The organism is Bradyrhizobium sp. RT6a (assembly GCF_040547675.1).
Lineage (GTDB): Bacteria > Pseudomonadota > Alphaproteobacteria > Rhizobiales > Xanthobacteraceae > Bradyrhizobium.
This window is the reverse complement of record NZ_JBEPQC010000006.1, coordinates 219262-275208: the sequence shown is the minus strand read 5'-3', so window position 1 is coordinate 275208 and position 55947 is coordinate 219262. Positions and strand designations below refer to the sequence as shown.

The window sequence follows — 55947 nt, the reverse complement described above, 5'->3', positions numbered from 1 at the left end:
AGATCCGGCGCCTGCTGGAGCGCATCGCACGTCAGCCCGAGAAGGGTTAGCGACATGGCACTGGCGCGCGGCCGTCGCGGCGATACCTCCTTCAACTACTGGCCCGGCTTCGTCGACGCGCTGTCGACGCTGGTGCTGTCGATCGTGTTCCTGCTGTCGGTGTTCCTGGTGGTGCAGTTCTTCCTGTCGCAGGAGGTCACCGGCAAGGACAAGGCGCTGGAGCTGCTCAATGCCAAGATCGCGCAGCTCAACGAATTGCTGTCGCTGGAGAAGCTCGGCAAGCTCACGCTCGACGACCAGGTCTCGTCGCTGAAGGCCGGCCTCGCCTCGGCGGAGTCCGAGCGCGACCGCATCAAGGGGCTCTATGAGGGGCTGGCCGCCGCCGGCAACGATGCGCAAGGCAAATCCTCCGAACTCGGCAAGGCGCTGGACTCCGAGAAGGCGGTCTCGGCCCGCGCGCTGGCGCAGATCGAGGTGCTGAACCAGCAGATCAGCGCGCTGCGGCGGCAATTGGCGGCGCTGGAGGAAGCGCTCGACGTCTCCGAGAAGCGCGACAAGGAATCGCAAAATCGAATTGCCGATCTGGGGTCTCGCTTGAATGTCGCCCTGGCGCAGCGCGTGCAGGAATTATCGCGCTACCGCTCGGAATTCTTCGGCCGCCTGCGCGCCATCCTCGGCAACCGCCCCGACATCCGCATCGTCGGCGACCGCTTCGTATTCCAGTCCGAAGTGTTCTTCGACACCGGACAGGCGGTGCTGCTGCCCGAGGGCCGCGCCGAGCTCGACACGCTGGCGGCCGCCCTGATCGAGCTCGACAAGAAGATCCCGAACGAGATCCCCTGGGTGCTGCGCGTCGACGGCCATACCGATGTGCGCCCGGTCAACGGTCCGAACTTCAAATCGAACTGGGATCTCTCGGCCGCCCGCTCGATCTCCGTGGTGCAATATCTGGTCACGCTCGGCGTGCCGGCCCAGCGCCTCGTCGCCGCCGGCTTCGGCGAATTCCAGCCGCTCGACACCGCCAACACCGAGGACGCCTACAAGCGCAACCGACGCATCGAGTTGAAGCTGACGGAGCGGTAGTGTGAGGGTCGCGCGATACTCGCCACAACGTCATGGCCGGGCTTGTCCCGGCCATCCACGATCTTCGGTCTTAGCTGATGGAAAGGCGTGGATGCCCGGGACAAGCCCGGGCATGACCGCCTTCGGAAAATGAGCGCCCTCCACCTCCGTCCCTACCTTCCCGAGGACGAGGCCGCCTCGATCGATCTCTGGCATCGCACGTGGCAGCAGGCCTATCCGCAGATCGACTTCGCGGCACGCCTGGACTGGTGGCGCGAGCGCTGGCGCAAGGATCTGGTGCCGAAGGCCTCGATCGTGGTCGCGGAGCAGGACGGCGCGCTGACCGGCTTCGTCACCATCGACGGCGACGGCTATCTCGACCAGCTCGTGGTCGATCCCGCGCATTGGGGCACGGACGCGGCACGGCTGCTGGTCGATGAGGCCAAGCGCCTGTCACCAAGGGGCGTGACGCTGCTCGTCAACAAGGACAACAGCCGCGCCATCCGCTTCTACGAACGCAACGGCTTTGCCCATGCCGGCGACGAGGTGAATCCGACCTCGGGCCGGCCGGTGCTGAAGATGATGTGGCGGGCGTGACGCCCGTCACGTCGGGATCCCTGAACGTCAGCTAGTCGTTGTGCCCGGAAGTTGCACCGGCAAGCGGATGGAGATGACCGATGAAACTGAGCGATCTGGCCAAGGGGTCTTCGGTCCTGCTCGGCGTCATCGTCGCCGGATATGTCTCGACGAGCTACGTCGACCAGCGGTTGGCCACGCCGGTCAAGACGACGAGTGCTCCGACGAATGGCCTTGGGCCATCGGCCTGCGTTGATGAGGACGGGAGCTGGAAGAACTGGCCATGGCCGAATGTGCCGGCGCTATCGCCGAAGTGTCGATGATCGGCGCTGTTCGCCCACTCGCCGCGACGCGCTCTCGGCTCAAGCGGAGTTCAAGATTGAACTGCCACATTTCGGCTTGGCGGATCGCGCGCTGGCTGTATTCGCGAAGCCGGATCGACTCATCGATCGCTCGCCGCGCCCGCTCCAAAAGTTCGAGAGTTTCCTTGCTGTATGGCTGGGCCATGAGGCGCACTCCCGTTGAGGCGGGAGCGCAAATCATCTCTCAGGCACCGACGCCTACGGACGAGCCTTTGGCCGGCGATACCTGATTAGGCGCCACATCTGGGGGAACTGCAAGGTCCATCCACTCGGCTAAGGGGCGTGGGCTGACCTATCCGAAATTGCGGAAGCCTATGATGAGCAATCCAAAATCTCCGCTGCCATTCCCCGCGAAGGCGGGGAATCCAGTACGCCGCAGCCTCTCGATTGATCACTAACGTCTCGGAGTACTGGATCGCCCGCCTGCGCGGGCGATGACACCGTGAATGAAGCGGCAATCCGGAGTACTCCGCCTCACGCCCCCTCGAACTGCAGCCTCGCCAGCCGGGCATAGAGCCCGTTCGCAGCCACGAGCTCCGCATGCGTGCCCTGCTCGACGATCTTGCCCTGGTCCATCACCAGGATGCGGTCGCACGACAGGACGGTTGCGAGGCGGTGCGCGATGACGAGGGTGGTGCGGTGGCGCATCAGCTCTTCCAGCGCGGTCTGCACCAGCGTCTCGCTTTCGGCATCGAGCGCGGAGGTGGCTTCATCGAGCAGCAGCAGCGGCGCATCGCGCAGGATCGCACGCCCAATCGCGATGCGCTGGCGCTGGCCGCCGGACAGCGTCACGCCGCGCTCGCCGAGCGGGGTGTCGAAACCTTCGGGCAGGCGGCGGATGAACTCGGCGGCGTGCGCGAGCTCGGCCGCGCGCTCGACCTCGGCATCGGTGGCATCGGGCCGGCCGAAGCGGATGTTGTCACGGGCGCTCGCCGCGAACACGTTGGATTCCTGCGGCACCAGCGCGATGCGGGAGCGAAATTCACGGGGATCGGCGGATTTGACCGGCACGCCGTCGAGCGAGATCGCGCCACTGCGCGGATCGTAAAAGCGCAACAGCAGATGAAAGATCGTGCTCTTGCCGGCGCCGGACGGACCGACGATCGCAACCTTCTCGCCGGGGCGCACGGTGAACGAGACGACATCCAGCACATTGACGTCGCGCCGCGCCGGATAGGCGAAGCTGACACGGTCGAAGCCGACTTCGCCGCGCGCCGGCACCGGCAGCGCGCGCGGCGACGCCGGCGCGGTGATATCGGGCTGCACATGCAGGATCTCGAACAGGCGCTCGGCAGCGCCCGATGCCGCCGAGATCTCGCCCCACACCTCGCTGAGCTGGCCGAGGCCGGCCGCGGCGAAGGCCGCATAGAGCACGAACTGGCCGAGCCGGCCCGGCGTGATGGTGCCGATCAGCACGTCGTGCGAGCCGATCCAGAGGATCGCGACCACGCTCGCGAACACGATGAAGATGATGATGGCGGTGAGCACGGCACGCGCCTGCGTCGAGGTGCGCGCGGCTTCATAGGCCTGCTCGACCTCGCCGCCGAAGCGCCTCTCGGCGAGGCTCTCGCTAGTATAGGCCTGCACGGTGCGGATCGCGCCGACCAGCTCGCTCGCATAGGCGGAGGCCTCGGCCAGCGTGTCCTGCGCATTGCGCGACAGACGCCGCACCCAGCGCCCGAAGGCGACCAGCGGCAGCACGATCAGGGGGATGGCGAGCAGCACGAAGCCTGATAGGCGCGGGCTGGTGATCACCATCATCGCGGCAGCGCCGAAGAACATCATCAGATTGCGCAGCGCGATCGAGACCGAGGCGCCGACGGAGGATTTGATCTGGGTGGTGTCGGCGGTGAGGCGCGACACCAGCTCGCCGCTGCGCGCGGAATCGAAGAAGGCCGGCGACAGCGACAGCAAATGGGCGAAGACGTCGCGTCTGAGATCGGCGACGATGCGCTCGCCGATCGTCATCACGAGGTAGTAGCGCGCGGCGCTTGCGAGTGCGAGCACGGCGACGACGGCGATCATCACCGAGAAGTAGCTGTTGATCAGCTCGATGCCTTCAGGCGTCAGGCCGAAATCGATCATCCTGCGCACCGCGACCGGCACCAGCAGCGTGGTCAGCGCCGCGATCGTCAGCGCGACGAAGGCCAGCGCCGCGCGGCCGCGATAGCGCGCGACATAGGGCGCAAGCGCCAGCAGCGGCCGCAGCTTCGCGCGGCTCTTCGCCGGCGCCTCGATCAGGTCGGCTTCGATCGACGGTGCTTCCGCGGGCCCGGTTTCAAGCCGTTCAACTGCGCTCATGAGATCCGACCAAAAGACAAAGAGAGGTGGTCCGCTCCAGATAGGCCGGGCGAGCGGGAGTGGCAAATCCGGGATGTCCCTTAGGGGGGCGCCCGGTCCCCTACTAAGGCCCTGCAATGGCTTGTTTTACAGGGCCTCGTGGGGTATAGACCGCGCCAAATCCGTCATTCGATAGCCACTCAAGTGAGGCGCCGGGGCGCCGAGGAATTGCCATGAAAGCCGAAATTCACCCGAACTATCATACGATTAAGGTCGTGATGACCGACGGAACCGAGTACCTGACCCGCTCCACCTGGGGCAAGGAAGGCGACACGCTGAACCTCGACATCGACCCCAAGTCGCACCCGGCCTGGACCGGCGGCAACGCCCAGCTGATGGATCGCGGCGGCCGCGTCTCGCGCTTCCAGAAGAAGTTTTCGGGCTTTCTCAAAAAGGATTGATCCGGCCCCTCGAGGCTTGAGACGAAAACGCCCCCGGAGAGCCGGGGGCGTTTTTTGTTTTGGGGGATGCTCGTCATTGCGAGGAGCTCTTGCGACGAAGCAAATCCAGACTGTCTCCGCGGAGGGATTTCTGGATTGCTTCGCTACGCTCGCAATGACAAGGCCTACCGCTCGAACGCCGCCTTCAGTGCGTTGAGATGCGGCACCAGTGGGTTGCCGATCGAGGAATGATCGACCGGCGGGGTGTGGATGGTTGTGTCCAGGCGGCGCACACGGGTCTGGAGGCTCATCGAGCGGTGGATCAGGTCCTGGAGCTGCGACGGAAGCTTCTCGATGCTGTCGGTCGAGCCGGGATCGGCGGCGGAGAGCTTGACCTTGGTCTTTTCGCGGTTGGCCTGGCCGAGCGTCATCTCGCCTTCCTTCACTGCGCGGTGCAGCAGCAGCCACGAGGCAAGCTGCATCAGGCGGGTGGTCAGGCGCATGCTCTCGGTCGCATAGGTGAGGCTGACGGCGCGATCGAGCGCCTTGGCCTCGGTGCGGCCGGCGCCATCGAGATAGGCGGCGGTCTCTTCGACCAGGTCCATGCCCTCGCGGAACAGGACGCCGAACGCCGCAGAATTGGTGAACCGCTCGCTGAGTTGAACGAGAGCGCCTTCGGCTTGCAAACGTTCCATGGTTAACGCCCCTTACGCAACTGTCTGACTGCCCGGCTTTGGCGCCGGCTTATGATGAACAAATCATTGCGCGGGCCGGACGCCGAGTCCAGTGACAAGCGCGGATATGGTTTCCGCGGGTCTTTGCTCGGAATTCAACCGCTGCGAGACGGAAAAGGGCGGAGCTGGGCGCAAAAAAGAGCCGCCGGAAAACCGGCGGCTTTGAAAGTTGATAACAGGGAGGCGTCAAACAGAGTGGACAGGAGCCACTCGGTGTCCAAACAAGGACAGTTCCAAGTCATAAACTCGAAAGCTTAATGTGGAGTAAACGAGCGATTATTTTGAGGGTTCGTTAGCCATGTCGGTCAGTGGCCGAGTGCGCCCGCGGAACGAACTCTCTCGGTCGCCCCGGCCTAGTGCGCAATTGCGCACGGGGGCCGGGGCCCATAGCCACAGGGAAAAGTCGTCGCGCGAGCCGGCAACTCCGAGTCTTCGTAAAACTGCTCGCACGGCGTATGGGTCCCGGCCTCCGCCGGGACGACAGCTATTGTGTGGCTCTACGACTTGAACACGCTGTTGGCCGCATCGCGCGAGGCGCGCTTCTTTGTTGTGGCTTCTTCCAATCTTGCGATCTCGCCCTTGAGCAGCGCGATGCGCTCGGTCAGTTCCTCCACCGACAAGAGTGAGAGATCCTCTCCGATGTCATGGTTGATCTTCTTGCGCGGACGGTCGTCGTCTTCCATCGCCATCCTTGTTCCTCCTGCGTTCGCATCACAAGCGGCTGAGGCGGTTGCCAGCCTGCATCGCGCTGGCTAAGCAATGGCCTCGTTCCATCCCGCACCTTTGCTCAAGGACACATCATGGACAAGCTGCCCGCGCAAATGACCGTGGTCGCCATCTCGAAACCCGGCGGACCGGAAGTGCTGGTGCCGGAACAACGGGCGCTGCCGCAGCCCGGCCCCGACGAGATCCTGGTCAAGGTGCAGGCCGCCGGCGTCAACCGTCCCGACGTCGCGCAGCGCTCCGGCGCCTATCCGCCGCCGCCCGGCGCCAGCGACCTGCCCGGTCTCGAAATTGCGGGTGAAGTGGTGGCCGTCGGCAGCAACGCCAAGCGGCACAAGATCGGCGACAAAGTGATGTCGCTGGTCGCCGGTGGCGGCTATGCGCAGTACTGCATCGCCCAGGACGGTCAGGCGATGAGCGTGCCGCCGTCGCTGTCGATCAAGGAAGCCGGCGCACTGCCGGAAACGCTGATGACGGTTTGGCACAATGTGTTCGAGCGCGGCGGCTTGAAGTCCGGCGAGACGCTGCTGATCCATGGCGGCTCTTCCGGCATCGGCACCATGGCGATCCAGCTCGCCAAAGCGTTCGGCGCCAAGGTGATCGTCACCGTGGGATCGCAGGACAAGATCGATGCCTGCCTCAAGCTCGGCGCCGATCGTGCCATCAACTACAAGGACGAAGACTTCGTCGCCGTGGTCAAGGCGGAGACGAACAATGCCGGCGCAAATCTGATCCTCGACATGGTCGCCGGCGACTATGTCGATCGCAACTATGACGCCGCCGCACTCGACGGCCGCATTGTGCAGATCGCGACCCTCAACGGGCCCAAGGTCACCGTCAACATCGCCAAGGTGATGGTGAAGCGCCTGACCCATACCGGCTCGACGCTGCGCCCCCGTAGTAATGCGGACAAGGCGGCGATGGTGGCCGCGATCGAGGCGAAAGTGATGCCGCTGTTGCGCGAAGGCCGGGTCAAGCCGCTGATGGACAGCACTTTCCCGCTGGAAAAGGCATCCGACGCCCACCGGCGGATGGAAACCTCGGCACATATTGGCAAAATTGTGTTGGAGGTCTAGGCCAGCGGCCCACAGGGCAAGCCGGAAACCCTTTGATTTTCCTTGCTTTCGTGGCATCTATCGCGACGCACCGAACCATCCTGTTCCGTTCGGAAAACGCCGTGCACCGAAGAGCCTGCACCGAAGAGTTTGCGTCGAACGCGGAGAACTGACCTTGCGTCTGATCAGGTGCCTCGCGCCCATAGCGCTGGGCCTCATGATTCTCGTCTGCGCGTTCCCGGCGCGCGCGCTCGACGCTGTCAGCGTCCGCGGTGACGCGCCCGCGATCGACCTCACCGGCGTGCTCGAGCATCAGCGCAGCGACGCCGACCGCATCCAGGTCTCCACCGCGCCCGGCACCGACGGCATCGTCCGACGCATCGAGGTGCGCGCCCGCGAAGGCGGCCAGAACTGGGTGGTGTTCGCGCTCGCCAACAACACCGACGACCAGCTCGACCGCCTGATCGTCGCCCCGCATTACCGCATCGTTTCCTCGGGGCTGCTCTGGCCCGACCTCGGGCTGTCGCGCATCGCGACCATCACGCCCTCGACCGGCGACCGGCCGGAGCGGCAGGAGAGCCCGACCGCCGACGTCTTCCGCATCACCCTCGATCCCGGCGCCGTCGTCACCTTCGTCGCGGAGCTGCGCACCGACAAGCTGCCGCAGCTCTATCTGTGGGAGCCGGAATCCTACAAGGACAAGGTCAACTCGTTCACGCTGTACCAGGGCATCGTGATCGGCATCTCCGGCTTGCTGGCGCTGGTGCTGACCATCCTGTTCGTGGTCAAGGGCAGCATCATGTTCCCGGCCGCCGCGGCGCTGGCCTGGGCGGTGCTGGTCTATATCGGCGTCGATTTCGGCTTCTGGGGCAAGGTGCTCGACATGTCGAACAACGCCGAGCGCATCTGGCGCGCGGCGGGTGAGGCGATCCTGGCGGCGACGCTGCTGGTGTTCCTGTTCGCCTATCTCAATCTCAGTCGATGGCACGTGCGCTATTCCCACATCACGGTGGGCTGGCTCGCGTTCCTGGGTTCTCTCGTTGCGCTGGCCCTGTTCGACCCCGCGGTGGCCTCCGGCATCGCGCGCATCTCGCTGGTGCTGATTGCCTTCGCCGGCTTCGCGCTGATCGTCTATCTCTCCACCCACGGCTTCGACCGCGCGGTGCTGCTGATCCCGACCTGGTTCCTGCTGGTGGTCTGGGTGGTCGCGGCCGGCATGACGGTCGCAGGCTCCGTCACCAACGACATCGTCGGCCCCGCCCTGCTCGGCGGCCTCGTGCTGATCGTGATGCTGATCGGCTTCACGGTGATGCAGCATGCGTTCGCCGGCGGCGGCGCCACCACCGGCGTCGTCTCCGACATCGAGCGCCGCGCGCTGGCGCTGGCCGGGTCCGGCGATTTGATCTGGGACTGGGACGTTTCCGCCGACAAGGTCTTCACCAGTCCCGAGACCGAGGCCCTGCTCGGCCTCAAGCGCGGCACGCTGGAAGGCCCGGCCGCCTCCTGGCTCGAAGTGCTGCACCCGCTCGACCAGGACCGTTTCCGCGCCGCGCTCGACAGCGTGCTCGACCAGCGCCGCGGCCGCCTGGTGCAGGATTTCCGCCTGCGCACGCCGGACGGTCACTTCATGTGGTTCGCGCTGAAGGCGCGCCCGGTGGTCGGCTCCGACGGCGAGGTCTCGCGCGTGGTCGGCACCCTCACCGACGTCACCGAGCTGCGCAACGCCGAGGAGCGCCTGCTGCACGATTCCGTGCATGACAATCTCACCGGCCTGCCCAACCGCAAGCTGTTCATGGACCGGCTCGGCGCCGTCGCGCATTTCGCCAAGACCATGCCGACGCTGCGGCCGACGCTGATGGTGATCGACCTCGACCGCTTCAAGCAGGTCAACGATTCCGTCGGCATCGCGGTCGGCGATTCCATCCTGCTGACCTTGGCCCGCCGCCTCACCCGCATCCTGAAGCCGCAGGATACGCTGGCGCGGCTCGCCGGCGACCAGTTCGGCCTGATCCTGCTCTCGGAGCAGGATCCCGCCCGCATCACCGCCTTCGCCGAGACCATCCGCAAGACCATCCGCGCGCCGATCGCCTTCAACGAACGCGAGATCTTTCTCACGGCATCGATCGGTCTCGCCTTGTCCGATCCGCAAGTTCAGCTCACGGACGAGATCATCAAGGACGCCGAGCTTGCGATGTATCACTCCAAGCGCATCGGCGGCGACCGCATCGACGTTTACAAGTCCGCGATGCGCGCGCGAAAAACCGACCGGCTGACGCTGGAGAGCGAACTGCGCCGCGCCATCGAGCGGCAGGAGCTCACGATCCTGTACCAGCCGATCGTGCGGCTCGAAGACCGTTCGGTCGCCGGCTTCGAGGCGCTGGTGCGGTGGGATCATCCCAAGCTGGGACGCATGGCGCCGTCGGAATTCATCACCATCGCGGAAGAGACCGGCCTGATCATCGACCTCGGCATGTTCGTGCTCGACCAGACCGCCAAGCAGCTCTCGATCTGGCAGCGCGCGATGCGCTCGCGCGAGCCGATCTTCGCATCGGTCAACGTCTCCTCGCGGCAATTGCTGCGCCACGACCTGATCCACGACATCCGCACCGTGCTGTCGCGCTCCTCGGTCGCGCGCGGCACGCTGAAGCTTGAGCTGACGGAATCGCTGGTGATGGAGAATCCGGAGCACGCGGCGCAGATGCTGACGCGGATCCGCGAGCTCGGCACCGGGCTGTCGCTCGACGATTTCGGCACCGGCCATTCGTCGCTGGCCTATCTGCAGCGCTTCCCGTTCGACACCATCAAGATCGACCAGTCCTTCGTGCGCACCACCAACCGCGGCACCCGCCCGGTGATCCTGAAGTCCATCATCGCGCTCGCGCACGACCTCGGCATGGACGTGGTTGCCGAAGGTGCCGAGACCGATTCCGACGCGGTCGAGCTCTACCAGATGGGCTGCGAATACGCGCAAGGATTTGCCTTCGGCGAACCCATGGACGCCGACGCCGCGATGCGCCTGCTCACGGAAGTCCGCCTGGAAGCGGCGAGCTAACTTCCCCTCGCCTCACCCAGGCCTGCGCCGGTCGCTCTTCAGCTTCGTGAACCGCACGCTCGCACCGTCCGGCATCCGCATCGCCTTGAAACCCGCGGCGAGGCAGGCTTCGCGCTGCGGCATCTGGATGTCCGGGCTGCGCAGGCTGTCCCACCATGAGGCACGATTGGCCGCGCGCGGCAGGGCCGCGCCGATGATCTCTTCGATCTGTTCATAGGTCAGCACGAATTCCGCCTGCTTCTGCCGCATCAGATAATCGCGCAACGCGTCGTAGTCGTTCACCGCCCGTCCTCTTCGCTGTCGAAGGCCCGCTTTGCCCAAAACCGTGAGCCGCGGAAACCAATTTTTAACTCATTCCGGCAGCGCCGTCCCGGCTTAAACACTGCTCAAGCTTTCGGGCGCATTCACTGGTGTCGGGAGCAAACGATGTTGTCTCGATGGCGCGACGTCACGGCCCGCCGGCCATGGCGGCTTTCGGCGAAGCTGCTGATCATCTCGTCCGTGGTGACGGTGATCGGCTTTTCCGCCATTTGCGTCAACGTCATGCTGGACATGCGCCGCGGCGAGGAGGCGCTCGCCCGCCAGACGCTGGAAAACCTGGCGACGACCATCGAGTCCGACGTCAGCCGCAACATCGAGATCTACGATCTGGCCCTCAAGGCGGTCGCCAGCAACATGCTGCTGCCGGAAATCGCCACGGTCTCGAAGCCGATCCGTCACCTCATCCTGTTCGACCATGCGACCACGGCGAGGCATTTCGGCGCGATCCAGGTGTTCGACGCCGAGGGCCGGCTGACCATCGACGCCTCGACGCTCGATCCCCTTGTCGAGAACCGGAGCGACGAGGATTACTTCAAGGCCCATCGCGACAATCCGCAAGCCGGGCTCTTCATCAGCCGGCCCATGCTGTTCCGCGGCGCCTATTCGATCGTGTTGAGCCGGCGCATCAGCGACACCGACGGCGGCTTCCTCGGCGTCGTCGCCGGATCGATCCGCTTCAGTTATTTCCACGAATTGTTCGAGCGGCTGAGTCTCGATCCGGACGACACCATCACCGTGCTCAAGCGCGACCGTACCGTCATGATGCGGCGGCCGTTTGATCTCGACGTGATCGGCACGAATCTGGCCGCCCGGCCGGTCTGGAAGGCCGAAAATCTGAAGATCGGCGGCGCATTCGCCGGACAGGGGCCGATCGACGGCACGCCGCGGCTCTATGTCCGCAGCAGTGGGACCAGCCCGCTATTCGTGGTGGCCGGCAAGCCCCTGAACGCCGTGTTCGAGCTCTGGCAGAGGGAAGCCTACCGCATCGGCGCCGTGGTCCTGGCGCTCAGCCTGTTCATGCTGGCATCGACGCTGGTGCTCGCGCGCGAGATCGGCCGGCGCGCCGAGGCCGAGCGCAAGCTCGAGGAGATGGCGACGACCGACGCGCTCACCGGCCTGAAGAACCGCCGCAAGTTCGACCAGGTGATCGACGTCGAATGGCGCCGCGCGATGCGGCAGCAGACGCCGATCGCGCTCTTGATGATCGATGCTGATCACTTCAAGGCCTACAACGACACGTTCGGCCACCAGGCCGGCGATCAGGTGCTGGTCGGCATCGCCATCTGCATTTCCGACTCGGTGAGCCGCGCCGGCGACTGCGCCGCGCGCTATGGCGGCGAGGAATTCGCCGTGCTGCTGCCGGGCACCTCGGTCACGGACGCCCTCGATGTCGCCGAGAAGATCCGCACCAAGGTGCAGGGATGGTCCGACGACCACACGAGCTCGACGGTGTCCTGCGGCATCGCGAGCCTCGTTCCCACCACCGGCATGGACTGGCCGCTGCTGGTCGCCGCCGCCGACAAGGCGCTCTACGCAGCAAAAGCCGGCGGCCGCAACCAGTCGGTGGTCGCGAGCTTGCCGAAGCTGTCGCTGGTGGCTTAAGTCTCGGCATTGGAACGGTGTCGCTCGCCACAACTTCAGTGTCGTCCCGGCGAAGGCCGGGACCCATACCGCGAGGTCTATCGATCGCAAACCGATAGAAGTACCGAACGACGAGTCTTCGCCAAACTGCTCCCTGGGGGTATGGGTCCCGGCCCCTCGTGCGCAATTGCGCACTAGGCCGGGACGACTGCGACCACTACTGCCCCAGATACTTCTTCATCTCCGCGATCAGCCCGTCACGCAACTCGGGACGCTTCAGGCCGTAGGCGATGTTGGCGCGGAGGAAGCCGGGCTTGGAGCCGCAATCGTGGCGCTCGCCTTCGAACTCGACGCCGTAGAACTTTTGCGATCTGGCGAGGCCGATCATGGCGTCGGTGAGCTGGATCTCGCCGCCGGCGCCGCGCTCCTGGGTCTCCAGGATCTTGAAGATCTCCGGCTGCAGGATGTAGCGGCCGGTGATCGAAAGGTTGGAGGGCGCGGTGCCCTTGGCCGGCTTCTCGACCATGCCGTCGACCTCGAACATCTTGCCGGTGCGTTTGCCGACGCCGCAGATGCCGTATTGATGGGTCAGATGGTCGGGCACCGGCTCGACCGCGATGACGTTGGATTTTTCGCCGAGCTTGCTGGCGGTGTCGATCATCTGCTTCAGGCAGCCGGGCGAATTGAGCACGAGTTCGTCGGGCAGCACGACCGCGAACGGTTCGTTGCCGACGATGTCGCGCGCGCACCAGACCGCGTGGCCGAGGCCGAGCGGCGCCTGCTGGCGGGTGAAGCTGACGGCGCCGGCTTCGGGTTGGTTCTGCGCCAGAACGTCCTGCTCGGTCTTCTTGCCGCGCGCGGCCAGCGTCGCATCGAGCTCGAACATCCGGTCGAAATGATCTTCGATGACACTTTTGTTGCGGCCGGTGACGAAGATGAAGTGCTCGATGCCGGCTTCCCTGGCCTCGTCATAGACGTACTGGATCAGCGGCTTGTCGACGATCGTCAGCATTTCCTTCGGCATCGCCTTGGTGGCGGGCAGGACGCGGGTGCCGAGGCCGGCAACGGGAAATACGGCTTTGCGGATTTTCATGGGATTGATCGAATACCTGAGGAACACGTGAAGGGAGCAATGGCATCTTGCTAGCTTGTTTGCAGCCGCCAACAAAGGCGGATGTGGGGCCTCATCCTCACAGAGTTAAGAAAAAGGCCACCATCAAAATTTCACCTTTGTTAAGCTGTTGGCAACCGTAACCAGGCCTCCTGAGGGCGGATTTTGGCCGGACAGGTGTGGACATGATGCAATCAAGGGCAGGGCTGGCAAAACGGGGCGGGTCCGTGACCGGTGCGACGATGATTGCGGCCGCCCTGCTGTTCCCGCTTCCCGCCGGCGCGCAGGCTCAGAACGGTCTGTCCAATCTGTTCGGCGGTATTTTCTCCGGCCCGAACCCGGCGCCTTCGCAAGCAGCGCCCGGGCCCAGCGGCGCTCAAACGGGAGTTCAACCCTGGACCGGTGAGGACGGCGCCTCCGGCCATCCGCTGATGACAGCCGCCGCGATCCGGGAGGCCGCGGGTAACTTCAACAATTGCGTCGCAGGCATGTGGCCCGATGCCGCACGGCGCAACATCACGCAGGAAAATTTCCAGCGCTTCACGGCTGGGCTCGCGCCCGATCTGCGCATCATGGACCTGATGGACTCGCAGCCGGAGTTCACCAAGTCGATCTGGGATTATCTCGACATCCTCGTGAACGACAACCGCCTCGCCAAAGGCCGTGAGGTTCTGGCCAAATACAAGGCGCAGTTCGACGCCACCGAAAAAGCCACCAGCGTCGACCGCTACATCATCGCCTCGATCTGGGGCATCGAGTCCAACTACTCGACGCAGATGGGCGACCGCAGCGTGCTGCAATCGACCGCGACGCTCGCCTGCGTCGGGCGCCGCCAGGCTTACTTCAAGGACGAATTCCTCTCCGCGCTGGAGATCGTCAACCGCGGCGACCTCAGGCCCGAACAGTTGCGCGGCTCCTGGGCCGGCGCCTTCGGCCCGACCCAGTTCATGCCGACCGCGTTCAAGCGCTTTGCCGTGGACGGCGACGGCGACGGCCGGCGCGACGTCGTCGACAATCCCTCCGACCTGATTGCGTCGACCGCCAACAATCTGAAGAAGGACGGCTGGCAGACCGGCCAGACCTGGGGCTACGAGGTCGTGGTGCCCCAAGGCTTCAACTACATGCTAGCCGACCGCGCCAAGGCGATGACGGTGGCGCAGTGGGAGAAGCTCGGCCTCAAGCGCCCGGCCAACCAGCCCTTCCCGCATCCGGCCGAGAAGGCCTATTTGCTGGCGCCGGCCGGCGCACAGGGACCGGGCTTCCTGATGCTGCAGAACTTCCGGGTCATCATGAAGTACAATCCGGCCGAGGCCTATGCGCTGGCGATCGGCCATTTCGCCGATCGCCTCCGCGGCGGCCAGCCCTTCGTGCAGCCCTGGCCGCGGCAGGAACGGGAGCTGTCCCGGACCGAGCGGCTGGAACTGCAGCAGCTGCTGGCACAGCGCGGCTTCTACAAGGGCACCCCCGACGGCCAGTTCGGCGGCCAGACCCGGGAAGCCCTGCGCAATTTCCAGGCCTCGATCGGGGTCCCCGCGGATGGATTTGCCTCCTCCGACGCGCTGGACCGGCTGCGCGGGCGGTAAAATCGCGCCGAAAGTAACCCTGAACAGGGATTTTGGCCGGCAGCCTTGACCGTGGCGGCGGTTCACCGTGTATGGGCCAATAATCTTGGGCCAAGGATCCCAGTATCTGAAGAGAATCTGAAAAGAGAATCTGCCCGTTTGGCGCCCGATTCCGTTATTATGTTCGAGCCTGTCCCGATCCCCGTTGCACGTGCCGAGATCGCATGTCGAAGAAGTCCTTTTTCAAGGTGCTGACCGAGACCGGCCCGCTGATCGCGCTGGGGACGGCGCTTGCGATTCTGGTCTCGATCGCAGGACCCGCCTCGGCGCAGTTCTTCAACTTCCCCGGCTTCGGCGGCCCGCCGCAGCGCGCGGCTCCGCCGCCGCCGCGGAACGGCGGAGGTGGAGGTGGAGGCGGCGGATGGTTCGGCGGCGACTTCTTCGCGCCGTTCCAGCAGCAACAGCCGCAAGCACCGCGTCAGGACTTTTCGCGCGCGCCGGCGCCGGCCAAGCGCGACACCATTCCCGACAGGAACGTGCTGGTGATCGGCGACGCCATGGCCGACTGGCTCGCCTACGGCCTGGAGGACGCCTACACCGAGCAGCCCGACATGGGCGTGATCCGCAAGCACAAGACCACGTCCGGCCTGATCAAGTACCAGCCCAAGGGCGAGCCCTCGGACTGGACCGCTGCTGCGAAGGGCATCCTCGAGACCGAGAAGCCCGACGTGATCGTGGTGATGCTCGGCCTCAACGACCGCATCGCGATCCGCGAGGCGGCGGCGCCCGATAAATCGGACAAGGCGACGGACAAGGACAAGAAGAACGACAAGGGCGCGCGCGGCAAACCACCGGTCAAGCCCGGCGATGCCAAGCCCGGCGACACCGCCGCGAAGCCGGACGACAAGCCGGCCGATGCCGACCTGCCGCAGGACGATGCCGACAACGCTGACGCACCGGCGGTCGCAGCGCCCGAGAAGACCGCACGCAACCCGAACGGCCTCTACGAATTCCGCGACGAGCGCTGGGTCGAACTCTACGGCAAGAAGATCGAGGAGCTCGCCAACGTCCTCAAGTCCAAGGGCGTGCCGGTGCTCTGGGTCGGCCTGCCCGCGATCCGCGGTCCCAAGGGCACCGCGGACATGCTGTTCCTGGATTCGCTCTATCGCGAAGGCGCGGCCAAGGCCGGCATCACCTATGTCGACGTCTGGGATGGCTTTGTCGACGAGGCCGGCCGCTTCCTGCAGAAGGGCCCGGACTTCGAAGGCCAGATCCGTCAGCTCCGCAGCGGTGACGGCGTCTATTTCACAAAACCCGGCGCGCGCAAGCTCGCCCACTATGTCGAACGCGAGATCACCCGCCTGCTCGCCGGGCGCTCCGGCCCGATCGCGCTGCCGAGCGAACCGGCGACCCCCGACACCAGTGCCGAACCCGGCAAGCCCGCGCCGCGGCCGCTGGCCGGCCCGATCGTGCCACTGGTTGCGGCCTCGATCTCGACCGATCAATTGCTGGGTGGGCCGGGCTCACGTCCTGCCGCCGTCGATGCGCTCGCTGCGAAGACGATGGTGAAGGGCGAGCCTTTGGCTGCGCCCGCCGGCCGCGCCGACGATTATGCCTGGCCGCGCCGCGAAGTCGGCCGCGAGCAGGCCAAGGGCGATACGCCGGTCGCCACGACGACACCCGATGGTGGTACGCCGGGTGCGGCCGCAGCGATCGCCCCGCCAAAGCTTGCGCCGAAGAAGCCACCGGCGCCGCAGCAACCGGCACAGGCAGCGCCATCGATGCGCGATTTCTTCGGCTTTGGCTCGCCGCCGCCCCCGCCGCGTCAATTGGCGCCGGCGCCGCGCAATCCGAATCCCAACCCTGCGATCCCGCGGCCGCCTGGCAACGTCGGGCGATCGGCGGAAGTGTTCCGGTAATTTTCTCAGCTGAGGTCTCGTGTCCCGGACACGCTGCAGCGTGAAAGCTGCGCAGAGCCGGGACCCAGCGTGTCCGACAGCCGCAAAAAGAATGGGCCCCGGCTCAGCAACGCGGCGTTACACGCCGCACTGCGTCCGGAGCCCGATGTATATCGCGCGTTGGCTTTAGCCGTAATAGCGCCAGCGCGGCGGCGGGCGGCGCGAAGGCCGCGCCATCAGCAGCGCGAGCGCGAAGCCGATGCCGCCGGCGACCAGCAGCGCACCCATCGGGTTGTCCTGCACCTTCTGGGCAATCGCCTGCGAACCGTCGCGCAAGGTTTCGGCCGGCTTGTCATAGGCGTCCTTGGCATAGCTGGCCGCGGTGTCCGTGGCGTCACGTACCGCATCCTTAGCCTGGCCGTAGAGATTCTGCACGGTGCCGGCGGCTTCGCGTGCCTTGCCGGACGCCTGTGTCTGCGTATCGCTGGCCATATCTCCGATAGCGCCTTCCGCGCGTCCGGCGAATTCCTTGGCCGATCCGACAATCCGATCTTTATCCATGATGCTCCTCCTCGGGGGTCAGCCCAAGTAACCGATCAGGAGCGGCGCAGTTCCATCTGACTTGAAATTGGACTCAGAGAATGAGCCCGCCGTCGACGACCAATGTCTGGCCGATGATGTAGGACGACAGCGGCGATGCCAGGAACAGCGCAGCGCCCGCCATGTCAGCCGGGGTGCCCAATCGCCGCAGCGGAATGCGTGAAAGTGCACCTTCGAGCCGCTTGGGATTGTCGGTCGTCACCTTGGTCATCTTGGTGTCGACCAGACCGGGCGCGATGCCGTTGACGCGGATGCCATCCTCGGCCCAAGCCTCGCCCAGCGTCCGTGTCAATCCGACCGCGCCGGTCTTCGACGCGTTGTAAGCGGGATTGCCCATGGTGGAATGATAGGCCGCGGTCGAGGACACCATGATCAGCGATCCCTGCGAGTCCCGCAGCATGGAATGAAAGCGCGTGGCGCAGGCCATCAGGCTCATCAGGTTGACCTCGACGACCTTGCGAAAGCCGGCCATCTCGAACTCGCCGCGGCGATAGAGCACCGCGCCCTGCGCGAGCACCAGGATATCGAGCCGATCGAACGACGGCTTGAACGCTTCGACCGCTCCGGCATTGCCGACGTCGAGTTGCGCGTAGGAGAGACCGGTGAGATCCGAGCCTTCCTCTTGCGAATATTCCTTCGCGTGAGCACGCGTGCCGCAAACCGCAACTTGCGCGCCCCTGACGCGAAAGGCTTGCGCGATACCGTTGCCGATGCCGCTGGATCCGCCGACAACCAGCACCTGCTTGCCTGAGAAATCGAGCTCGTTCGTCATCGCTGGCCTCCCCGATTGTCTTGCTTGTTTGACCTGTCTGCGGATCGATGACAGCCTTGTCAATCACAACAAGAACAAGCATGGCACAGGGAAACAGCATGTCCGATTTCAAACAGCTCAGCCGGTCCGTGAAGGGCCTGACTGTTCTCGTCACCGGCGCCGCCAGCGGCATGGGACGCGCGACGGCACGCGTGTTCGCCACTGAGGGCGCCAACGTTGCCGTCACCGACTATGACGAGCAGGGTGCGCTGGCCGTGGAGAAGGAGATCGCGGCAAGCGGCGGAGGAGCGAAAGCCTGGAAGCTCGATGTTGCCGACGGCGGCGAGATCAAGCGCGTGGTCGGCGACGTCGCTGCGCATTTCGGCGGGCTCGACATCATCGTCAACAATGCCGGCATCTCCGTCCGCATCGCGATCGACGACGAGGCCTATGAGGACGCCTGGGCTAGGGGTATCGCGGTGATGCTGACGGCGCATCCGCGCATCATCCGCGCCGCGCTGCCTCACTTGCGCAAGTCGAACAGCCCCCGCATCGTTAACATCGCCTCGACCGAGGCGCTCGGCGCCACCGCATTGCACAGCCCCTATTCGGCGGCGAAGGGCGGCGTCGCCAGCCTCACCCGCTCGCTCGCGGTGGAGCTCGGCCGCGAAGGCATCACCGTCAACTGCATCTGCCCGGGGCCGATCCGCACCGCCATCACCGACCGGATCTCGGAAGAGCACAAGACCATCTACGCCAGACGCCGCACCGCGCTGGGCCGCTACGGCGATCCCGAGGAGGTCGCGCACATGACGCTGAGCCTGTGCCTGCCGGCAGCGTCCTTCCTCACCGGCGCGGTCATCCCCGTCGACGGCGGCCTGATGGCGCGCAACGCGTGAGAGCCGTAGCCCGGATTGCGCTTCGCTCCATCCGGGCTACGGGCAGCCATGCGCACCGAGCGTTGACATCGCCTGTTACGGGAGTAACTTTTTCACCGACAGAGCGGGACCAACCGCTCGCGGTTCCGGGAGAAACGTCATGACGATCGCCATCCGGCAGCTTCACAAACATTTTGTCGGCGAGGTCTCTGGCCTCGACCTGCGACAACCTCTCACCGAGGCCGAGGCGCGCGAGATCGAAGCCGCCATGGACAAATATGCGGTGCTGGTGTTCCACGACCAGGACATCACCGACGAACAGCAGATGGCCTTTGCGCTGAATTTCGGCCAGCGCGAGGACGCGCGCGGCGGCACCGTGACAAAGGAAAAAGACTACCGGCTCCAATCGGGCCTGAACGACGTCTCCAATCTCGGCAAGGACGGCAAGCCGCTGGCAAAGGACAGTCGCGCGCACCTGTTCAACCTCGGCAACTGTCTGTGGCATTCCGACAGCTCGTTCCGTCCCATCCCGGCAAAATTCTCGCTGCTGTCCGCCCGCGTGCTCAACCCGAAGGGCGGCAACACCGAATTCGCCGACATGCGCGCGGCCTATGACGCGCTCGACGACGAGACCAAGGCGGAGATCGAGGACCTCGTCTGCGAGCACTCGCTGATGTATTCGCGGGGATCGCTCGGCTTCACCGAATACACCGACGACGAGAAGCAGATGTTCAAGCCGGTGCTGCAACGCCTCGTGCGCACCCACCCCGTCCATCGCCGCAAGTCGCTCTATCTCTCATCGCATGCCGGCAAGATCGTCGGCATGAGCGTCCCGGAGGGCCGGCTGCTGCTGCGCGATCTCAACGAGCACGCGACACAAAGCGAGTTCGTCTACGTCCACAAATGGACGCTGCATGATCTCGTGATGTGGGACAACCGCCAGACCATGCACCGCGTCCGCCGCTACGACCAGTCGCAGCCCCGCGATATGCGCCGCGCGACGGTGGCGGGCACGGAGCCGACGGTGCAGCAGCAGGCGGCGGAGTAGGCGCTACTCAGCAATCGGTGTCATCGCCCGGCTTGACCGGGCGATCCAGTATTCCGAGACAGTTGTGATAGAGCCGATACGCTCCGGCGTACTGGATGCCCCGGTCAAGCCGGGGCATGACAGCGGAGGGTGATACACGACAGCGAGAATGGCGCTACGCGTGCCCGGCCTCGTTCGAGAGCATGCCGGGATCGATGCCGATCTTGCGCAGCGCGCGTCCGTATTTTTCGTCGACGTCATCGCCGAAGATCAAATCCGAATCCGCGTCGCAATGCAGCCAGCCATTGCTCTGGATTTCGGTCTCGAGCTGGCCCGGCGCCCAGCCGGCATAGCCTAGCGCGAGGATGGCGTGCTTGGGGCCGGAGCCGTTGGCGATCGCGCGCAGGATGTCGACGGTCGCGGTGAGGCAGACGCCGTCGTCAATGCGGAGCGTCGCGTTTTCGATGTAGAAATCGCTGGAATGCAGCACGAAGCCGCGGCCGGTATCGACCGGACCGCCGCGCAGCACCTTCATGCTTTCGGCATTCTCCGGCAGCTTGATGTGCTCGCCCTTGTTGATGATGCCGAGCTGCTGCAACAGCTCCGGGAAATCGATGCTGCCGGCCGGGTGGTTGACGATGATGCCCATCGCACCTTCGGCGGAGTGGGCGCAGAGATAAATCACCGAACGCTCGAAGCGCTCGTCGCCCATTACCGGCATGGCGATCAACAACTGGCCGTCCAGGTAGCCCGCCGAACTGGGCAGCGCGGGGCCGGGCTTGCGGGTGCCTTCGCCTGTCCTCTTGCCTGTGGGAGCCATCGGTGAAGCACTCCGGTTTCAATTCCTATCCTGATGTCGGGCCGGCCGGCTGTCAAATCAAGGCTTTCAGGGACTTGATTCAAGTGCGTCCATCACAAGCAATTCAATGGTTTGCCGCGGGGCGACCCTGTAAAGACGTACCATGCTGACAAGAGTTCCCCTGCGTGCGGCAATTGGCGTCGCGACAACCCTGCTCGCGTCTTCGCTGGCGCTTGCAGCCCATGCCGACGATTCATCACCGTGGCAGCGCGACGGACATTCCGCGGTGCGGTTGCTTGCGGGATCGCGCAGCGGCGCCGTCCTGCTCGGCGGTATCGCCTTCCAGATCCAGCCCGGCTGGAAAACCTATTGGCGCATGCCGGGCGATTCCGGCGTTCCGCCGCGCTTCGATTTCTCGAAATCCGACAATGTCGAAGCGGTGACGGTGATGTGGCCGGCACCGCAAAAATTCGACGACGGCGCGGGCGGCCATTCGATCGGCTATCACGACCAGATCGTGCTGCCCTTGCGTATCATCGCCAAGGCGGCCGACAAGCCGGTGACGCTGCGCGCCGAGATCAATTATGCGGTGTGCGAAAAGCTGTGCATCCCCGTCGAGGCCCGCGCCGAGCTTGGCTTCAACAGCGTCGCCTCGACCGAGGACGCCAATCTGCGTGCCGCGCTCGACACCGTGCCGAAGCCTGCCACCATCGGCGATCCCAACCCGCTCACCATCCGCGACGTCAAGCGTGACGGGCCCAAGAATGTCGTGGTCGACGTGGTCGCGCCGGATGCGCGCACCGTCAATCTGTACGTGGAAGGCCCGACGCCCGATTGGGCGTTGCCCATCCCGGCACCGGTCGAGCCCAGCCCACCGGGCGTGAAGCGATTTTCTTTCGAACTCGACGGACTGCCGCCCGGCGCCAAACCCGACGGCGCAGCGCTGAAGTTCACGCTGGTCGGACCGGAGAAGTCGTACGAGTTCAACACCAATCTGGAGTAGTTGTCGTCCTGGCGAACGCCAGGACCCATTACCCCAGGGAGTAGTTTGGCGAAAATTCCTAGTATGGAACTGCTACCCGATCCCTCCCGATAGATCACGCGGTATGGGTCCTGGCTTTCGCCAGGACGACGTTTGGGGTTGCAACACACTCCACCCAACCGAATCTTAACGAATGGTTGCTAATCCCCAAGGCTAGCGCAGAAGCCTGCCGCGGCATGCGCGTGCGCGCCTTGGGGACCCTTCGAATTGGCCGTGATGGATGCAGAACCCGCAACGACCGGACCTGCCGGCCTCATCGCGCGGCTGCGCGAGAAATTGACGGGCGGGTCGAGCGAGGCATCGCTGACGCGGCGGCTGGCCGGCACCATCTTCGTCATCCGCGTGATCAGCGCGGGCCTTGCCTATTTCTCGCAGGTACTGCTCGCGCGCTGGATGGGGACGTCGGACTACGGCGTCTATGTCTATGTCTGGACTTGGGTGCTGCTGCTCGGCAGCATGATGGATTTTGGCATCTCGGCCTCCGCGCAAAAGATCATTCCGGAATACCGCGCCCGTGGCGAGCATGCGCTGTTGCGCGGCTTTCTCTCGGGCAGCCGCAGGCTGACCTTTGCCGTTTCCGCACTGGTGTCGCTGGGCCTCGCCGGTCTCGTCAAACTATTGTCGCCCTGGATCGATCCGGCCGAAGAGCTGCCGCTCTATATTGGCTGCATGACGCTGCCCGCCTTCGTCGTCGCCAATACCCAGGACGGTATCGCGCGCTCGCATGACTGGATGCAGCTCGGCCTGATGCCGCAATTCATCATCCGCCAGGCGCTGATCATCGGCATCACGGCCTGCGCCTTCCTGCTCGGCTATCATCTCGGCGCGGTCGCCGCGATGATCGCGAGCGCCGGCGCGGTGTGGATCGCGATGACCGGGCAGATGGTGGTGCTGAACCGCAAGCTCGCCGGTCACATCGAGGCGGGCCCCAAGGCCTACGACATCGGCGGTTGGCTCGCCGTGTCGCTGCCGATCCTGCTAGTCGAAAGCTTCTACCTGCTGCTGTCCTACACCGACGTGCTGGTGCTGCAGCAATTCCGTCCCTCCGACGAGGTCGGGGTCTATTTCGCCGTGGTGAAGACGCTGGCGCTGGTCTCGTTCATCCACTACGCGATGTCGGCGACAACAGCGCATCGTTTTGCCGAGTACAACGCAAGCGGCGACAAGGCGCGGCTGTCGGCTTACGTGGCGCATGCCATCAGCTGGACGTTCTGGCCGTCGCTGGCGGCGACCATCGTGCTGCTTGCGCTCGGCAAGCCGCTGCTCTGGCTGTTCGGGCCGCAATTCGTGGTCGGCTACGATATCATGTTCGTTGCCGCCATCGGCCTCGTGGTGCGCTCCGCGATCGGCCCGGTCGAACGGCTGCTCAACATGCTCGGGCAGCAGAAGATCTGCGCGCTGGCCTATGCGCTGGCCTTTGCGATGAACTTGGTGCTCTGCATCGCGTTGGTGCCGCGCTTCGGCGGCCACGGCGCTGCGGCCGCGACCTCGATCTCGCTCAGTTTCGAGACGGTGCTGCTGTTCTGGATCGTGCGACAGCGGCTCGGCCTGCACGTGCTGGCGTTCGGACGCTAGCCATCGGCTCAAGGCGATTGGAAAGCCATCCGCCGCCTGATATAGTCGGATCCATGGCTGCAAGCGATCTACGAAACCTTCTGGAACGTGCCCAGACCTGGCCTGAAGAGGCCCAGAAGGAGTTGGTTGCCATTGCCAGCGAAATCGAGAGTGAGCTGCTCGGCGGCGAGTATCTTGCGACGCAAGAGGAATTGCGGAGCATCGACGCGGCCTTGGCGTCGATAGATCGCGGCGAGGTCGCTGCGGATGCCGAGGTTGCGGAGGCCTTCGCGAAATTTGCGCGCGGATGAAGGTCGTCTGGACGCGAGAGGCGCTTGCTGATCTCGCGGACATCGCGACATACTATGCCAGCAACGCCAGCCCTGTGATCGCGGGAGCTGTCGGCCAGAGATTTGTTGACGTCGTGGAGCGCGTCCGTAGCGCGCCTTTCTCGGCGCCACGCGTTGCGCACCGTTCCGAGGTTCGTGTCGCAGCGGTCGTCCGCTACCCATTCCGGATATTTTACCGTGTCCGTGGCGACGTAATCCATATCGTCCACATCCGCCACACGTCGCGGCGACCGGTCGCGGGGCTGAATGAGCCCGGTAGGCACTATGCCTAGAGCGTTATCGGTTCTGATTGATCAGAACCGAAGCTCTGGATGACGTCTAACCGACTGTCCATTTCGCAAGAGAGCGATGAACTGGAGAAAACACCTCCACTTCGGCCCCCTGCAGGAGGATTTTTCTTATTCGCTCCAATCGGTTGCGCCGCAGGGAAAGTTTATTCTACGTCATATTGCCCACCTGACGAGATAAACCTAAGATTCCCTGGACATGATCGATCCTCTCTACGTCGCCTCCGGTTTCGGCGTCGGCCTGCTGGTCGGGATGACCGGCGTCGGCGGCGGTTCGCTGATGACGCCGCTGCTGATCCTGCTGTTCGGGATCCATCCATCGACCGCGGTCGGCACCGACCTGCTCTATGCCGCCGCCACCAAGACCGGCGGCAGCGTGGTGCATGGCTGGTCGCGCAGCGTGCACTGGCCGGCGGTGCTGCGGCTCGCCTGCGGCAGTCTTCCGGCGAGTGCGCTGACGCTGCTGGTGCTGTGGAAGCTCGACCTCAAGAGCGATTCCGAGCGCAATCTCGTCAACCTCGTGCTCTGCTTCGCACTGCTGCTGACTGCGACCTCGCTGATCTTCCGCAGATCGATCATGGAGCACTATCGCCGGCGCCTGGAGCAGGTCGATGACCGCACCACGGCGATCGCGACGGTCGTTACCGGAATCGTGCTCGGCGTGCTGGTCTCGATTTCATCGGTCGGCGCCGGAGCGGTTGGCGTCACCGTTCTGCTGCTGCTCTATCCGCGCCTGCCGATGGCGACCATCGTCGGCTCCGACATCGCCCATGCCGTCCCGCTAACCCTGATCGCCGGAATGGGGCACTGGGCGCTTGGCGACGTGGATTGGGGATTGATGGGCGTGCTGCTGTTGGGCTCGCTGCCCGGCATCGTCGTCGGCAGCTTTAGCGCGACGCGCGTGCCCGAGACAGTGCTGCGCCTGACGCTTGCCAGCGTGCTGTTCGTGGTCGCCGGCAAGATCATGTTCGCGGAACTGCACCTGTCCTCGGCATTCGAGACGGCGCTGGCGTGGACGCACTGAACGAAATGGCGGAGCTCGGCTCCGCCATTCGCCGGCGGCCGCGCTCTACTCCGCGGTCCAGCCGCCGTCGATCGAGAGGTTGGTGCCGGTGATCTGCGCCGCATCGTCGCCGCACAGGAACAGCGCGAGGGCTGCGACCTGCTCGGAGGTGACGAACTCCTTGGTCGGCTGCGCGTCGAGCAGCACGTCGTTGACGACCTGCTCGCGCGTGAGATTGCGCGCCTTCATGGTGTCGGGGATCTGCTTCTCCACCAGCGGCGTCCAGACATAGCCGGGGCTGATGCAGTTGCAGGTGATCTTGTGGGTCGCGACCTCCAGCGCCACGGTCTTGGTCAGGCCGGCGATGCCATGCTTGGCCGACACATAGGCCGACTTGAAGGGCGAGGCGACCAGCGAGTGCGCGGAAGCGGTATTGATGATGCGGCCCCAGCCCTTCTTCTTCATGCCGGGGACGGCGGCGCGAATGGCATGGAAGGCCGAGGACAGGTTGATCGCGATGATCTGGTCCCATTTCTCCGGCGGGAATTCCTCGATCGGCGAGACGAACTGGATGCCGGCATTGTTGACGAGGATGTCGACCGAACCAAAACTCTTCTCGCCGAGCGCGATCATCCCGGCGATCTCGGCCGGCTTGGTCATGTCAGCCGGCGAATAGACCGCCTTCACGCCGAAATCGGACTCGATCTTGGCGCGCTCCTTCTCGATGTCCTCCGGCGAGCCGAAGCCGTTGATGACGACATTGGCACCGGCGGCGGCGAAGGCGCGCGCATAGGCGAGCCCGATGCCGCTGGTCGACCCGGTCACGACGGCGTTCTTGCCTGACAGACTACCCATATTACTCGCTCCTTTTTGCCGGGGGCGCAGTGACGTCCCCCGTGAGATCGTAGGTCACCATGGTCTCGCCGGATTGCGGCCGCTCGAGCCAGTCCTTGTGGCGCATCGACAGATGCACGTCACGCACGCCGGCTTCCCAATGCTCGACCATGGCGACATGCGAAAAATCGTAATCTTTGGACGAGGATTCGTAGTTCTTGCTGCGGTAGATCAGGTGCACCACGGTAACGGTGCTTTCGCGCGATACCTTGGCCAGGAATTCCACGGAAGGGTCGTTCTTGAGATAATCGGGCAATTTGGAAATCAGGTCGCGCACGGCCCTGCGGGCGTTGTGCACCTGCTTGTTCTTGTCGGTGTTCATCCGCGTGCGGCTGGAGAAGCGGATGTCCTTCTCGCGCTCGGTCGCCTCGAGCAGCGAGGTCGGCAGATCGCCGCGGGCGCTGAACAGGTCGATCTGGAAGATCAGGAGATCGCGGTCGGTCTCGGCGTCGAGCACGTAGTCGAGCGGCGTGTTGGAGGCGATGCCGCCATCCCAATAGTGCTCGCCGTCGATCACGACGGACGGAAAGCCGGGCGGCAGCGCGCCGGAGGCCATGATGTGCTCGGGGCCGATTTTCTTGCCAAGCTTCCTGAACTCGAAATTGTCGAAATATTTGAAGTTGCCGGAGGTGACGCCGACCGCGCCGACCGACAGCCGCGTCTTCAGATCGTTGATGCGGTCGAAATCGACCAAACGCTCCAGCGTCTTCTTCAGCGGCGCGGTGTCGTAATAGCTCTCGGCCTGCGGGCTGCCGGGCGGCCAGAGCGGCGCGGGCGGAATGCGCGGCGTGAAGAAGCCGGGCACGCCGAAGGTCGCGATCAATGCGGCGCTGGTCGAGTTGAACAACTCGCGGCTATGGTCGCTCTTGCCGATCGGCTTCCACGGAACCGGCGCGGAGACCATCTCCCAGAATTCCTTGAGCCGCTTGACGCGCGTCTGCCCTTCGTTGCCGGCGATGATCGCGGCGTTGACCGCGCCGATCGAGATGCCGGCGACCCAGTCCGGCTCGAAGCCGGCATGGCAGAGCGACTGATAGGCGCCGGCCTGATAGGAGCCGAGCGCGCCGCCGCCCTGGAGGACCAGGACACGTTGCGCGTTCGCGGGGATTGTTGCGACGTCTGGGCTATGATCAGTCATGCGGAAACAATAGCAGATGGCGAGCGACCGTGGCGACAGTCTGCCGCGGCGTCAATGCATCCCAGGATCAAGTCTGGCTTATCGAGAGTCCGTCGAGGCCAGGATCATGGTCCAGAACACCTTGTATTTGGTGCCGGGAGCATAGCCCGCCGCGATGCCCAATTTTGTGACACCGCTCTTGAGCATGTTGGCGCGGTGCGGGGGCGAGTCGCGCCAGCCGGAAAACGCTTCCGCCAGCGTATGATAGCCGGCCGAGACGTTCTCGACCGCAACGGTCGCCGGATAGCCGCCGGCGCTGAGGCGCTTGGCCAGCGGCGCGCGGACGTCATGATCCATCTTGTTGGCCGCCGCCATGGCCTGGGACTGGGATTCGGCAAGCCGCATCAGTTCGGGGTCGATCACGACGATGCCGAGCCCGTTGTTCTGGCGGTATTGCGAGATCATGATCGCCGCCGCCTGCGCATCGAGTTTGGCGCCCGGGACGGACATATCGGCATACATGGACGGCTGCTGGACCGGCGCTTCGTTGCCGGCGCAGCCGGCGAGCAGCAAAGTGATGAGTATTGCGGCCGCGGCGCGCATGAACAGGAGCCCCCAAATCAGGGGCCGTTGTTGCATACCAACCGTGGCTGAAAGGTGAATATTGAAGAAAATCGTCGAAGTCGTTCCGGGGCGACGCGAAGCATCGAACTATGGTGCGCAATTGCGCACCTGAGAATCTCGAGATTCCGGGTCTGGTCCTACGGACCATCCCGGAATGACGGAGATCTAGCCCGCAAATATCCGGTAGCGGCGGGGCTCGAGGCCAATCGTGTCGCCGGCGCGCAGTTCCCGACCACGAGGCGCATCGATCTCGATCGTTTGCCCGCCTGACAGTGCCACCTCGGCCCGCTGCACGGGACCGAAATTCCGGACATGCTGCACGGCCCCCTCGAAGGCGCCGCTGCCGGGCGGGCCGACCAGCATGTCGTGTCGCCGCACGAACAGTCTTGACGCGCCAGGCGCAAGCCCGTCGGCCGCGAGCCGCAGCGGCCGGTCGCCGAGCGTGACGACGCCGTCGGCGATCAGGACCGGAAGCTCGATGGATTCGCCGATGAAGCCGTGGACGAAGGCGGTCGCGGGGCTCTCGTAGACGTCATCGGGCGAGCCGATCTGCTCGATCTTGCCCTTGTCCATCACCACGACGCGGTTGGCGACTTCGAGCGCCTCTTCCTGGTCATGGGTGACGAAGATCGAGGTGACGTTGATTTCGTGGTGCAGCGAACGCAGCCATTTGCGCAGCTCTTTGCGCACCTTGGCATCAAGCGCACCGAAGGGTTCGTCGAGCAGCAGGATGCGCGGCTCGATCGCGAGCGCGCGGGCTAGCGCGATGCGCTGGCGCTGGCCGCCGGAGAGCTGGCTCGGATAGCGGTCGGCGAGCCAGTCGAGCTGCACGAGATCCAGCAGCTCCTTGACGCGCACACGGATGGTCGCTTCGTCCTTCCGGATCGCGCGCGGTTGCACGCGGAGCCCGAAGGCGACGTTCTCGAACACCGTCATGTGGCGGAACAGCGCGTAGTGCTGAAATACGAATCCGACGTGCCGCTCGCGCGCGCCCTGCGCCAGCGCGTCCTCGCCGTTGAAAGACACCTCACCGGAATCGGGCCAGTCGAGCCCGGCGATGATCCGCAGCAGCGTGGTCTTGCCGGAACCTGATGGACCGAGCAGCGCGAGCAGCTCGCCGTCGTTGACCTTGAGGTCGACGCCGTCGAGGGCTTTGAAGCTGCCGAACTTCTTGACGAGATTCCTGACTTCAATGCTCACTTGCATCATGTCCTTCGTCGAGGTGACTTTCGAGAACGGTCTTGGCGATCAGCGTGATCAGCGCCAGCATCGCGAGCAGCGAGGCGATCGCGAACGCCGCGACGAACTGGTATTCGTTGTAGAGAATCTCGACCAGGAGCGGCATCGTGTTGGTCTCGCCGCGAATATGGCCGGAGACGACGGAGACCGCGCCGAACTCGCCCATCGCGCGCGCATTGCAGAGCAGTACGCCGTAGAGCACGCCCCATTTGATGTTGGGCAGCGTGACGCGGAAGAAGGTCTGCAGGCCCGAGGCGCCGAGCGAGATCGCGGCCTCCTCCTCCTGCGTGCCCTGCTCCTGCATCAGCGGGATCAACGCCCGCGCCACAAAGGGGAAGGTCACGAAGGTGGTCGCAAGCGCGATGCCGGGCACCGCGAACAGGATCTGGATGTCGTGATCCCTAAGCCAGCTGCCGAAATAGCCCTGCGCGCCGAACAGCAGCACGAAGACGAGGCCCGAGATCACCGGGCTGACCGAGAACGGCAAATCGATCAGCGTGATCAGGAAGGTCTTGCCCGAGAATTCGAATTTTGCAATCGCCCAGGCCGCGACCAAGCCGAAGACGAGATTGAGGCCGACGGAAATTGCCGCAACCAACAGCGTCAACTTGATTGCGGACAGCGCCTCCGGGTCGGCCAGCGCGGCGAAATAAGCGAGGACTCCCTTCGAGAACGCCTGCGCGAACACCACGACCAGCGGCAGCACGACGAAGACAGAGAGAAAGGTCATCGCGAGCGCGATGATGACGATGCGAACCGCCCTCGGTTCGGTGCGCAGGTTGTCCCGCGCGGCCGCCGCATGAGCGCGTGCCTTGGCGTCGGGGGCCGAGAGTTGGACGGAATCTGCGATCTGCATCGTCATGATCCGCCCTCAGCGTACCGGAATCCGGCTCTGCGCCCAGCGCTGGAGCCGGTTGACGGCGAAGATGATGACGAAGGATACGACCAGCATGACCACCGCGATGGCGGTCGCATCGGCATAGCGGAATTCGGACAGGCGGATCACGATCAGCAGCGGCGCGATCTCGGAGACGTTGGGCAGATTGCCGGCGATGAAGACCACCGAGCCGTATTCGCCGACCGCGCGTGCGAAGGCGAGCGCGAGCCCGGTGAGCAGCGCCGGACCGAGCGAGGGCAGGATCACGCGAATGATGGTCTGCCAGCGGCTCGCGCCAAGGCTGCCCGCGGCCTCCTCGATCTCAGGATCCAGATCCTGGAGCACCGGCTGCACCGTGCGCACCACGAACGGGATACCGATGAAGATCATGGCGACGAAGATGCCGACCGGCGTGAACGCCACTTTGATCCCGGCCGCCGCAAGCGGCGCGCCGAGCCAGCCTTTCTCGGCGAACAACGCGGTCAGCGCGACGCCGGCGACCGCCGTCGGCAGCGCAAAGGGCACGTCGACGATGGCATCGAACAGCCGCCGTCCCGGGAAGCGGTAGCGCACCAGCGCCCAGACGATGATGCTGCCCATCACGAGATTGACGCAGGCCGCCGCGAAGGCGAGCCCGAAGGACACGCGCAAGGCATTCAGGGTGCGGCGGCTGGAGAGGATGTTCCAGAACTGCTCGGGGCTCAACTCGAGGGATTTCAGGAAGAGGCCGGCGAGCGGAATCAGGATGATGATCGACAGCCAGGACAGCGTCAGTCCCATCGTGAGACCGAAGCCTGGCAATGTCCGGCGTCGTGCTGCGATTGCGCTCACCAGGCCCCCTGTTTAAGCCCCGTCGACAGCGCCCGATCAGTTCTTGTAGATCTGATCGAAGACGCCGCCGTCGGCAAAATGTTCCTTCTGCGCCTTGGTCCAGCCGCCGAATAGTTCGTCGATCGTGAACAGCTCGACCTTCGCGAAGGAGTTTTCGTGTTTTTTAGCGATCTCGGGATCGCGCGGGCGATAGAAATTGCGCGCCGCGATTTCCTGACCTTCCTTGGTATACCAATATTGCAGGTAGGCGTCCGCGGCGTTGCGCGTGCCTTTTTTATCGGCAACCTTGTCGACGATCGTCACCGGCGGCTCGGCCAGGATCGAGAGCGGCGGCGCCACGATCTCGAATTTTTCCGGACCGAATTCCTTCAGCGCCAGGTACGCCTCGTTCTCCCAGGCGAGCAGCACGTCGCCGACGCCGCGCTCGACGAAGGTCACGGTCGCGCCGCGCGCACCGGTGTCGAGCACCGGCACCTGCTGATACAATTTGCCGATGAAGTCCTTGGCCTTATCGACTGAGCCGTACTTCTTCTGCGCAAAGCCCCAGGCCGCCAGATAATTCCAGCGCGCGCCGCCTGACGTCTTCGGGTTCGGCGTGATCACGGCGACGCCCGACTTGAGCAGATCGCCCCAGTCCTTGATGCCCTTCGGATTGCCCTTGCGGACCAGAAACACGATGGTCGAGGTATAGGGCGACGAATTTTGCGGCAACCGCTTCTGCCAGTCAGCCGTCGTGAGGCCTTTGCCCGCGATGGCGTCGATGTCGTAGGCGAGCGCGAGCGTCACCACATCGGCCTGCAATCCGTCGATCACGGCGCGCGCCTGCGAACCGCTGCCGCCATGCGACTGCTTGATCTCGACGCTCTTGCCGGTTTCCTTCTGGTAGGAATTCGCGAACGCCTTGTTGAACTCGACATAGAGCTCGCGCGTCGGATCGTACGATACGTTCAGCAGATTGATGTCAGCGGCGAGAGCCGAGCTTGCCAACAAGCCTGTCACGAGCAGTCCTGCCGCGAGCGGAACGATACGACGCATCATGTCCATCTCCATTCACATCAATGACGTCGGCGTCATCGATGGCAGGCATAACTCGGGGCGAAACGCGCTTAAGTCAACGGAACCGGATTTTCTTGTTCGTAGCCGGGCAGCGTAACTTTGCTACGAAGTCTTCATCGTGTGGATGCCGCATTCCGTCTTGGCCCGGCCGCGCCAGCGACCGGCACGCTCATCCTCACCTTCGGCCGTTCTGCTCGTGCAAGGCATACACCCGACCGACAGGAATCCCGACGCAATCAGAGGATGACGCGGCAATTTGGCGCGGGCGAAGATCGCCTCGAGTTCCTCGCGCGAAACATTGGCAAAGGGATTGAACTTCAACCGCGCACCGTCGTCCTCGACCACCGGGATGTCGGCGCGCGAGTTGCCCTGGAAGCGCTTGCGGCCATTGAGCCACGCATCGAACGGTTTCAGCGCCCGCGCCAACGGCTCGACCTTGCGGATACGGCAGCAGGCGTCTGGATCGGAGAACCAGAGGTCGCGTTCGGGATCTTCGCGCGACAGCGTCTCCTCGGCGGGCTTGATCGAGCGGACGTCCTTCAGGCCCAGCGTCGCGATCAGCGTGTCGCGATAGGCCAGCGTCTCCTCGAACAGCCAGCCGGTGTCGAGGAAGATCACCGGGATCGCCGGATCGACCTCGGCCATGACCTTCAGCAGCGTCGCCGATTCCGTACCGAAGGACGACACGAGCGCGAGCCTGTCGCGCCCGACCGTCTTCAGCGCGGCGGCGATGATTTCGGCGGGCGAGGCATCGCGCAAGACACGATCGAGCTCCTCAGCCGAGGGCAGCACAGAGACGGACGTCGAAGCCTGAGGCGCGACTACGTTCACGTGCCGACACCCTCGGAATGACGCAGCTGCATGCGCCGGTGCAGCGCCGTGATGCGGCCGTCACCGGTGGGCTGGTAAAATACCGAGTAGCGCTTCGCGGTCTGCATGAAGGCTTCCGCGTCGGCCTGCTTCTTGACGTCGAAGGAATCGAAGCCCGCGCGCAGCATGAATACGAACTGGTCGCGCAGGATTTGGCCCGTCGCACGCAATTCGCCGCGGTAATTGTAACGTTCGCGCAGCAGCCGCGCCTGGCTGTAGGCGCGCCCGTCGCGGAAGGTCGGGAACACCAGCGCGACGACGGCGAGCTTGCCGAGATAGGGTACCAGCTCGGCGATGTCGCGATTGTTCGGCCAGATCACGCCGGCCTTGCCGGTCCGCCTGAGCAGCGCATCCGCGTCGCCGACGAAGCGCTCGGCCGGCACCAGGATGTCACCGCCCTCGGGCAGCGGCGTGTCGACGGCGAGCTTGACGAAGCCGTCGTCGGCGATCTTTCCGCCGTTAACGAGTGGCATAAACGCGCTCCTTGAAGGGTTCGACGCCGAGGCGCTTCACGGTGTCCATGAACAGCTCTTCGGGCCGCTCGCGCAGCGCCAGATAAGCTTCCACGATATCCTCGACGACATCGGCGACCTCGTCGAACTTGACGCCGGGGCCGATCAGATTGCCGAGTGCGGCACTCTCGTCGGCGCGTCCGCCGATGGTGATCTGGTAGACTTCCTCGCCGTTCTTCTCAACGCCGAGAATGCCGATATGGCCGACATGGTGATGGCCGCAGGCGTTGATGCAGCCGGAGATGTTGATGTGGAGACGGCCGATCAGATTGGCGAGCTCGTGATTGGCGAAGCGCCGCGTCAATTCCTGCGCGATCGGGATCGAGCGCGCATTGGCCAGCGAGCAATAGTCGAGACCCGGGCAGGCGATGATGTCGGTGATCAGATTGACGTTCGGCGTCGCCAGCCCGAGCTTGTCGAGCGCCTTCCACAGCGCCGGCAGGTCGCGCTTGGCGACATGCGGCAACGCGAGGTTCTGTTCGTGGCCGACACGGATCTCGCCAAAGGAATATCTGTCGGCGAGATCGGCGAGCGCATCCATCTGCTCGGCGGTGGCATCGCCCGGAGGCGCGCCGATCGGCTTCAGCGAGATCGTGACGATGGAATATCCCGGGTTCTTGTGCGGGGCCACCGAGTTCTTGCGCCATGCCTCGAAATCGGGATCGGCCGCGGCCTGCCGCAGTTCGTCCGGCATGTGCGGCAGCTTCTCGTAGGCGGGATAGGTGAAGCGCGAACGGATGTCCTCGACCACCTCGTCATCGATCTGGAGCGAGGAGTTGCGGATGTGCTGCCACTCCTCCTCGACTTCGCGCGAGAACTTCTCGATGCCGAGCTCGTGCACCAGGATCTTGATGCGCGCCTTGTAGATGTTGTCGCGGCGGCCGTACTGGTTGTACACCCGCAGGATCGCCTCGATGTAGCTGAGAATGTCGCGGCCATGCACGAAGTGCTTGATGGTCTTGCCGATGAACGGCGTGCGCCCGAGCCCGCCGCCGACCAGCACCTCGAAGCCGGTCTCGCCCTTCTCGTTCTTGATCAGCTTCAGCCCGATGTCGTGGATCTTGATCGCGGCGCGGTCGTGGTCCGACGCGGTGATCGCGATCTTGAACTTGCGCGGCAGGAACGAGAATTCCGGATGCAGCGTGGTGTGCTGGCGGATCAGCTCCGACCAGATGCGGGGATCCTCGATCTCGCCGGGAGCGACGCCGGCCCACTGGTCCGAGGTGACGTTGCGCATGTTGTTGCCGGAGGTCTGCATCGCATGGATGCCGACCTCGGCGAGATCGGCCAGCGCATCCGGCAGCTCGGCGAGCTTGATCCAGTTGAACTGGATGTTCTGCCGCGTCGTGAAATGGCCGTAGCCGCGGTCGTATTTGCGCGCGACATGGGCGAGCGCCCGCAGCTGGTTCGACGCCAGCGTCCCGTAGGGGATCGCGACCCGGAACATGTAGGCGTGCAGTTGCAGATAGACGCCGTTCTGCAGCCGCAGGATCTTGAACTCGTCCTCGGTGAGCTCGCCGGACAGGCGGCGCTTCACCTGGTCGCGGAATTCCGAGACGCGCTCGTTGACGAGCGTGCGGTCGATTTCATCGTAAGCGTACATGAGAGAATGCCTTAAACCTGGACCGGCTGTCCGATGGTCACGCCGGTGCGGCGGATCTGTTCGCGCAGATTGCCGGGTTCGATCCTGCCGTCCGCACCGACCTGTACCGGCGCGATATAGGGACCGATCGCGCCGACGTCATCGGCCACGGACTCCGCAAGCAACGCCTTCGCCTCGTCGGAGTTGCGCACGATGGCGGCTTCCGACAGGTCCGCGGACCAGCTCTTGGCGGCGGTGCGGTAAACCACGATGCCGTCCCAGGTGCGGTTGGCGGTCACGACCGAGGGGCCTGCGATTTTGATCTTCTTCTGTTCAAGCGGGGAGGTCATTCGGCTGCATCCAATAGGTCAGAGATGATTTGTTTTGGGGTTTGGCGGCGAAGCGAGCCGGCATGCCGGACCACATCGCCGATGATGAGAATGGCAGGGCCACCATTTGTCCGTCGCACCAGTTCCGGCAGGTCGCGTAGCGTGCCGATCGCACCTTGCGCATCGGGACGCGTGACGCGGGCGAATACGCCGACCGGCGTCTCCGGCGAACGACCGGCAGCCAAGAGGCCGGCGCGTACAGCCGGCGCAGCCGTCATGCCCATGTAGACCACGACGGTCATCCTGGCGTCGGTCAGCGTCGACCAGTCCACGACTTCCGCGTCGCGCGCCTTGTGCGCGGTGAGGAAGGTGATGCGGGTTGCTTCGTGACGATAGGTAAGCGGCACCTCGAAATCGGCGGCGCCGCCGAGGCCCGCAGTGATGCCGGGAATGATCGAATAGGCAACGCCGGCCACACGCAACGCTTCGACTTCTTCGCCGCCGCGGCCGAACACGAAGGGATCGCCGCCCTTCAGCCGCACTACGCGCTGGCCGGATTGCGCAGCCTCGATCATGCGCTTGTTGATGGCGTCCTGACCGATGCCGGGCTTGCCGACGCGGCGACCGACCGGCACGCGCGTGGTGTCGCGGCGGATACGGTCGAGAATTTCAGGCGAGACCAGCTCGTCATGGAAGACGATGTCGGCATCCTGGAGCGCGCGCAGCGCCTTGATGGTGAGCAAATCCGGATCGCCGGGACCGGCGCCGACCAGCGCGACTGAGCCCTCCGGCTTGTCGGCTCGCGCGAACGCGGATGGATCGGAAATCGCCTTGAGGGCGGCTTCGGCCTCACCCTTGCGGCCCGCAAGCAGGGATGCACCGATCGGGCCGTCGATGACGCGCTCCCAGAAGCGGCGGCGCAGCGGAAACTCGGCAATACGTTCGTTGATGGATTTGCGGAAACCGCCGATGAACTCGGCCAGCTCGCCGATGCGGGCCGGCAGCAGCGCCTCGATCTTTTCGCGCACGCGCCGCGCCACCACCGGCGACGTGCCGCCAGTGCCGACGGCGACGACGACATCACTGCGATCGACGATGGCCGGGAAGATGAAGCTCGAATGCTCGAGATCGTCCATGACGTTGACGGGCAGGCCGAGCGCCTTGGCGCGGACCGACATCGCCACGCCGACATCGCCTGCGCCCGCGCAAACGACAGCGATGATTCCGGAGAGATCGGCGGTCAGCGGATCGGCGGCCGCGATGTCGATACGCGCGGCGTCCTCGGAGCTCAGACCCAGGTCCTGATTGCCATCGATCGCATGCACGCGAATGCGCGCACCGGCCGCAGTAAGCACGCGCAGCTTGGCGCGCAAAAGCTCACCCGCACCGATGAGGACCACCGGACCGGCCTTGAGATCGAGGAACACCGGCAAGAACCGCATACGATACTCGCTCCCCCCAGATCCGGGGTTGACTGGAATTATTTTCTATATATGTGTCGTTTCGAGTGCGCAAAGAGAAAATTTTTTCTTCTCTCTTGCGCCGCAACTATAGAGTTTTCGCCTTCAAACGCAAAGTGGCAGAGATGCATCTTCTCAAGGACAATTCCACTGCTGTCGGCTTGGGCAGCCCGGCCGCGACCGAGCGCGCGCGCACGCAAGAATTTTCTGCTGATCTTGCCCCGAGCATGGACCATCTCGACCAGCTCGAGGCCCAGAGCATCTATATCTTCCGCGAAGCTTTTGGCCGCCTCAAGAAGATCGCCCTGCTGTGGTCGCTCGGCAAGGACTCCAACGTCATGATCTGGCTGGCGCGCAAGGCCTTCTTCGGCCGCCTGCCGTTCCCGGCCCTCCATGTCGACACCGGCAAGAAGTTTCCGGAAATGTATCGCTTCCGCGATCATTACGGCAAGGAATGGGATCTCGATCTACGTGTCGAGCCGTGCCCGCCGATTGATGCCGTCGACCCAACGCTGCCGCCCGCTGCCCGTTCCGCCGCGCGCAAGACCGAGGGCCTCAAGATGGCGCTCGCCAAATACGGCTTCGACGGCCTGATTGCCGGCATTCGCCGCGACGAGGAGGCGACGCGCGCCAAGGAGCGCGTGTTCTCGCCACGTGGGCTCGAAGGCAATTGGGACGTGCGCGACCAGCCGCCGGAGTTCTGGGATCATTTCAATGCGTCGCCGCCGCAGGGCGCCCATTTGCGCATCCATCCGATCCTGCATTGGACCGAGTCCGATATCTGGGCCTACACGAAGCGCGAGAACATCCCGATCATCCCGCTGTATCTGTCGCAAAACGGCAAGCGCTATCGCTCGCTGGGTGATCAGGACATCACCAATCCGGTCGCCTCAAACGCGTCGAATATCGACGAGATCCTGATCGAGCTCGAGCAGACCAAGGTGCCGGAACGTTCCGGCCGTGCGCTCGACCACGAGACCGAGGACGCTTTCGAGCGCCTGCGTGTCGCCGGCTATCTCTGATCAAGGACGCGAGCGTCGTATGAATATGATCGTCACCCCCGCATCGCCCGCCACCCCGAACGGCACGACGCGACCGCAGGTCCGCATCGTCATCGTCGGCCACGTCGACCATGGCAAGTCGACCTTGGTCGGCCGCCTGCTGCACGAGACCGGCAGCCTGCCCGACGGCAAGCTCGAGATGCTCAAAGCCGTCAGCGCGCGGCGCGGCATGCCGTTCGAATGGTCGTTCCTGCTCGACGCGCTCCAGACCGAGCGCGACCAGGGCATCACCATCGACACCACGCAGATCCGCTTCCGCACCAATTCGCGCGACATCGTGCTGATCGACGCGCCCGGCCACGCTGAATTCCTGCGCAACATGATCACCGGCGCCTCGCAGGCCGACGGCGCGGTGCTGATCATCGACGCGCTCGAAGGCGTGCGTGACCAGACAAGGCGGCACGGCTATCTCCTGCATCTGCTCGGCGTGAAGCAGGTCGCGGTCGTCGTCAACAAGATGGACCGCGTCGACTTCGCCGCCGAGCGCTTCAAGGAGATCAGCGACGAGATCTCGGCACATCTGCAAGGCCTCGGTGTGAAGCCCACGGCCGTGATCCCGATTTCCGCCCGAGACGGCGACGGCGTCGCCGAGCGCACCGATCGGATCGGCTGGTACAAGGGCCCGACCGTCGTGGAGGCACTCGACCAGCTCGAACCGGCGCGCCCGCTGGAGGCGCTGGCGCTGCGGCTGCCGGTACAGGCGATCTACAAATTCGACGATCGCCGCATCGTTGCGGGTCGGATTGAATCCGGCAGCCTCATCGCCGGCGACGAAATCGTGATCATGCCAGCCGGCAAGATCGCCAGGATCAAGACGGTCGAGAGCTGGCCGGTGACGCCGGTCGCGGGCCGACAGGGTGCGGGCCGCTCGGTCGGCATCACGCTCGACCGCGAGCTGTTCCTCGAACGCGGCGATATCATAGCGCATACGAACAGCGCGCCGCGCGAGACGCGACGGCTGCGCGCGCGGATCTTCTGGCTGCACGACAAGCCGCTGGCCAAGGGCGACCAGCTCCTGGTTCGCTGCGGACCGAAGGAAAGCCGTGCCACCGTCGTCGCGATCGAGAAGGCGGTTGATCCCGGCGAGTTGTCGAGCGTCGAGAACAAGGCAATCGGCCGTAATCATGTCGGCGAGATCGACATTTCCCTTTCGAATCCGATTGCCACCGACCCCTACACAGAAAATCCGCGCACCGGCCGGCTCGTGATCGAGGTGTCCGGGCGTATCGCCGGCGGCGGTCTGGTGCTGTCGGTCGATGCCGGCCAGCGCGCCCTGCCCGTCGACATCGTGCCGGTGGAATCCGCGCTGCGGCCCGACGAACGCTCCGCGCGCTATCGTCACAACGGCGCCGTGGTCTGGCTCACCGGCCTCCCCGCCTCGGGCAAGTCGACTCTCGCAAAAGCGCTGGAGCGGCGGCTGTTCAGCAACGGGGGCTCGCCGATCCTGCTCGACGGCGATACGCTGCGCGCCGGCCTCAACAGCGACCTCGGCTTCTCCGCCGCCGATCGCAGCGAGAACATCCGCCGTCTCGCCGAAGTCGCGACACATCTCGCCCGCAACGGCCACATCGCCATCGTCGCGGCGGTCTCGCCCGCCCGCGGGGATCGCGCCACCGCGCGCCGCATCGCTGACACTTCGTTCCGCGAGATTCACGTCGCGACGCCGGCCGGGATCTGCGAGGAGCGAGACCCCAAGGGCCACTACAAGAAGGCCCGTGCCGGCGCGCTCGCGTCGTTCACCGGTATCGGCAACGACTACGAGCGGCCCGAGGCAGCCGAGCTCGTGATAGACACCTCGACGCGCACGGTCGCCGAGGCCGCGGACGAGATCGAACAAATGCTCAAGACGACCGGCGTGCTGTTCGACGAAGTCGTGGACCTCGCCGCGAATATTTGAAGCCGGGCTGCTGCCCCGCTGTCGTCGCCCGGCTTGACCGGGCGACCCAGTATTCCACCGACAGCAGTGATTCAGCCGAGAGGCCGCGGCGTACTGGATTCCCCGCCTTCGCGGGGAATGACACCGTGCGTGCGCCCACCCCGCCTTGACATTTTGACAACCTTTGGGGGCCTTCTCACGGCCCCGATTTTGGGGCTAATAAGACCCCGAAAGCCGCTCCTTGGAGCGCATTTTGCTGCTGTCGGGTCAAAAGCAGCCAAAAACAGCCATTTCCAACAAGAAAGCCCATCATGAAACGCGTCGACGCCCACGGATTGAAGATCGCTCCCGTCCTGTTCGATTTCATCGCCAAGGAAGCGGCCCCGAAGACGGGAATCGCGCCGGATGCGTTCTGGGCCGGGCTTGCCGCCATCATCAAGGAGCTGGGGCCGAAGAACCGCGCGCTGCTGGCGGAGCGCGACACGCTGCAGGCCAAGATCGACGACTGGCACCGCGCCAACAAGGGCAAGGCGTTCGACCTCAACGCCTATACCGCGTTCCTGAAGGAGATCGGCTATCTCGTGCCGGAGCCGGCGACGCAGAAGGTCGAGACCGCCAACGTGGACGAGGAGATCGGCAAGATCTGCGGCCCGCAGCTCGTCGTGCCCCTGACCAATGCGCGCTACGCACTCAACGCAGCGAATGCGCGCTGGGGCTCGCTCTATGACGCCTTCTACGGCACCGACGCGATCCCGCACGATCCATCCGAGAGCGGCAAGGGCTACAACAAGGCGCGCGGCGACAAGGTGATCGCAAAAGCGAAAGCGTTCCTCGATGCCGCCGTGCCGCTGGCGACCGGCAGTCACACCGACGTCACCGCCTACAGCGTGGTCGCGGGCCAGCTCGCGGTGAAGCTGAAGAGCGGCAACGCCACCGCGCTGAAGAACGCCGCGCAATTCGCGGGCTTCCAGGGCGACGCAGCCGCACCGAGCGCGGTGCTGCTCGCCAACAACGGCCTGCATGTCGAGGTGAAGATCGACCGCAGCAGCGCGATCGGCAAGGACGATCCGGCCGGCGTCGCGGACATGGTCATGGAGTCCGCGGTCTCCACGATTCTCGACATGGAAGACTCGGTCGCTGCGGTCGATGCCGAGGACAAGGTGCTGGTCTATCGCAACACGCTCGGCCTGATGAACGGCACGCTGTCGGCCGATTTCGAGAAGGGCGGCAAGACGCTGACGCGCTCGCTCAATGCCGACCGCAGCTACAAGACGCCTGACGGCAAGGGCGAGGTCAAGCTGCACGGCCGCAGCCTGCTCCTGATGCGCAATTGCGGTCACCACATGTTCACCGACGCGGTGCTGGACGACAAGGGCGAGGAGATTCCGGAAGGCTTGCTCGACGCCGCCGTCTCCGGGCTTCTCGCCGTCCATGACTTGAAGGGCAACTCCAGGGTCAAGAACAGCCGCACCGGCTCGGCCTATATCGTCAAGCCGAAGATGCACGGCCCCGACGAGGTGTCGCTGACCTGCGAGATCTTCGATCGCGTCGAGAAGATGCTGTCGCTGCCCGAGAACACGCTCAAGGTCGGCATCATGGATGAGGAGCGGCGCACTACCGTCAACCTCAAGGCCTGCATCCAGCGCGCCTCCAAGCGCATTATGTTCATCAACACCGGCTTCCTCGACCGCACCGGCGACGAGATCCACACCTCGATGGAGGCGGGGCCGATGATCCGCAAGAACGAGATGAAGGCGCAGGCCTGGATCAAGTCCTATGAGGACTGGAACGTCGATATGGGCCTGATCTGTGGCCTGCCCGGCCATGCCCAGATCGGCAAGGGCATGTGGGCGGCTCCCGACAAGATGGCGGACATGCTTACGCAGAAGCTCGCCCATCCGCAGGCCGGTGCCACCACCGCCTGGGTGCCCTCGCCGACCGCGGCGACGCTACACGCGCTGCACTATCACCAGGTCAACGTCACCGCGCGCCAGCAGGAGCTCGCAAAGGCCGGGCCGCGCGCAAAGCTCGAGGACATCCTGACCATCCCGGTGTCGAAGTCGAACTGGGCGCCCGATGACGTCAAGCAGGAGATCGACAACAACTGCCAGGGCATCCTGGGCTATGTCGTGCGCTGGATCGACCAGGGCGTCGGCTGCTCCAAGGTGCCTGACATTCACGACGTCGGCCTGATGGAAGACCGTGCCACCCTGCGCATTTCCAGCCAGCACCTCGCCAACTGGCTGCACCAGGGCGTCATCACCGAAGCCCAGGTAATGGAATCGCTCAAGCGCATGGCGGTCGTCGTCGACAAGCAGAATGCGGGCGATCCCATCTACAAGCCGATGGCGCCCACCTTCGACGGCACAGCCTTCAAGGCGGCTAGCGACCTCATCTTTAAAGGACGCGAGCAGCCCAACGGCTACACCGAATACATCCTCACCGCTCGCCGCCGCGAGGCCAAGGCGGCGGGGTAGGCCCCTAATAAGCGAGCACCAGAAGCCCCGGCTCGCGCCGGGGCTTTTTTGTTGGAGCAGTAGCGCGGCTAGAACACTGCCAGATATTTCAGCAGCGAGACGATGCCGATGATGATGACGACAACGCGCGCGATCTGCTTGGCGCGGCCGTCCATCGGCAGCATGTTGATGAGGTAAAGTACGAGAATGACGACGAGAAAGGTGACGAGGACGCCGACCAACATTGTTAGGACCCCCATTAGGCCAGTTGCTGACGCTTCTTAAACGCACAACTCCCGCGCCGGTTCCATTGAGGCAACCCTCTGCAACTTCTAGTAATTCCGTACTTCTACCGTCAGTCGGCCTGCCTAAAACTTTACCCTTTTCCTTTCAGATGCAGTCACCGTTTGGGCCCTGAGCCACAAACGGCATGCGATTGCCTGGTCTTGCGTGCCCCTTTTTTCCGATGTTGCCGGGGGCGACTTCACGAACTTTGTAATGGGAATTGGGGGACTTCGATGCTGAATCGTCTGACCGTATCCGCGCTGCTGAAGGCGGTGATCGCGATCACATCGATCTGCGTGGTGATCGCACTCTCGCTCACCGCCTACGAGTCCTGGGATCGCCTGAAGACCGGCAACCGCATTTCGCAGATCGCCGACACGTCCGCCGATCTGTTCAAGGCGATGCACAATCTACGCACCGACCGCTCGACCACGGTCCGCCTCCTGAACGCGACCGAGCCGATGGACGGCGAGATCGAGAAATATCTGCGCGCCCTGCGCGATGCCCAAATGCCCGCCATGGCGCGCGCGCTCCAGCTGCTGCCCAGTATGGACTTCCCGCAGTCGGGCACTCTGGTACCGGAGCTCGCGCGTCTGTTCAAATTGCTGACCGAAGAGCAGAAGCAGTTCTGGGAGGATGTCGCCAAGCCGAAGGACCAGCGCCGCGCCAGCCTGCCCAAGGAATACATGGAGACGACGCAGGGCCTGCTCGACACGCTCGACAAGCTCTCGAACAATTTGGCCGCCACCGTCAATCACCTGGACGCCGCGATCGACCAGCTCCTGTCGATCAAGCAGAACGCCTGGCTGCTCCGCAACACCGCGGGCGAGGCGTCGCTGATCGTCTCGACCGGACTGGCCGCCGGCAAAATCACGCCGGAAGGCCGCTACGCTTATACCCAACATATCGGCGGCACGAGCGCGATGTGGAAGGCGCTGGAGTTGTCGACGTCCGGCATGCAGTTGCCGGCTGGGCTCGCCTCCGCGATGGCGGCCGCCAAGACCTCCTATTTCGAGCCGCAATATCTGGCCTTGCGCGACCGTCTCGCCGACGCGCTGGTCAAGGGTGAGAAGCCCGAGATGACGGCGAACCAATGGAGCCCGCTCACGGTCGGCCGCATGGCGAGCGCGGTCGCAGTGGCAGAAGGTGCGCTCGATGCTGCCAAGATCCACACGCAGGAGCAGCGCGGCGCCGCAGAGCGCGCACTGATCGTGCAGCTGACGCTGCTGGCGCTCGCCGTGGGGCTTGCCGTCGGCGCGATCATGCTGGTCAGCCGCCGCGTCATCACTCCGCTCAACACCATCCGGGATGCCATGCTGAAGGTCGCCGGCGGCGACCTTGCCGTCGACAGCGGCTATCTCGATCGTAATGACGAGATCGGGGCGCTTGCCGGCGCGCTGGAGACCTTCAAGCAGCAGGCCAACGAGAAGCTCAAGATCGAGGCGCAGGAGCGCGAACGCAATGCGGGCGCCTCCGCGCGCCAGCGCGCGGTCGAGACCTATGTTGGCGAGTTCGAGGGGGCGGTGCGCAAGACGCTCGGCGAATTGAGCGAAGCCTCCGGCGAAATGCGCAAGACCTCGGGCGATCTCTCCGCGGTGTCGCGGCAGACCAACGACCGCGTGCAGGTCGCGGGCAAGGCCTCCAATGACGCCTCCATGAGCGTCGACAGCGTCGCCGCAGCAGCCGAAGAGCTCAGCGCCTCGATCAACGACATCAGCCAGCAGGCCGCGCATGCCGCGGGCATCGCCAGCCGCGCCGTGACCCAGGCGCGCGACACCGACGGCACGGTGCAGGGACTTCAGAAGTCGGCCGGCCGCATCGGCGAGGTCGTCGGCCTGATCAACACCATTGCGCAGCAGACCAATTTGCTCGCGCTCAACGCCACGATCGAGGCGGCCCGCGCCGGCGAAGCCGGGCGCGGCTTTGCCGTGGTCGCCTCCGAGGTGAAGTCGCTGGCGAGCCAGACCGCCAAGGCAACCGAGGAGATCTCCGAGCAGATCGCCGACATCCAGAAGGTCGCGGGCGACGCCATCAGCGCGATCCAGACCATCGGCGGCATCATCGGCGAAGTTAACGAGGTCGCGACCGCAATCGCCACCGCCGTGCAGGAGCAGGGGGCGGCCACGCAAGAGATCACCCGCAGCACCCAGTTTGCGGCGCAGGGCACCAAGAACGTCTCGGACAACATCACCGGCGTCAAATCCGATGCTGACGCTGCGGCCGCCGCCGCCGACAACGTAAAGCACGCCTCCGAGATGCTGGAGAGCCAGAGCCGCCAGCTCGGCCATGAGGTCAGCGACTTCCTCGGCAAGATCCGCGCGGCGTAGAATGGGCCGTTAAAGAGAGCCGCGCCCACATCCTCGGTGTCGTCCTGGCGAAAGCCAGGACGACGTTGAGGGTTACTCCTTCGCCACCACCGGCACTTGGCGGAATCTTGCGCGCACCGAATCCGGCAGCGGAGAGAAATTCATCGCGACGCCGCGGCGGTCGTTGGCATTGCGGCTGGCGACCACCAGACCGTCGGCGCCCGCGACGATGTCGCCCTTGCGCAAGGTGGGATCGTCGTCGACCTTGACCTGAGCGAGCCCGACCGGATCCTTGCCGTTGCAGGTGCAGCCTGCGACGATCTCATTGCGATAGCGGAACGCGTTGGGCAAGTCGGAATAAGATTTCCCCTTGTCCGTCGTCGCGTCGTCGATGTTGCCGCCATAGACCAGCGAGGTCTCCGAGGCCGGGCAGAAGCTCTTGCAGGATTGCGCCTTGCTCTCGGAATCGTTCCCTTGCGCCGGGAAGTAACGACCGTCGCAGCCGCGCACGCAATAGGCCGTGCCGCCGCCATAGGATGCCCGCTGGCGCGGCGCGTCGTAGCGCGGCGTGTCATCGGTCTGGAACGGCATGCGAATCTCCGGCGCCGGCCGTCCGCGGAAGCCGCCGAACAGCGCCGAGAAAAAATCCTCCGCATGGGCCGATGGCGTCAGCGCGAGGCCGAAGGAGGCAACGGCGACGAATGCCGCCGCGCCACCGGCGAGTTTGCCGATCGAACGTCTCTTCATGTGACCTCACTCGACCCTTAGTTCACGGCCGAATTCGAAATGTTCAGCGCCTGCCGGCCCGAGGGCAGCGCCGTCACGGCCGGACGCTTGCGCACGGAATCCCCGCCTTTGGCCATCAGCGGCGCGTTCTTCGGCAGCACAACGACTTTGGCGCCGACATTGACGCGGCCGAACAGGTCGGTGACGTCCTCATTTGTCATGCGGATGCAGCCGGACGAAACGAACTTGCCAATCGTGCTGGGATCGTTGGTGCCATGAATGCGGTATTCGCTCGACCCGAGATACATCGCACGCGCGCCGAGCGGATTGCCGGGGCCGCCAGCGACGAAGCGAGGCAGATAGGGTTGGCGCGCAATCATCTCAGCCGGCGGATGCCAGTCCGGCCATTCCGCCTTGCGGCTGACGCTCTGCACGCCCGACCAGGTGAAGCCCTCGCGCCCGACACCGACGCCATAACGGATGGCGCGGCCCTGTCCGAGCACGTAGTAAAGATAAGTATTGTTGGTATCGATCACGATGGTACCGGCCGGCTCGCTCCGGTCGAAGCTGACAATCTGCTTGCGCAGGCGATCGGGCAGCGCGCCATCTTCGTCGGTCGCCTGCGCGCTCTGGCTTGCATAGCCTTGGTTTGGATAGCCTTGGTTCGGATAGCGTTGGTTCGCATAGCCTTGGTTCGCATAACCCTGCGAATAGCCCTGGTCCTGAGGGTAGGCCTGATCCTGCGGATAGGTGTAGCCCAGTGTTTGTGCGCTTGCGGCGCCGAACGGCACTGCCAGCAAAGCGGTTGCGAAGGCGAAGGCGGTGATGCGGCGCGGCGATAAGCGGCGTCGGACTGCAGAGAACTTCGTCATGTGCTGCCCCGTTGGATGCCCGCATCAGGGTGATGCGCTGGTTCGATCAACGCGGTCGAACCGGTACAAGTTCCGCGGCGCGATGCAGCAGCGACGTCACAGTCAAGCGAGCATCTCTTCACGAAGCCGCGATGGAACCCGCAGGAGGCTTGGACGTTCTTGTCTGGTCGTGGGCGCGCGGACCGAAGACTCCGTGCCGGAGAGGTATTGTGCGCGTCCTTCCCAGTGAACGTATGACTTCCGGCAACGGCGAAGGCACTCCGCTTCCCGAGAGCCACGGCGAACTCCCGCCGGTGATCCGCCGCACCGAGCTCGTGGCCTTCTCGCTCGCCGGACTTCTCCTCATCGCAATCGTCGCGGTGCTCTATGTCGGAAAGGCGTTCTTTCTGCCTGTGGTGATGGCGTTCGTCACCGGCACGATGCTCTCGCCGGCAGCGACCTTCCTGGAGAAACAGAAAGTGCCGCGGAGTCTCGCCGCCGCGCTAATCGTGTTCGCGGTGACCGCCGTAGTCGGCTTCATCGTCGCGCTGATTGCCTCGCCGGCGATGGAATGGAGCTCGCGCCTGCCCGAACTCGGCGCGCAGTTGAAAGACAAGGTCCACGTGTTCGACCGGCCGCTGTCGCTGTGGCGAGAGCTGCAGATGATGCTCGGCGGCTCGGAGGGATTGCCGAGCCTCCAGATGCCGAAATTCGAGTGGGTGCAGCCGACGATCGAATTCCTGTCACCAACCTTTACCGAATTCCTGCTGTTCTTCGTCACCCTGATCCTGTTCATCGCCAGCTGGCGGGACCTGCGACGGGCGATGATCATGACCTTCAGCGATCATGACGCACGGCTGCGCACGCTTCGCATCCTCAATGAGATCGAGGTCCATCTCGGCAACTATCTTTTGACCGTGACCCTCATCAATGTCGGCGTCGGCGTCGCCGCCGGACTCGTCTGCGCGCTCACCGGAATGCCCAATCCGGCTGGCCTCGGCGCGCTCGCGGCCACCCTCAATTTCATTCCGATCATCGGACCGGTGGCCATGTTCGCCATTCTGGTCGTGGTGGGATTGGTCACCTTCCCGACTGTCAGCGGCGGCCTGATGGCGGCGCTCGCCTTTGGCGGCATCACCTTCCTGGAGGGACATTTCGTCACGCCGACCATCATCGGCCGGCGGCTTGCGCTCAATGCGCTCGCGGTGCTGCTGGCGCTGGCGTTCTGGACTTGGCTGTGGGGCCCGATGGGCGCGTTCCTGTCGTCGCCGCTGCTGATCGTCGCCCTGATCCTGAAGGAGCATCTGTTGCCGCAGGATTCGCCGCAGCTCCCGCAGGACTAACCGGTTTCCGTGAACGGAACTTACCCGACGACGAAACGTTTCCCGGCTGTCTCAACCGTCAGCAGCTCGGAGCCCCTGATGTCCACCACCAATGCCGAAGCCGGGATGAGAGACTGGACCGACAAAGCCACCCGAGAACGCCTCGAGAAGGATGTAGCAGCCGTGAAAAGCGATATCGCCGCCCTCACCGATCAAATCACCGACGCGCTCAATACTTTTGCCAACTCATCCGGCAAGCAGGCCCGCCGCGGCTATCGCCAGGCGCGCGAAAACGTGGATTCCGCCATCGACGACATGTCGGAGCGCGGCAGCGCGATGATGGGCGCGGCACAGGAGGCCTACGGCTCGATCGAGGAGACGCTGGAGGACGCGATCAGCCAGCGGCCGCTCGCGACCGTCGGGCTCGCGCTCGGCATCGGCTTCCTGATCGGCGCGGCCTGGCGCCGCTGAGGTCGCGAAGGGGGTATCGAGACGGTGGCGCAGCGGCGCCGCCGGTGCCGGCTTGTGGGATCTGAGGAGCAAGGCCATGTTTCAGCGCATCATCGACGGGATCAGCGCATCCACCGGCACCACTGTGCGGCTGACCTCGCTGGCAGCAGGCGCGGCGTTCGCGCTGTTCATCACCACGTGCTTCCTGTGCGCGGCGGCGTTCATTTCGGTGCTCAACAAATATGGTCCGGTGCAGGCCTGCCTCGCCGGTGCAGGCATTTTCTTTCTGCTGACCCTGACCGCGGCGGTAAGCTATTGGGTCTACAAACGGCAGCTGCGCAAGCAAGCTCATATCGCGGCCGAGCGCGCCACGAAGTCGGCGGCCTCGAGCATGCTCGCGGACCCCATGCTGCTCGCCACCGGACTCCAGATCGTTCGCGCCATCGGGATCAAGCGGCTGTTGCCGATCCTGGCGATCGGCGGCGTCGCCCTCGGAATCATGGCGAGCCGCGCCGGCGTACCCGACGAGGCCTCGGCTGAACCTGCCGAGTAGCAGCTACCGCGGGGTAGAAAATTTCGTCACAAGTCCCGCGAACGCATCTATGGAATAGGCACCGGCGGCCCTGCGCCAAGTTTGGCGCCGCCCGGCGCCGTTTGCCTGCGCCATCACGCAAACGCTACTCGGATAGGCAGGCGGTTGCCGTTAAAAGCAGCGCCCCTGATTCCAAAAGCCATTTTTTCGATGAAACCGTCCGTCCAGGCGAACCTCGCCGCATTCCATCACGACCCCCGGCTCTATTTGACGCTCGGCATCGCCAACTGGTCGGTTTTCGTCGACCACATCCCGAACAACGTCGTCAATTTGCTGACGCTGCGCAACTTCGGCTTCAGCGGCGCCGCAGACTTGTTCGTGTTCGTGGTGGGCTATGGCGTCGCGATCATTCACGGCAGGATAGCACTGGAGCGCGGCTACGTCGTCGCGGCGACGCGCATCTTTCGCCGCGTCTGGCGGCTGTATGCCGCCTATGTCGTCCTGTTCGTGATCTATATCGACACCATCGCCTATGTCGCCTCGCAATCCAAGGCGCCCGAGATCATCCACGAATACAACATATCGGGAATTCTCGAGCACCCACTGCGCATCCTGGTGCGCGGCCTCGTGCTCCAGGAGGAGCCGCTGAATCTCGACCTGTTACAGCTGATGATACCGCTGATGGCCTTCTTTCCGTTCGCGCTGTGGGGGCTGTTGCGGCGGCCGAACCTGACGCTTGCGGCATCGGTCGCGCTGTACGTTGCGGCACGCTGGTTCGACTGGAATTTCCGGGTCTATCCGGACCAGGAGTGGACCTTCAACCCGTTCTGCTGGCAGATGCTGATGGTGCTGGGCGGCTGGTTCGCCGTGACCGGTGCGTCGGGCCGCGCGCTGCACGGCCTGTCCTGGCTGCGCGTGCTCGCAGGCGCCTATCTCGTATTCGCGATGACGATCACGCTGATGCGCCACTCGCCGGCGCTTGCCGCCTACCTACCGGACATCGTGCTCAACAACATCACGCCGACCGACAAGGAAAACCTCGCACCCTATCGCGTGGTCCACTTCCTCGCGCTCGCTTTCCTCGCGACACATCTCGTCCCGGCCGATCATCCCGGCCTGCAATGGAGATCGCTACGGGCGGTCATCAGATGCGGCGAGGAATGGCTCGCGGTGTTCTGCGTCGGCGTATTCCTGTCCTTAGCCGGCCATCTCATCCTGATCACCGGCGCCAATCTGGTGGTGATGCAGATCGCCGTGAGTCTGGCCGGCTTCGCGGCGATGGCCGCGGTTGCATATTACATCGCCTGGTCGAAGCGGCAGGACCTGCCCGCGGCCTTGCGGCAGCAGGCCTAACCCGGCACCCTCCGATTCCGCTAGGCCGGCCATCACGGCTGGGCTATGCGGAGCGGCAGCGGATTGCGCGAGGAGACCGGGCGTGGTGATGGCGAATGGCGGGGGTGAGGGAGACGAGACCGCGCCCCGGCGCGGCCGGCCAAGGTCGATCGAGACCACCAACGCCATTCTCCAAAGCGCCTATGCGCTGATGGCCACCACCGGCCTTGCCGCCACCACCATTGACGCGATCGCGCGCCACTCCAGCGTCTCCAAGATGACGATCTACAAATGGTGGCCGTCCCGCGAAGCCTTGCTGATCGACGCCTTCCTTCACCATGCCGCGCAGATGCTGCCGCTGCCGCCTGCAAGCTCGGGCAGCCCTGCCGCGCGCGCACGCCGCCATGCCGCGGCCTATGCCGAAGCGCTCCAGGGCGAGTTCGGCAAGGTCCAGCTCGCCGTCATCTCGGAATGCATCTCCAAGACCGGCTCGGCGGAGCTGTTCTACGCCCGCTACCTGCAATTCCGACGCGACGCGCTGATCGAGATGATCGCCGCGGGCCAGAGCGACGGCAGCATTCTGGCGGAAGCACCGCCCCAGGATCTCTACGACGCGATCTATGGCGGCCTATTCTACCGCTACGTCTTCGGCATCGCGCCGGTCACACCGGCCTACGCGCGGACTCTGGTTGACCTCGTGCTGCGGCCGAAGATCTAGGGCGCTTTCCGCGCCGGCCGGATCGGTGCTGACAGCTTGTCGGTACGGTCGCGCTCGGTCATATCCTCGACCGTCTCCATCGGCGCGGTCAGCTCGTAGACATAGGAGACATCGGTGAAATAGCGCTTGGCGGTGCCGCCGAGCGCCTCGGGCGCGACGCGGTCGAGCAGGATCAGGCCGAAATCGGAATCGGGGCGGCGCGTCGCTTCGCTGGTGTTGAACTCCTCCCAGCGGAAATAGAAGACCTCGCCGGCCCCCTCGTTCGTCACCGTCCAATTGGCAGTGATGTGCGGATGCTTGCCGACCAGCGACAGGCCCTCGTCGGAATGCGAGGCGAGCTCGAAGAACAGCAGCGACAGGCTCTGCGCCGCGCGCGCGCTGACTGCGATATCAGGACCGGTAACGGCGATGCGGTCGGCATGCGGAATGGCGCGCGCCTCGAACAGGCCCTTCAGCTTGACGCCCTGCCATTGGCTCTCGCTGAGCAGTGAGACGACATTGGACATGGCGTGGATGCGGCCGATCAGGAGCTCGCGCGCGACATCGATGTCGGAGCCATGGCGCAGCGTACGGGTCACGATCGACTGGATCACCGCCAGGATGTTTTTGACCCGATGGTTGAGCTCGTCGATGACGGCCGTCAGCCGGCGCTCGAAGCCGATTCTGACCTGGATTTCCCGGCTGAGCCGCAAATTGTTGTAGGCGACATAGCCGAACAGGCCGCACACCATCGCGGTGATCGCAAAGCCGATCGCCGCCACGATGATCGCAGTCTGCTCGGCGCGGCGCGCCGAATTGGTCTTGGCGTAATAGCCGAGCTGCCAGTCGCGACCACCGAAGCTCACCGTGCGCGTCGCCGACGGCGCCGCCCCATCGGCTGCCGTCGTTCGGGCCGAGACCACGCCTTGATCGTTGGCGACGAGTTCGCCACCCTCCCGGCGCGGATCCTTCAGCGCGACCGCGAACAACGACATGTCGTCGTTGGTCAGCATCAGGGAAGAGAGCTCGTAGGAAAATGTGATGAAGCCCGCAGGCTCCGTCGCGCCCTCGGGGATGACGGGAGCGGCCACAATGATGCCGATTGGCCCGTCGCCTCGCAGGAGGGCAACCGGTTCTGAGGCAACCGATCTCTTCTCCACTCTGGCGCGCGTCAGCATGGCGCTGCGCACCTGATCCTGGTCGTAACTGCGGCCGGGCAACCCCTTGGTCTCGTTGCTGCGCGGCTCGAGATCCAGCAGCACGTCGATCGGCTGGGTGACACCTGCCGGATCGATCGGCTTGTCGTCATAGGTGCGGATTCGCGGATTGGGGAAGCCGGCGCTCGCGATGGCGGTCTGCGCTGCGGCAAGCTCGTTCGGCTTCAGGCGGGCAACCCAGCCCGCCACCACGAAATCGGTCTTGAAGGCGTAGATGGCCGAGCGCAGCGGCTCGAGCATGTTTGGCTTGAGCACCGACGGCGCCCGGAACAGGCCGGAGGCAACCCGCGCGAGCAGTTCGCGCTCGGTGAGCCGGTCCTGGACCAGGCTCGCATGGACGTCGATCGCGCGCGCCAGCGCGATCCGGTCCAGCGCCAGCTCCTGGTCGTGGACGCGATAAGCCGCAAGCCCGGAGAGCAGGGCTCCGAGAAGAGCAATGAAGCCGATGATGAAACCCAGCCTGACCACGCGACTACTCAGGCGAAAGCAGGAGGTCGGCAATAAACACGGAGCATATGGACGCCGCTCGAACGGGCACGTGCCGAAACAGGGTGAACCCCAATGGCCGAGATAATGGAGGAGGAGGCATCGATACGCAACTTGGGTCGCCTGAAAAGCTCAAATCCGCCCAGCCGATGGTCCGGCCGGGGCGGATTTGCTCCGGGCACCGGAGGTAATCAATCGCCGTGACCGAAATTTGTTCCGCGGACACGGCTCTGCCCAACGCGTTAACGGGGGAAACGCCTGCGTTAGGTCGTCGCGCCGGTCAGCCGGCCCGTTTCAAGCCGCCTTTGGCCTCAATGAAGCCGATGATGCGGTCCAACCCCTGGCTCTTCTTCAGGTTGGTCATGACGAACGGTCGCTCGCCGCGCATGCGCCTGGCGTCCGTCTCCATCTTTTCCAGGGAAGCGCCGACATAGGGCGCCAGGTCGATCTTGTTGATGACAAGGAGGTCGGACCGGGTGATGCCGGGGCCGCCCTTGGACGGGATCTTGTCGCCGGCCGCCACGTCGATGACGTAAATGGTGAGATCGGCGAGCTCCGGGGAAAAAGTGGCAGCGAGGTTATCACCGCCGGATTCGATCAGCACGAGATCGAGCCCGGGAAACTTGGCGCGCATATCCGCCACCGCGGCGAGATTCATCGAGGCATCCTCGCGGATCGCGGTGTGCGGGCAGCCGCCGGTCTCGACCCCTGCAATACGATCCGGCGTCAGCGAGCCCGAGCGTACCAGGAATTCCGCATCCCATTTGGTGTAGATGTCGTTGGTGATCGCGGCGATGTCGTAGCGCTCGCGCATGGTCTTGCAGAGCAGGTCCATCAGCGCGGTCTTACCCGATCCGACCGGACCGCCGACACCGACACGCAAGGGGCCGTGGGAAGTAGGCATTGAGTGTTTCCTATCGTCGTCCTGGCGAAAGCCAGGACCCATTACCACTGAACCCGATTGTCACGGCACGCTGGAGCCACATCTGTGCATAGCCACGCGCACTCGTGGTTATGGGTCCTGGCTTTCGCCAGGACGACGATGGAAAGCTGCGCACCCCGCTCATGACCGAAACAGCCGCGTATATTGCGTCTCGTGCCGCAGGCTGGCGAGGTCGGCGCGAAACGTTGCGCCGCCGACATCGTCCAGCGTCGCATTCAGCGCACGATTTGCAGTCGCGGCAACCGCGGCTTCCAGCCTCACCAGCACGCGCTGGCTGTCGGTCTGGCCGAGCGGAATGAGCCGGCTGGCTGCGGAAATCCAGTTCGAGACCAGCGCATGCAGGAAGGCGTGCAGCGTCGGCGCCAGCGGCACGCCGTGCATCGCGGCGACCACGCCAACAGCAACGGGATAGACCAATGGCGTGCGGCACGACGCAACCATGGCATCCAGCCCGTCGGCATCCCACGCGGCGCGGGCGATGTCGATGAAGGCACGGCCCTGCGATGTCGTCTCCAGCTGCCGCTCGCGCGACGGCACGAAGGCCGCGGCGAGCTCGGCGATATCGCTCAAGGTGTCGCCCTCGCCCGCTTCAGTGGCGCGATAGGCGTGGACCAGAAAGGTCGCATCGCAGAAGCCCGAGCCATCGCGAAGCATCGCATCGAGCCAGTCCGCGAGCGACGCGGTGTCGGTGATGTCGCCGGCCTCGACCGCCCATTCGATGCCGCTGGAGTAGGAAAAGCCCCCGACGGGAAACGCGGGCGACAGCCAGGTCATCAACCGGTACAGCGCCGCCGCCTCGCGCTCCGCGAGGTCGCGGGCAGCGACCGACTCATTTGTGGTCATGAGCATGCTTGTCGCCGTGGTCATGGTCGGGGTGATCGCAATGCTCGTCGTCGTGATGGTGATCGTGCCCGTCGCCATGTGCGGCATGACCATGGTGGTGATCATGACCGTGATGATCATGATGATCATCGTGGCCATGATCGTGATGCGCGTGGCCGTCGTGTCCATGCGCATGACCGGCATCGGCATAGGCGCCGCCCTCGGGATCGAACGGCGCCTCGATCTCGATTACACGCGCGCCGAGGCCCTTCACCATGGCTTCGATGACGTGGTCGCGGCGGATGCGCAGGCCCTTGGCCATGATCTGCGTCGGCAGATGGCGATTGCCGAGATGCCAGCCGACGCGAATGAGGTGGTGCGGATCGTGGCCGCGGATCTCAAGCAGCGGTTCGGGCGCGGCGACCACCTCGATCAGCCGACCGTCCTCCAACACCAGCGCATCGCCGCCGCGCAGCGCGACGGCATTCTCCAGGTCGAGCAGGAACTCGAGCCCCCGCGTCCCCGTCATCGCCATGCGGCGGCGGTGTCGATCGTCGAAATCGAGCACGACCGTATCCGCCGGCGCTTCCGCGAAGCGGTGTTGTCCCCTGACCTGCGTCGCCCGGATCATGCGCTTTTACCCCGTTACCGTGTCTCGACCTTCTCGGGCGTGATCACTTCGATCTTCGGCGGCGCCGTAAAACACTTCACCGCGACGCGGCCGAACGTCTTCATGTGCTCCATGGCGCGATGCGGCACCAGCGCCTCGGCATTCTCCCACTGCTCGACGAACACCATCTTGGCGGGATCGGTGACGCTCTCATGCAGATCATAGGCGATATTGCCGGGCTCCTTCCGGGTCTCCTTGATGCAGGCGGTGGCGGCTGCAATGAATTCGGCGCGCGTTTCGGGCTTGATGGTCAAGGTGGCGACGACGTAGATCACGAGAAATCCTCCCGGCTTTTCTTCTGGGCTTCAGATACCGGGCGGGACCTTAGACCAGGCGGGATCGAACGCAAAACTCGGAAAAGCCGCCCCCGGATATGCGACCAAGACATGGTCCGGAGACATGCGTTGAGGCGCTATTTCAGTACATGAAATATCGCTGCGCCATCGGCAGCACCTCGGCGGGGGCGCAGGTCAAAAGCTCGCCGTCGGCGCGGACCTCATAGGTCTCCGGATCGACCTCGATATTGGGGGTGGCATCGTTGTGGATCATGCTCTTCTTCGAGATCCTGCCGCGGGTGTTCTGGACCGCATAGAGCTTCTTGTCGATGCCGAGCTTGCGCGCGAGGCCGCCGGTGATGGCGGCCTTCGAGGTGAACACCACGGAGGACGCGGTCACCGCCTTGCCGAAGGCGCCGAACATCGGCTGGTAATGCACCGGTTGCGGGGTCGGAATCGAGGCGTTGGGATCGCCCATGGGAGCGGCGACGATCATGCCGCCCTTGACGACACAATCCGGCTTGACGCCGAAGAAGGCCGGCGACCACAGCACGAGATCGGCGAGCTTGCCCTTCTCCACCGAGCCGATCAGCTTCGAAACGCCATGGGCGATCGCGGGATTGATCGTGTATTTGGCGATGTAGCGCTTGACCCGGAAATTGTCGTTGTCCTTGCCCTTGTCCTGCGGCAGCGAGCCGCGCTGCTTCTTCATCTTGTCGGCGGTCTGCCAGGTCCGGATGATGACCTCGCCGAGGCGGCCCATGGCCTGGGAGTCCGAGGAGATCATCGAAAGCGCGCCGAGATCATGCAGGATGTCCTCGGCCGCGATGGTCTCCTTGCGGATGCGGCTTTCGGCGAACGCCAGATCTTCCGCGATCGAGGGATCGAGGTGATGGCACACCATCAGCATGTCCAGATGCTCGTCGATGGTGTTGCGCGTGAAAGGCCGCGTCGGATTGGTCGAGGACGGCAGCACGTTCTTCAGCCCCGCGACCTTGATGATATCGGGGGCGTGACCGCCGCCGGCGCCCTCGGTGTGGAAGGCGTGGATGGTGCGGCCCTTGAAGGCCTTGATCGTATCCTCAACGAAGCCGGATTCGTTGAGCGTGTCGGTGTGGATCATTACCTGGATGTCGTGATCGTCGGCCACCGACAGGCAGGTGTCGATCGCGGCCGGCGTGGTGCCCCAGTCTTCGTGCAG

At 64.6% G+C, this 55947-nt stretch carries 55 protein-coding genes (2 of these 55 cut by a window edge); 26 read left to right on the top strand and 29 right to left on the bottom strand.

Annotated features, from left to right (window positions below; genetic code table 11):
* The 4 genes from ABIC03_RS28875 to ABIC03_RS28860 all read left to right on the top strand — a co-directional run.
* Window positions 1–50 carry the 3' end of a flagellar motor protein MotA gene (locus tag ABIC03_RS28875; protein WP_354063074.1) on the top strand. Its footprint begins 973 nt before the window's first position, so the window shows 50 of its 1023 coding nt (coding positions 974–1023); the start codon falls outside the window, past its left edge; it ends in the stop codon at window positions 48–50.
* 4 nt (window positions 51–54) lie between these two features.
* Complete coding sequence (locus tag ABIC03_RS28870) at window positions 55–1083, top strand: peptidoglycan -binding protein (RefSeq protein WP_354063072.1); 1029 nt, start codon at window positions 55–57, stop codon at window positions 1081–1083.
* A 129-nt stretch (window positions 1084–1212) separates the two neighbouring features.
* Window positions 1213–1659 (top strand): GNAT family N-acetyltransferase, encoded by a 447-nt coding sequence (locus ABIC03_RS28865; protein ID WP_354063070.1) that lies wholly within the window; start codon window positions 1213–1215, stop codon window positions 1657–1659.
* An 80-nt stretch (window positions 1660–1739) separates the two neighbouring features.
* On the top strand, window positions 1740–1961 hold the full coding sequence (locus ABIC03_RS28860; RefSeq protein WP_027570257.1) for a hypothetical protein: 222 nt from the start codon (window positions 1740–1742) through the stop codon (window positions 1959–1961).
* 513 nt (window positions 1962–2474) lie between these two features.
* Here the strand turns inward: ABIC03_RS28860 and ABIC03_RS28855 are convergent.
* Entirely contained in the window at window positions 2475–4301 is a 1827-nt protein-coding gene (locus ABIC03_RS28855) for an ABC transporter ATP-binding protein/permease (protein WP_354063068.1), read from the bottom strand.
* A 212-nt stretch (window positions 4302–4513) separates the two neighbouring features.
* Here ABIC03_RS28855 and rpmE point away from each other — a divergent pair, with 212 nt between their 5' ends.
* Complete coding sequence (gene rpmE, locus ABIC03_RS28850; RefSeq protein ID WP_007599895.1) at window positions 4514–4741, top strand: 50S ribosomal protein L31; 228 nt, start codon at window positions 4514–4516, stop codon at window positions 4739–4741.
* A 164-nt stretch (window positions 4742–4905) separates the two neighbouring features.
* Here rpmE and rcdA read toward each other — a convergent pair whose 3' ends face one another.
* Together rcdA and ABIC03_RS28840 are read right to left on the bottom strand one after the other, a co-directional pair.
* A complete protein-coding gene (gene rcdA, locus ABIC03_RS28845; protein ID WP_007599893.1) occupies window positions 4906–5415 on the bottom strand; it encodes a protease adaptor protein RcdA in 510 nt (169 codons plus the stop codon).
* Window positions 5416–5951: 536 nt separating this feature from the next.
* Window positions 5952–6143 (bottom strand): DUF1192 domain-containing protein, encoded by a 192-nt coding sequence (locus ABIC03_RS28840; RefSeq protein WP_354063066.1) that lies wholly within the window; start codon window positions 6141–6143, stop codon window positions 5952–5954.
* A 111-nt stretch (window positions 6144–6254) separates the two neighbouring features.
* Here ABIC03_RS28840 and ABIC03_RS28835 point away from each other — a divergent pair, with 111 nt between their 5' ends.
* On the top strand, window positions 6255–7253 hold the full coding sequence (locus tag ABIC03_RS28835; protein WP_354063064.1) for an NAD(P)H-quinone oxidoreductase: 999 nt from the start codon (window positions 6255–6257) through the stop codon (window positions 7251–7253).
* Between the two features lie 154 nt (window positions 7254–7407).
* A complete protein-coding gene (locus ABIC03_RS28830) occupies window positions 7408–10284 on the top strand; it encodes an EAL domain-containing protein (protein WP_275172242.1) in 2877 nt (958 codons plus the stop codon).
* A 12-nt stretch (window positions 10285–10296) separates the two neighbouring features.
* Here ABIC03_RS28830 and ABIC03_RS28825 read toward each other — a convergent pair whose 3' ends face one another.
* Window positions 10297–10566: a DUF7662 domain-containing protein gene (locus ABIC03_RS28825; RefSeq protein WP_018454627.1), complete on the bottom strand. Its 270-nt coding sequence runs from the start codon at window positions 10564–10566 to the stop codon at window positions 10297–10299.
* A 144-nt stretch (window positions 10567–10710) separates the two neighbouring features.
* On the opposite strand from ABIC03_RS28825, the gene ABIC03_RS28820 reads away from it, so the two are divergent.
* Window positions 10711–12207 carry a diguanylate cyclase gene (locus ABIC03_RS28820; RefSeq protein ID WP_354063061.1) on the top strand — a complete coding sequence of 499 codons (1497 nt, stop codon included), beginning with the start codon at window positions 10711–10713 and terminating at the stop codon, window positions 12205–12207.
* 196 nt (window positions 12208–12403) lie between these two features.
* Here ABIC03_RS28820 and ABIC03_RS28815 read toward each other — a convergent pair whose 3' ends face one another.
* Entirely contained in the window at window positions 12404–13279 is an 876-nt protein-coding gene (locus ABIC03_RS28815; protein ID WP_007599884.1) for a UTP--glucose-1-phosphate uridylyltransferase, read from the bottom strand.
* Window positions 13280–13482: 203 nt separating this feature from the next.
* Between ABIC03_RS28815 and ABIC03_RS28810 the strand changes: the two genes are divergently transcribed.
* Complete coding sequence (locus ABIC03_RS28810) at window positions 13483–14880, top strand: lytic murein transglycosylase (RefSeq protein ID WP_354063059.1); 1398 nt, start codon at window positions 13483–13485, stop codon at window positions 14878–14880.
* Between the two features lie 203 nt (window positions 14881–15083).
* Window positions 15084–16778, top strand: a complete 1695-nt coding sequence (locus ABIC03_RS28805) for an SGNH/GDSL hydrolase family protein (RefSeq protein WP_354063057.1) — start codon at window positions 15084–15086, stop codon at window positions 16776–16778.
* 165 nt (window positions 16779–16943) lie between these two features.
* Here ABIC03_RS28805 and ABIC03_RS28800 read toward each other — a convergent pair whose 3' ends face one another.
* Both ABIC03_RS28800 and ABIC03_RS28795 read right to left on the bottom strand, forming a co-directional pair.
* A complete protein-coding gene (locus ABIC03_RS28800) occupies window positions 16944–17318 on the bottom strand; it encodes a CsbD family protein (RefSeq protein ID WP_027515488.1) in 375 nt (124 codons plus the stop codon).
* Window positions 17319–17391: 73 nt separating this feature from the next.
* Window positions 17392–18129, bottom strand: coding sequence for an SDR family NAD(P)-dependent oxidoreductase (locus ABIC03_RS28795; protein ID WP_354063055.1), 738 nt, complete (start codon window positions 18127–18129; stop codon window positions 17392–17394).
* A 98-nt stretch (window positions 18130–18227) separates the two neighbouring features.
* Here ABIC03_RS28795 and ABIC03_RS28790 point away from each other — a divergent pair, with 98 nt between their 5' ends.
* Both ABIC03_RS28790 and ABIC03_RS28785 read left to right on the top strand, forming a co-directional pair.
* Complete coding sequence (locus tag ABIC03_RS28790; protein WP_354063053.1) at window positions 18228–19007, top strand: SDR family NAD(P)-dependent oxidoreductase; 780 nt, start codon at window positions 18228–18230, stop codon at window positions 19005–19007.
* A 139-nt stretch (window positions 19008–19146) separates the two neighbouring features.
* Entirely contained in the window at window positions 19147–20034 is an 888-nt protein-coding gene (locus ABIC03_RS28785; RefSeq protein WP_027570245.1) for a TauD/TfdA dioxygenase family protein, read from the top strand.
* Window positions 20035–20188: 154 nt separating this feature from the next.
* Here the strand turns inward: ABIC03_RS28785 and ABIC03_RS28780 are convergent, their stop codons facing one another.
* Complete coding sequence (locus ABIC03_RS28780; RefSeq protein ID WP_275172249.1) at window positions 20189–20833, bottom strand: YqgE/AlgH family protein; 645 nt, start codon at window positions 20831–20833, stop codon at window positions 20189–20191.
* Window positions 20834–20975: 142 nt separating this feature from the next.
* On the opposite strand from ABIC03_RS28780, the gene ABIC03_RS28775 reads away from it, so the two are divergent.
* From ABIC03_RS28775 to ABIC03_RS28755, 5 genes are all read left to right on the top strand, one after another.
* Window positions 20976–21815: a protein-disulfide reductase DsbD domain-containing protein gene (locus ABIC03_RS28775; RefSeq protein WP_354063050.1), complete on the top strand. Its 840-nt coding sequence runs from the start codon at window positions 20976–20978 to the stop codon at window positions 21813–21815.
* Window positions 21816–22061: 246 nt separating this feature from the next.
* On the top strand, window positions 22062–23429 hold the full coding sequence (locus ABIC03_RS28770) for an oligosaccharide flippase family protein (protein ID WP_354063048.1): 1368 nt from the start codon (window positions 22062–22064) through the stop codon (window positions 23427–23429).
* 17 nt (window positions 23430–23446) lie between these two features.
* Window positions 23447–23719: a hypothetical protein gene (locus ABIC03_RS28765; protein ID WP_354063046.1), complete on the top strand. Its 273-nt coding sequence runs from the start codon at window positions 23447–23449 to the stop codon at window positions 23717–23719.
* Window positions 23716–24030 carry a type II toxin-antitoxin system RelE/ParE family toxin gene (locus ABIC03_RS28760; RefSeq protein WP_354063044.1) on the top strand — a complete coding sequence of 105 codons (315 nt, stop codon included), beginning with the start codon at window positions 23716–23718 and terminating at the stop codon, window positions 24028–24030. Before ABIC03_RS28765 ends, ABIC03_RS28760 begins: the two co-directional genes overlap by 4 nt.
* 214 nt (window positions 24031–24244) lie before the next feature.
* Window positions 24245–25069 carry a sulfite exporter TauE/SafE family protein gene (locus ABIC03_RS28755; RefSeq protein ID WP_354063042.1) on the top strand — a complete coding sequence of 275 codons (825 nt, stop codon included), beginning with the start codon at window positions 24245–24247 and terminating at the stop codon, window positions 25067–25069.
* Window positions 25070–25114: 45 nt separating this feature from the next.
* Here ABIC03_RS28755 and ABIC03_RS28750 read toward each other — a convergent pair whose 3' ends face one another.
* From ABIC03_RS28750 to cysG, 12 genes are all read right to left on the bottom strand, one after another.
* Entirely contained in the window at window positions 25115–25903 is a 789-nt protein-coding gene (locus tag ABIC03_RS28750; RefSeq protein ID WP_354063040.1) for a 3-hydroxybutyrate dehydrogenase, read from the bottom strand.
* A 1-nt stretch (window position 25904) separates the two neighbouring features.
* Window positions 25905–27080 (bottom strand): DUF3734 domain-containing protein, encoded by a 1176-nt coding sequence (locus tag ABIC03_RS28745; protein ID WP_354063038.1) that lies wholly within the window; start codon window positions 27078–27080, stop codon window positions 25905–25907.
* A gap of 78 nt (window positions 27081–27158) precedes the next feature.
* Complete coding sequence (locus ABIC03_RS28740) at window positions 27159–27662, bottom strand: CAP domain-containing protein (RefSeq protein ID WP_275172255.1); 504 nt, start codon at window positions 27660–27662, stop codon at window positions 27159–27161.
* Window positions 27663–27848: 186 nt separating this feature from the next.
* Complete coding sequence (locus ABIC03_RS28735) at window positions 27849–28883, bottom strand: sulfate/molybdate ABC transporter ATP-binding protein (RefSeq protein WP_354063036.1); 1035 nt, start codon at window positions 28881–28883, stop codon at window positions 27849–27851.
* On the bottom strand, window positions 28873–29784 hold the full coding sequence (cysW, locus tag ABIC03_RS28730) for a sulfate ABC transporter permease subunit CysW (RefSeq protein WP_354063034.1): 912 nt from the start codon (window positions 29782–29784) through the stop codon (window positions 28873–28875). Before cysW ends, ABIC03_RS28735 begins: the two co-directional genes overlap by 11 nt.
* 9 nt (window positions 29785–29793) lie before the next feature.
* Window positions 29794–30630: a sulfate ABC transporter permease subunit CysT gene (gene cysT / locus ABIC03_RS28725; protein WP_354063032.1), complete on the bottom strand. Its 837-nt coding sequence runs from the start codon at window positions 30628–30630 to the stop codon at window positions 29794–29796.
* Between the two features lie 36 nt (window positions 30631–30666).
* Window positions 30667–31668: a sulfate ABC transporter substrate-binding protein gene (locus ABIC03_RS28720; protein ID WP_354063030.1), complete on the bottom strand. Its 1002-nt coding sequence runs from the start codon at window positions 31666–31668 to the stop codon at window positions 30667–30669.
* A 120-nt stretch (window positions 31669–31788) separates the two neighbouring features.
* Window positions 31789–32517 carry a phosphoadenylyl-sulfate reductase gene (locus tag ABIC03_RS28715; RefSeq protein WP_354063028.1) on the bottom strand — a complete coding sequence of 243 codons (729 nt, stop codon included), beginning with the start codon at window positions 32515–32517 and terminating at the stop codon, window positions 31789–31791.
* A complete protein-coding gene (locus ABIC03_RS28710; protein WP_354063026.1) occupies window positions 32514–33029 on the bottom strand; it encodes a DUF934 domain-containing protein in 516 nt (171 codons plus the stop codon). Before ABIC03_RS28710 ends, ABIC03_RS28715 begins: the two co-directional genes overlap by 4 nt.
* A complete protein-coding gene (locus ABIC03_RS28705; protein WP_354063024.1) occupies window positions 33016–34671 on the bottom strand; it encodes a nitrite/sulfite reductase in 1656 nt (551 codons plus the stop codon). The genes ABIC03_RS28710 and ABIC03_RS28705 overlap by 14 nt, the downstream gene beginning before the upstream one ends.
* An 11-nt stretch (window positions 34672–34682) precedes the next feature.
* Window positions 34683–35000 carry a DUF2849 domain-containing protein gene (locus ABIC03_RS28700; protein ID WP_354063022.1) on the bottom strand — a complete coding sequence of 106 codons (318 nt, stop codon included), beginning with the start codon at window positions 34998–35000 and terminating at the stop codon, window positions 34683–34685.
* Window positions 34997–36421, bottom strand: a complete 1425-nt coding sequence (gene cysG, locus ABIC03_RS28695; protein WP_354063020.1) for a siroheme synthase CysG — start codon at window positions 36419–36421, stop codon at window positions 34997–34999. Before cysG ends, ABIC03_RS28700 begins: the two co-directional genes overlap by 4 nt.
* A 245-nt stretch (window positions 36422–36666) precedes the next feature.
* Here cysG and cysD point away from each other — a divergent pair, with 245 nt between their 5' ends.
* From cysD to ABIC03_RS28680, 3 genes are all read left to right on the top strand, one after another.
* A complete protein-coding gene (gene cysD / locus ABIC03_RS28690) occupies window positions 36667–37461 on the top strand; it encodes a sulfate adenylyltransferase subunit CysD (protein WP_027515469.1) in 795 nt (264 codons plus the stop codon).
* Between the two features lie 19 nt (window positions 37462–37480).
* Window positions 37481–39397, top strand: coding sequence for an adenylyl-sulfate kinase (cysC, locus tag ABIC03_RS28685; RefSeq protein ID WP_354063018.1), 1917 nt, complete (start codon window positions 37481–37483; stop codon window positions 39395–39397).
* 290 nt (window positions 39398–39687) lie between these two features.
* Window positions 39688–41853, top strand: coding sequence for a malate synthase G (locus ABIC03_RS28680; protein WP_354063016.1), 2166 nt, complete (start codon window positions 39688–39690; stop codon window positions 41851–41853).
* Between the two features lie 68 nt (window positions 41854–41921).
* On the opposite strand, the gene ABIC03_RS28675 is transcribed toward ABIC03_RS28680, so the two are convergent.
* Window positions 41922–42077: a Thivi_2564 family membrane protein gene (locus tag ABIC03_RS28675; protein WP_007599832.1), complete on the bottom strand. Its 156-nt coding sequence runs from the start codon at window positions 42075–42077 to the stop codon at window positions 41922–41924.
* Between the two features lie 273 nt (window positions 42078–42350).
* On the opposite strand from ABIC03_RS28675, the gene ABIC03_RS28670 reads away from it, so the two are divergent.
* The gene (locus ABIC03_RS28670) at window positions 42351–44444 is read left to right on the top strand and encodes a methyl-accepting chemotaxis protein (RefSeq protein ID WP_354063013.1); all 2094 of its coding nucleotides are present in this window, start codon (window positions 42351–42353) and stop codon (window positions 44442–44444) included.
* A 72-nt stretch (window positions 44445–44516) separates the two neighbouring features.
* Here ABIC03_RS28670 and ABIC03_RS28665 read toward each other — a convergent pair whose 3' ends face one another.
* Window positions 44517–45170, bottom strand: coding sequence for a DUF2865 domain-containing protein (locus ABIC03_RS28665; protein ID WP_354063011.1), 654 nt, complete (start codon window positions 45168–45170; stop codon window positions 44517–44519).
* A 17-nt stretch (window positions 45171–45187) separates the two neighbouring features.
* Window positions 45188–46021, bottom strand: coding sequence for a L,D-transpeptidase (locus ABIC03_RS28660; protein WP_354063009.1), 834 nt, complete (start codon window positions 46019–46021; stop codon window positions 45188–45190).
* Window positions 46022–46230: 209 nt separating this feature from the next.
* Between ABIC03_RS28660 and ABIC03_RS28655 the strand changes: the two genes are divergently transcribed.
* The 5 genes from ABIC03_RS28655 (at window position 46231) to ABIC03_RS28635 (ending at window position 50354) form a co-directional block, all read left to right on the top strand.
* The gene (locus tag ABIC03_RS28655; RefSeq protein ID WP_354063007.1) at window positions 46231–47343 is read left to right on the top strand and encodes an AI-2E family transporter; all 1113 of its coding nucleotides are present in this window, start codon (window positions 46231–46233) and stop codon (window positions 47341–47343) included.
* 78 nt (window positions 47344–47421) lie between these two features.
* Complete coding sequence (locus ABIC03_RS28650) at window positions 47422–47793, top strand: ElaB/YgaM/YqjD family protein (protein WP_007599824.1); 372 nt, start codon at window positions 47422–47424, stop codon at window positions 47791–47793.
* Window positions 47794–47869: 76 nt separating this feature from the next.
* A complete protein-coding gene (locus ABIC03_RS28645; protein WP_354063005.1) occupies window positions 47870–48325 on the top strand; it encodes a hypothetical protein in 456 nt (151 codons plus the stop codon).
* Window positions 48326–48514: 189 nt separating this feature from the next.
* Window positions 48515–49657 carry an OpgC domain-containing protein gene (locus ABIC03_RS28640; protein WP_354063003.1) on the top strand — a complete coding sequence of 381 codons (1143 nt, stop codon included), beginning with the start codon at window positions 48515–48517 and terminating at the stop codon, window positions 49655–49657.
* 88 nt (window positions 49658–49745) lie between these two features.
* Entirely contained in the window at window positions 49746–50354 is a 609-nt protein-coding gene (locus ABIC03_RS28635) for a TetR/AcrR family transcriptional regulator (protein WP_354063213.1), read from the top strand.
* Here ABIC03_RS28635 and ABIC03_RS28630 read toward each other — a convergent pair.
* From ABIC03_RS28630 to ureC, 6 genes are all read right to left on the bottom strand, one after another.
* Window positions 50351–52018, bottom strand: a complete 1668-nt coding sequence (locus tag ABIC03_RS28630; protein WP_275172271.1) for a CHASE domain-containing protein — start codon at window positions 52016–52018, stop codon at window positions 50351–50353. The two genes, ABIC03_RS28635 and ABIC03_RS28630, sit on opposite strands and share 4 nt — an antisense overlap.
* Before the next feature lie 298 nt (window positions 52019–52316).
* Entirely contained in the window at window positions 52317–52940 is a 624-nt protein-coding gene (gene ureG / locus ABIC03_RS28625; RefSeq protein WP_275172272.1) for an urease accessory protein UreG, read from the bottom strand.
* A gap of 159 nt (window positions 52941–53099) precedes the next feature.
* On the bottom strand, window positions 53100–53828 hold the full coding sequence (locus ABIC03_RS28620; RefSeq protein WP_354063211.1) for an urease accessory protein UreF: 729 nt from the start codon (window positions 53826–53828) through the stop codon (window positions 53100–53102).
* A complete protein-coding gene (locus tag ABIC03_RS28615; RefSeq protein WP_354063000.1) occupies window positions 53809–54432 on the bottom strand; it encodes an urease accessory protein UreE in 624 nt (207 codons plus the stop codon). Before ABIC03_RS28615 ends, ABIC03_RS28620 begins: the two co-directional genes overlap by 20 nt.
* A 14-nt stretch (window positions 54433–54446) precedes the next feature.
* Complete coding sequence (locus ABIC03_RS28610; protein WP_007599815.1) at window positions 54447–54746, bottom strand: putative quinol monooxygenase; 300 nt, start codon at window positions 54744–54746, stop codon at window positions 54447–54449.
* Window positions 54747–54888: 142 nt separating this feature from the next.
* Window positions 54889–55947: the 3' portion of an urease subunit alpha gene (ureC, locus tag ABIC03_RS28605; protein ID WP_354062997.1), read on the bottom strand. The gene runs 657 nt beyond the window's last position; 1059 of the gene's 1716 nt are visible here — the last part of the coding sequence; the start codon falls outside the window, past its right edge; its stop codon occupies window positions 54889–54891.

Excerpts from the sequence above, each read along its gene's own strand:
- ABIC03_RS28870 (WP_354063072.1), top strand. The coding sequence starts at position 55 with ATGGCACTGGCGCGCGGCCGTCGCGGCGATACCTCCTTCAACTACTGG.
- ABIC03_RS28865 (WP_354063070.1), top strand. The coding sequence starts at position 1,213 with ATGAGCGCCCTCCACCTCCGTCCCTACCTTCCCGAGGACGAGGCCGCC.
- ABIC03_RS28860 (WP_027570257.1), top strand. The coding sequence starts at position 1,740 with ATGAAACTGAGCGATCTGGCCAAGGGGTCTTCGGTCCTGCTCGGCGTC.
- ABIC03_RS28855 (WP_354063068.1), bottom strand. The coding sequence starts at position 4,301 with ATGAGCGCAGTTGAACGGCTTGAAACCGGGCCCGCGGAAGCACCGTCG.
- rpmE (WP_007599895.1), top strand. The coding sequence starts at position 4,514 with ATGAAAGCCGAAATTCACCCGAACTATCATACGATTAAGGTCGTGATG.
- rcdA (WP_007599893.1), bottom strand. The coding sequence starts at position 5,415 with ATGGAACGTTTGCAAGCCGAAGGCGCTCTCGTTCAACTCAGCGAGCGG.
- ABIC03_RS28840 (WP_354063066.1), bottom strand. The coding sequence starts at position 6,143 with ATGGCGATGGAAGACGACGACCGTCCGCGCAAGAAGATCAACCATGAC.
- ABIC03_RS28835 (WP_354063064.1), top strand. The coding sequence starts at position 6,255 with ATGGACAAGCTGCCCGCGCAAATGACCGTGGTCGCCATCTCGAAACCC.
- ABIC03_RS28820 (WP_354063061.1), top strand. The coding sequence starts at position 10,711 with ATGTTGTCTCGATGGCGCGACGTCACGGCCCGCCGGCCATGGCGGCTT.
- ABIC03_RS28815 (WP_007599884.1), bottom strand. The coding sequence starts at position 13,279 with ATGAAAATCCGCAAAGCCGTATTTCCCGTTGCCGGCCTCGGCACCCGC.
- ABIC03_RS28810 (WP_354063059.1), top strand. The coding sequence starts at position 13,483 with ATGATGCAATCAAGGGCAGGGCTGGCAAAACGGGGCGGGTCCGTGACC.
- ABIC03_RS28805 (WP_354063057.1), top strand. The coding sequence starts at position 15,084 with ATGTCGAAGAAGTCCTTTTTCAAGGTGCTGACCGAGACCGGCCCGCTG.
- ABIC03_RS28800 (WP_027515488.1), bottom strand. The coding sequence starts at position 17,318 with ATGGATAAAGATCGGATTGTCGGATCGGCCAAGGAATTCGCCGGACGC.
- ABIC03_RS28795 (WP_354063055.1), bottom strand. The coding sequence starts at position 18,129 with ATGACGAACGAGCTCGATTTCTCAGGCAAGCAGGTGCTGGTTGTCGGC.
- ABIC03_RS28790 (WP_354063053.1), top strand. The coding sequence starts at position 18,228 with ATGTCCGATTTCAAACAGCTCAGCCGGTCCGTGAAGGGCCTGACTGTT.
- ABIC03_RS28785 (WP_027570245.1), top strand. The coding sequence starts at position 19,147 with ATGACGATCGCCATCCGGCAGCTTCACAAACATTTTGTCGGCGAGGTC.
- ABIC03_RS28780 (WP_275172249.1), bottom strand. The coding sequence starts at position 20,833 with ATGGCTCCCACAGGCAAGAGGACAGGCGAAGGCACCCGCAAGCCCGGC.
- ABIC03_RS28775 (WP_354063050.1), top strand. The coding sequence starts at position 20,976 with ATGCTGACAAGAGTTCCCCTGCGTGCGGCAATTGGCGTCGCGACAACC.
- ABIC03_RS28760 (WP_354063044.1), top strand. The coding sequence starts at position 23,716 with ATGAAGGTCGTCTGGACGCGAGAGGCGCTTGCTGATCTCGCGGACATC.
- ABIC03_RS28755 (WP_354063042.1), top strand. The coding sequence starts at position 24,245 with ATGATCGATCCTCTCTACGTCGCCTCCGGTTTCGGCGTCGGCCTGCTG.
- ABIC03_RS28750 (WP_354063040.1), bottom strand. The coding sequence starts at position 25,903 with ATGGGTAGTCTGTCAGGCAAGAACGCCGTCGTGACCGGGTCGACCAGC.
- ABIC03_RS28745 (WP_354063038.1), bottom strand. The coding sequence starts at position 27,080 with ATGACTGATCATAGCCCAGACGTCGCAACAATCCCCGCGAACGCGCAA.
- ABIC03_RS28740 (WP_275172255.1), bottom strand. The coding sequence starts at position 27,662 with ATGCGCGCCGCGGCCGCAATACTCATCACTTTGCTGCTCGCCGGCTGC.
- cysW (WP_354063034.1), bottom strand. The coding sequence starts at position 29,784 with ATGACGATGCAGATCGCAGATTCCGTCCAACTCTCGGCCCCCGACGCC.
- ABIC03_RS28720 (WP_354063030.1), bottom strand. The coding sequence starts at position 31,668 with ATGATGCGTCGTATCGTTCCGCTCGCGGCAGGACTGCTCGTGACAGGC.
- ABIC03_RS28710 (WP_354063026.1), bottom strand. The coding sequence starts at position 33,029 with ATGCCACTCGTTAACGGCGGAAAGATCGCCGACGACGGCTTCGTCAAG.
- ABIC03_RS28705 (WP_354063024.1), bottom strand. The coding sequence starts at position 34,671 with ATGTACGCTTACGATGAAATCGACCGCACGCTCGTCAACGAGCGCGTC.
- ABIC03_RS28700 (WP_354063022.1), bottom strand. The coding sequence starts at position 35,000 with ATGACCTCCCCGCTTGAACAGAAGAAGATCAAAATCGCAGGCCCCTCG.
- cysG (WP_354063020.1), bottom strand. The coding sequence starts at position 36,421 with ATGCGGTTCTTGCCGGTGTTCCTCGATCTCAAGGCCGGTCCGGTGGTC.
- cysD (WP_027515469.1), top strand. The coding sequence starts at position 36,667 with ATGGACCATCTCGACCAGCTCGAGGCCCAGAGCATCTATATCTTCCGC.
- cysC (WP_354063018.1), top strand. The coding sequence starts at position 37,481 with ATGAATATGATCGTCACCCCCGCATCGCCCGCCACCCCGAACGGCACG.
- ABIC03_RS28680 (WP_354063016.1), top strand. The coding sequence starts at position 39,688 with ATGAAACGCGTCGACGCCCACGGATTGAAGATCGCTCCCGTCCTGTTC.
- ABIC03_RS28675 (WP_007599832.1), bottom strand. The coding sequence starts at position 42,077 with ATGTTGGTCGGCGTCCTCGTCACCTTTCTCGTCGTCATTCTCGTACTT.
- ABIC03_RS28670 (WP_354063013.1), top strand. The coding sequence starts at position 42,351 with ATGCTGAATCGTCTGACCGTATCCGCGCTGCTGAAGGCGGTGATCGCG.
- ABIC03_RS28665 (WP_354063011.1), bottom strand. The coding sequence starts at position 45,170 with ATGAAGAGACGTTCGATCGGCAAACTCGCCGGTGGCGCGGCGGCATTC.
- ABIC03_RS28660 (WP_354063009.1), bottom strand. The coding sequence starts at position 46,021 with ATGACGAAGTTCTCTGCAGTCCGACGCCGCTTATCGCCGCGCCGCATC.
- ABIC03_RS28650 (WP_007599824.1), top strand. The coding sequence starts at position 47,422 with ATGTCCACCACCAATGCCGAAGCCGGGATGAGAGACTGGACCGACAAA.
- ABIC03_RS28645 (WP_354063005.1), top strand. The coding sequence starts at position 47,870 with ATGTTTCAGCGCATCATCGACGGGATCAGCGCATCCACCGGCACCACT.
- ABIC03_RS28640 (WP_354063003.1), top strand. The coding sequence starts at position 48,515 with ATGAAACCGTCCGTCCAGGCGAACCTCGCCGCATTCCATCACGACCCC.
- ABIC03_RS28635 (WP_354063213.1), top strand. The coding sequence starts at position 49,746 with ATGGCGAATGGCGGGGGTGAGGGAGACGAGACCGCGCCCCGGCGCGGC.
- ureG (WP_275172272.1), bottom strand. The coding sequence starts at position 52,940 with ATGCCTACTTCCCACGGCCCCTTGCGTGTCGGTGTCGGCGGTCCGGTC.
- ABIC03_RS28620 (WP_354063211.1), bottom strand. The coding sequence starts at position 53,828 with ATGCTCATGACCACAAATGAGTCGGTCGCTGCCCGCGACCTCGCGGAG.
- ABIC03_RS28615 (WP_354063000.1), bottom strand. The coding sequence starts at position 54,432 with ATGATCCGGGCGACGCAGGTCAGGGGACAACACCGCTTCGCGGAAGCG.